This is a genomic window from Acrocarpospora sp. B8E8 (genome assembly GCF_039871605.1).
In the GTDB taxonomy this organism is placed as follows: Bacteria; Actinomycetota; Actinomycetes; order Streptosporangiales; family Streptosporangiaceae; genus Acrocarpospora; species Acrocarpospora macrocephala.
Window position 1 is genome coordinate 1 of record NZ_JBDPLV010000001.1, and the last position, 57,671, is coordinate 57,671.

At 69.2% G+C, this 57,671-nt stretch carries 46 protein-coding genes and 1 pseudogene (1 of these 47 running past the window's edge); 16 read left to right on the forward strand and 31 right to left on the reverse strand.

The features are described 5' to 3' along the window. Window positions 1-156: 156 nt before the first annotated feature. The gene (locus tag ABGB08_RS00005) at window positions 157-5,472 is read left to right on the forward strand and encodes a DEAD/DEAH box helicase (RefSeq protein WP_347584302.1); all 5,316 of its coding nucleotides are present in this window, start codon (window positions 157-159) and stop codon (window positions 5,470-5,472) included. An 888-nt stretch (window positions 5,473-6,360) separates the two neighbouring features. Continuing rightward, window positions 6,361-6,501 (forward strand): hypothetical protein, encoded by a 141-nt coding sequence (locus ABGB08_RS00010; RefSeq protein ID WP_347584303.1) that lies wholly within the window; start codon window positions 6,361-6,363, stop codon window positions 6,499-6,501. On the opposite strand, the gene ABGB08_RS00015 is transcribed toward ABGB08_RS00010, so the two are convergent. The 6 genes and pseudogenes from ABGB08_RS00015 to ABGB08_RS00040 all read right to left on the reverse strand — a co-directional run bounded on the left by ABGB08_RS00015 (window position 6,491) and on the right by ABGB08_RS00040 (window position 12,686). Beyond that, entirely contained in the window at window positions 6,491-7,306 is an 816-nt protein-coding gene (locus ABGB08_RS00015; RefSeq protein ID WP_347585803.1) for a 2-oxo acid dehydrogenase subunit E2, read from the reverse strand. The genes ABGB08_RS00010 and ABGB08_RS00015 overlap by 11 nt on opposite strands. Window positions 7,307-7,726: 420 nt before the next feature. After that, window positions 7,727-7,879 (reverse strand): annotated as a pseudogene (locus ABGB08_RS00020) (lipoyl domain-containing protein); the annotation flags it as partial. Beyond that, window positions 7,872-8,858 (reverse strand): transketolase C-terminal domain-containing protein, encoded by a 987-nt coding sequence (locus ABGB08_RS00025; RefSeq protein ID WP_347584304.1) that lies wholly within the window; start codon window positions 8,856-8,858, stop codon window positions 7,872-7,874. The gene ABGB08_RS00025 and the pseudogene ABGB08_RS00020, both read right to left, overlap by 8 nt. Next, the gene (locus tag ABGB08_RS00030) at window positions 8,849-9,802 is read right to left on the reverse strand and encodes a thiamine pyrophosphate-dependent dehydrogenase E1 component subunit alpha (RefSeq protein WP_347584305.1); all 954 of its coding nucleotides are present in this window, start codon (window positions 9,800-9,802) and stop codon (window positions 8,849-8,851) included. Before ABGB08_RS00030 ends, ABGB08_RS00025 begins: the two co-directional genes overlap by 10 nt. Before the next feature lie 20 nt (window positions 9,803-9,822). After that, window positions 9,823-11,307 carry a condensation domain-containing protein gene (locus tag ABGB08_RS00035; RefSeq protein WP_347584306.1) on the reverse strand — a complete coding sequence of 495 codons (1,485 nt, stop codon included), beginning with the start codon at window positions 11,305-11,307 and terminating at the stop codon, window positions 9,823-9,825. Continuing rightward, the gene (locus ABGB08_RS00040) at window positions 11,304-12,686 is read right to left on the reverse strand and encodes a class I adenylate-forming enzyme family protein (RefSeq protein WP_347584307.1); all 1,383 of its coding nucleotides are present in this window, start codon (window positions 12,684-12,686) and stop codon (window positions 11,304-11,306) included. Before ABGB08_RS00040 ends, ABGB08_RS00035 begins: the two co-directional genes overlap by 4 nt. 302 nt (window positions 12,687-12,988) lie before the next feature. Here ABGB08_RS00040 and ABGB08_RS00045 point away from each other — a divergent pair, with 302 nt between their 5' ends. The 4 genes from ABGB08_RS00045 to ABGB08_RS00060 are packed head-to-tail and all read left to right on the forward strand — an operon-like array spanning window position 12,989 to window position 22,104. Next, window positions 12,989-18,793, forward strand: coding sequence for an MFS transporter (locus ABGB08_RS00045; protein WP_347584308.1), 5,805 nt, complete (start codon window positions 12,989-12,991; stop codon window positions 18,791-18,793). Further along, the gene (locus tag ABGB08_RS00050) at window positions 18,753-18,983 is read left to right on the forward strand and encodes an acyl carrier protein (protein WP_347584309.1); all 231 of its coding nucleotides are present in this window, start codon (window positions 18,753-18,755) and stop codon (window positions 18,981-18,983) included. Before ABGB08_RS00045 ends, ABGB08_RS00050 begins: the two co-directional genes overlap by 41 nt. After that, on the forward strand, window positions 18,980-20,245 hold the full coding sequence (locus ABGB08_RS00055; protein WP_347584310.1) for a condensation domain-containing protein: 1,266 nt from the start codon (window positions 18,980-18,982) through the stop codon (window positions 20,243-20,245). Before ABGB08_RS00050 ends, ABGB08_RS00055 begins: the two co-directional genes overlap by 4 nt. Next, window positions 20,242-22,104 (forward strand): N,N-dimethylformamidase beta subunit family domain-containing protein, encoded by a 1,863-nt coding sequence (locus ABGB08_RS00060; protein ID WP_347584311.1) that lies wholly within the window; start codon window positions 20,242-20,244, stop codon window positions 22,102-22,104. The genes ABGB08_RS00055 and ABGB08_RS00060 overlap by 4 nt, the downstream gene beginning before the upstream one ends. Here the strand turns inward: ABGB08_RS00060 and ABGB08_RS00065 are convergent. Both ABGB08_RS00065 and ABGB08_RS00070 read right to left on the reverse strand, forming a co-directional pair. Continuing rightward, a complete protein-coding gene (locus ABGB08_RS00065; RefSeq protein WP_347584312.1) occupies window positions 22,071-22,727 on the reverse strand; it encodes a M15 family metallopeptidase in 657 nt (218 codons plus the stop codon). The genes ABGB08_RS00060 and ABGB08_RS00065 overlap by 34 nt on opposite strands. A 4-nt stretch (window positions 22,728-22,731) precedes the next feature. Further along, entirely contained in the window at window positions 22,732-23,925 is a 1,194-nt protein-coding gene (locus ABGB08_RS00070) for an ROK family transcriptional regulator (RefSeq protein ID WP_347584313.1), read from the reverse strand. 264 nt (window positions 23,926-24,189) lie between these two features. Between ABGB08_RS00070 and ABGB08_RS00075 the strand changes: the two genes are divergently transcribed. From ABGB08_RS00075 to ABGB08_RS00090, 4 genes are all read left to right on the forward strand, one after another. Continuing rightward, a complete protein-coding gene (locus ABGB08_RS00075) occupies window positions 24,190-25,506 on the forward strand; it encodes an extracellular solute-binding protein (protein ID WP_347584314.1) in 1,317 nt (438 codons plus the stop codon). Window positions 25,507-25,510: 4 nt separating this feature from the next. Next, complete coding sequence (locus ABGB08_RS00080) at window positions 25,511-26,527, forward strand: sugar ABC transporter permease (protein WP_347584315.1); 1,017 nt, start codon at window positions 25,511-25,513, stop codon at window positions 26,525-26,527. Further along, window positions 26,524-27,375, forward strand: a complete 852-nt coding sequence (locus ABGB08_RS00085) for a carbohydrate ABC transporter permease (RefSeq protein WP_347584316.1) — start codon at window positions 26,524-26,526, stop codon at window positions 27,373-27,375. The genes ABGB08_RS00080 and ABGB08_RS00085 overlap by 4 nt, the downstream gene beginning before the upstream one ends. Window positions 27,376-27,458: 83 nt before the next feature. Further along, complete coding sequence (locus tag ABGB08_RS00090) at window positions 27,459-28,916, forward strand: glycoside hydrolase family 3 protein (RefSeq protein WP_347584317.1); 1,458 nt, start codon at window positions 27,459-27,461, stop codon at window positions 28,914-28,916. A 65-nt stretch (window positions 28,917-28,981) separates the two neighbouring features. On the opposite strand, the gene ABGB08_RS00095 is transcribed toward ABGB08_RS00090, so the two are convergent. The 7 genes from ABGB08_RS00095 to ABGB08_RS00125 form a co-directional block, all read right to left on the reverse strand. Continuing rightward, entirely contained in the window at window positions 28,982-30,673 is a 1,692-nt protein-coding gene (locus ABGB08_RS00095) for a PQQ-dependent sugar dehydrogenase (protein WP_347584318.1), read from the reverse strand. A gap of 308 nt (window positions 30,674-30,981) precedes the next feature. Continuing rightward, window positions 30,982-31,239 carry a CHAT domain-containing protein gene (locus tag ABGB08_RS00100; protein ID WP_347584319.1) on the reverse strand — a complete coding sequence of 86 codons (258 nt, stop codon included), beginning with the start codon at window positions 31,237-31,239 and terminating at the stop codon, window positions 30,982-30,984. Further along, window positions 31,187-32,386 (reverse strand): hypothetical protein, encoded by a 1,200-nt coding sequence (locus ABGB08_RS00105; protein ID WP_347584320.1) that lies wholly within the window; start codon window positions 32,384-32,386, stop codon window positions 31,187-31,189. The genes ABGB08_RS00100 and ABGB08_RS00105 overlap by 53 nt, the downstream gene beginning before the upstream one ends. 41 nt (window positions 32,387-32,427) lie before the next feature. After that, on the reverse strand, window positions 32,428-32,895 hold the full coding sequence (locus ABGB08_RS00110) for a hypothetical protein (RefSeq protein WP_347584321.1): 468 nt from the start codon (window positions 32,893-32,895) through the stop codon (window positions 32,428-32,430). Continuing rightward, the gene (locus ABGB08_RS00115; RefSeq protein ID WP_347584322.1) at window positions 32,855-33,514 is read right to left on the reverse strand and encodes a sigma-70 family RNA polymerase sigma factor; all 660 of its coding nucleotides are present in this window, start codon (window positions 33,512-33,514) and stop codon (window positions 32,855-32,857) included. The genes ABGB08_RS00110 and ABGB08_RS00115 overlap by 41 nt, the downstream gene beginning before the upstream one ends. Beyond that, complete coding sequence (locus ABGB08_RS00120; protein WP_347584323.1) at window positions 33,511-35,145, reverse strand: S8 family serine peptidase; 1,635 nt, start codon at window positions 35,143-35,145, stop codon at window positions 33,511-33,513. Before ABGB08_RS00120 ends, ABGB08_RS00115 begins: the two co-directional genes overlap by 4 nt. An 85-nt stretch (window positions 35,146-35,230) precedes the next feature. Next, window positions 35,231-36,409 (reverse strand): ROK family transcriptional regulator, encoded by a 1,179-nt coding sequence (locus ABGB08_RS00125; protein WP_155360404.1) that lies wholly within the window; start codon window positions 36,407-36,409, stop codon window positions 35,231-35,233. 160 nt (window positions 36,410-36,569) lie between these two features. Between ABGB08_RS00125 and ABGB08_RS00130 the strand changes: the two genes are divergently transcribed. Continuing rightward, window positions 36,570-38,450, forward strand: a complete 1,881-nt coding sequence (locus tag ABGB08_RS00130; RefSeq protein WP_347584324.1) for an endonuclease/exonuclease/phosphatase family protein — start codon at window positions 36,570-36,572, stop codon at window positions 38,448-38,450. A gap of 3 nt (window positions 38,451-38,453) precedes the next feature. Here the strand turns inward: ABGB08_RS00130 and ABGB08_RS00135 are convergent, their stop codons facing one another. Beyond that, window positions 38,454-38,675, reverse strand: coding sequence for an ABC-2 family transporter protein (locus ABGB08_RS00135; protein WP_347584325.1), 222 nt, complete (start codon window positions 38,673-38,675; stop codon window positions 38,454-38,456). 121 nt (window positions 38,676-38,796) lie between these two features. Here ABGB08_RS00135 and ABGB08_RS00140 point away from each other — a divergent pair, with 121 nt between their 5' ends. Next, a complete protein-coding gene (locus tag ABGB08_RS00140) occupies window positions 38,797-39,060 on the forward strand; it encodes a hypothetical protein (protein WP_347584326.1) in 264 nt (87 codons plus the stop codon). Here ABGB08_RS00140 and ABGB08_RS00145 read toward each other — a convergent pair. Beyond that, window positions 39,048-40,328 (reverse strand): RNA-guided endonuclease TnpB family protein, encoded by a 1,281-nt coding sequence (locus tag ABGB08_RS00145; RefSeq protein ID WP_347584327.1) that lies wholly within the window; start codon window positions 40,326-40,328, stop codon window positions 39,048-39,050. The two genes, ABGB08_RS00140 and ABGB08_RS00145, sit on opposite strands and share 13 nt — an antisense overlap. Before the next feature lie 111 nt (window positions 40,329-40,439). Beyond that, window positions 40,440-41,114 (reverse strand): ATP-binding cassette domain-containing protein, encoded by a 675-nt coding sequence (locus ABGB08_RS00150; RefSeq protein WP_347584328.1) that lies wholly within the window; start codon window positions 41,112-41,114, stop codon window positions 40,440-40,442. A gap of 170 nt (window positions 41,115-41,284) precedes the next feature. On the opposite strand from ABGB08_RS00150, the gene ABGB08_RS00155 reads away from it, so the two are divergent. Together ABGB08_RS00155 and ABGB08_RS00160 are read left to right on the forward strand one after the other, a co-directional pair. After that, entirely contained in the window at window positions 41,285-41,749 is a 465-nt protein-coding gene (locus tag ABGB08_RS00155) for an Rrf2 family transcriptional regulator (RefSeq protein ID WP_155351781.1), read from the forward strand. Then, on the forward strand, window positions 41,749-42,555 hold the full coding sequence (locus ABGB08_RS00160) for a DNA-formamidopyrimidine glycosylase family protein (protein ID WP_347584329.1): 807 nt from the start codon (window positions 41,749-41,751) through the stop codon (window positions 42,553-42,555). Before ABGB08_RS00155 ends, ABGB08_RS00160 begins: the two co-directional genes overlap by 1 nt. Here the strand turns inward: ABGB08_RS00160 and ABGB08_RS00165 are convergent. The 7 genes from ABGB08_RS00165 to ABGB08_RS00195 all read right to left on the reverse strand — a co-directional run bounded on the left by ABGB08_RS00165 (window position 42,533) and on the right by ABGB08_RS00195 (window position 50,455). Continuing rightward, window positions 42,533-42,889 carry a helix-turn-helix transcriptional regulator gene (locus ABGB08_RS00165; RefSeq protein ID WP_155360398.1) on the reverse strand — a complete coding sequence of 119 codons (357 nt, stop codon included), beginning with the start codon at window positions 42,887-42,889 and terminating at the stop codon, window positions 42,533-42,535. The two genes, ABGB08_RS00160 and ABGB08_RS00165, sit on opposite strands and share 23 nt — an antisense overlap. Window positions 42,890-43,136: 247 nt before the next feature. Further along, the gene (locus tag ABGB08_RS00170) at window positions 43,137-43,625 is read right to left on the reverse strand and encodes a nicotinamide-nucleotide amidohydrolase family protein (RefSeq protein ID WP_347584330.1); all 489 of its coding nucleotides are present in this window, start codon (window positions 43,623-43,625) and stop codon (window positions 43,137-43,139) included. After that, window positions 43,622-44,173 (reverse strand): CDP-diacylglycerol--glycerol-3-phosphate 3-phosphatidyltransferase, encoded by a 552-nt coding sequence (gene pgsA, locus ABGB08_RS00175; protein ID WP_347585806.1) that lies wholly within the window; start codon window positions 44,171-44,173, stop codon window positions 43,622-43,624. The genes ABGB08_RS00170 and pgsA overlap by 4 nt, the downstream gene beginning before the upstream one ends. A 98-nt stretch (window positions 44,174-44,271) precedes the next feature. Continuing rightward, window positions 44,272-45,678, reverse strand: coding sequence for a 30S ribosomal protein S12 methylthiotransferase RimO (rimO, locus tag ABGB08_RS00180; protein WP_347584331.1), 1,407 nt, complete (start codon window positions 45,676-45,678; stop codon window positions 44,272-44,274). A gap of 29 nt (window positions 45,679-45,707) precedes the next feature. Further along, window positions 45,708-46,451 carry a RodZ domain-containing protein gene (locus tag ABGB08_RS00185; RefSeq protein ID WP_347584332.1) on the reverse strand — a complete coding sequence of 248 codons (744 nt, stop codon included), beginning with the start codon at window positions 46,449-46,451 and terminating at the stop codon, window positions 45,708-45,710. Window positions 46,452-46,552: 101 nt separating this feature from the next. Further along, window positions 46,553-49,081 (reverse strand): DNA translocase FtsK 4TM domain-containing protein, encoded by a 2,529-nt coding sequence (locus ABGB08_RS00190; protein ID WP_347584333.1) that lies wholly within the window; start codon window positions 49,079-49,081, stop codon window positions 46,553-46,555. A gap of 108 nt (window positions 49,082-49,189) precedes the next feature. After that, the gene (locus tag ABGB08_RS00195; RefSeq protein WP_347584334.1) at window positions 49,190-50,455 is read right to left on the reverse strand and encodes a pectate lyase; all 1,266 of its coding nucleotides are present in this window, start codon (window positions 50,453-50,455) and stop codon (window positions 49,190-49,192) included. Between the two features lie 286 nt (window positions 50,456-50,741). Between ABGB08_RS00195 and ABGB08_RS00200 the strand changes: the two genes are divergently transcribed. Further along, entirely contained in the window at window positions 50,742-52,232 is a 1,491-nt protein-coding gene (locus ABGB08_RS00200; protein WP_347584335.1) for a sodium:solute symporter family protein, read from the forward strand. 51 nt (window positions 52,233-52,283) lie between these two features. On the opposite strand, the gene ABGB08_RS00205 is transcribed toward ABGB08_RS00200, so the two are convergent. After that, window positions 52,284-52,469, reverse strand: coding sequence for a tautomerase family protein (locus ABGB08_RS00205; protein WP_155351773.1), 186 nt, complete (start codon window positions 52,467-52,469; stop codon window positions 52,284-52,286). A gap of 63 nt (window positions 52,470-52,532) precedes the next feature. On the opposite strand from ABGB08_RS00205, the gene ABGB08_RS00210 reads away from it, so the two are divergent. Next, a complete protein-coding gene (locus tag ABGB08_RS00210; RefSeq protein WP_347584336.1) occupies window positions 52,533-53,462 on the forward strand; it encodes a sugar kinase in 930 nt (309 codons plus the stop codon). Here ABGB08_RS00210 and ABGB08_RS00215 read toward each other — a convergent pair. The 5 genes from ABGB08_RS00215 to ABGB08_RS00235 form a co-directional block, all read right to left on the reverse strand. Continuing rightward, complete coding sequence (locus ABGB08_RS00215; protein ID WP_347584337.1) at window positions 53,449-54,210, reverse strand: IclR family transcriptional regulator; 762 nt, start codon at window positions 54,208-54,210, stop codon at window positions 53,449-53,451. The two genes, ABGB08_RS00210 and ABGB08_RS00215, sit on opposite strands and share 14 nt — an antisense overlap. A 15-nt stretch (window positions 54,211-54,225) precedes the next feature. After that, window positions 54,226-54,978: an SDR family oxidoreductase gene (locus tag ABGB08_RS00220; protein ID WP_347584338.1), complete on the reverse strand. Its 753-nt coding sequence runs from the start codon at window positions 54,976-54,978 to the stop codon at window positions 54,226-54,228. Continuing rightward, window positions 54,975-55,781 (reverse strand): 5-dehydro-4-deoxy-D-glucuronate isomerase, encoded by an 807-nt coding sequence (kduI, locus tag ABGB08_RS00225; protein ID WP_347584339.1) that lies wholly within the window; start codon window positions 55,779-55,781, stop codon window positions 54,975-54,977. The genes ABGB08_RS00220 and kduI overlap by 4 nt, the downstream gene beginning before the upstream one ends. A gap of 69 nt (window positions 55,782-55,850) precedes the next feature. Beyond that, a complete protein-coding gene (locus ABGB08_RS00230; protein WP_347584340.1) occupies window positions 55,851-56,807 on the reverse strand; it encodes an aldose epimerase family protein in 957 nt (318 codons plus the stop codon). Further along, on the reverse strand, window positions 56,804-57,671 hold the 3' portion of the coding sequence (locus ABGB08_RS00235) for a LacI family DNA-binding transcriptional regulator (protein WP_347584341.1). The gene runs 110 nt beyond the window's last position; only the last 868 of its 978 coding nucleotides appear in the window; its start codon lies off the right edge, out of view; it ends in the stop codon at window positions 56,804-56,806. Before ABGB08_RS00235 ends, ABGB08_RS00230 begins: the two co-directional genes overlap by 4 nt.

Here is a 57,671-nt window from a genome sequence, read left to right on the forward strand (position 1 = left end):
TCCCTGTACACCCCGCACACGCGGGTCAAGCAGATCATCCAGGAACGGGCCGATCGCCGACGGACCAGACTGCCGGTCCAGGACTCCAGCCCCACCGGGCGGAGAGCGAATTATCCGATCCGAGCAGCAATGCTCAACGAATAGGAAGCAGATTCGATGAGCGGCAGCGCGCTGGAGCGCTTCGATCCGGTGACCAGGGAATGGTTCGCCGGAGCATTCGCTGTGCCCACCGCCGCCCAGGAAGGCGCGTGGACTTCGATCACTCGCGGCGACAACACCCTCGTCGTGGCCCCTACCGGCTCCGGCAAGACCCTCGCGGCCTTCCTCTGGTCCCTCGATCGGCTCGCCGCCGGACAGATGTCTCCCGTGAGCCCAGGTCCCGGGTCGGCTCACCCAGGTCCCGAATCCGGACCTCCAAGTCCCGAACCCGGACGGCCAGGTTCCGAATCCGGACGGCCGAGTCCCGGATCGGGTCGCCCGGGTCCCGGGGCGGGTCGGCGGGGCAAGCATGAGGCCAAGCTCAAACGACTCTGCCGGGTCCTCTACGTGTCACCGTTGAAGGCGCTGGCGGTCGACGTTGAGCGGAACCTGCGGGCACCGCTGACCGGGATCAAGCAGACGGCAAGGCGGCTGGGACTTCCGGTGCCGGATATATCCGTCGCTATTCGGTCTGGGGACACCTCGGCCGAGGATCGGCGCCGTTTCGCCACGAACCCGGCCGACATCCTGATCACCACGCCGGAGTCCCTGTTCCTGATCCTGACCTCGCAGGCCCGTGAAGCCCTGCGCGGCGTCGAGACGGTGATCATCGATGAGGTGCACGCGGTGGCGCCCACCAAGCGAGGCGCCCATCTGGCTCTCAGCCTGGAGCGCCTGGATGCCCTGCTCCCCCGCCCCGCCCAGCGGATCGGCCTCTCCGCGACGGTCCGCCCGGTCAGCGAGGTGGCCGCTTTCCTCGGCGGTTCCCGCCCGGCCACGATCGTGCAACCCCCTTCCGACAAAGTCCTCGAAATCGACGTCGTCGTCCCCGTCGAAGACATGACCGAAGTCTCCGGCATGCCGTCAGACGCCCACGGAGAACCCGCCCAGCGCAGCATCTGGCCCCACGTCGAGGAGCACCTCCTCGACCTCATCGAGTCCCATCATTCGACGATCATCTTCGCCAACTCCCGCCGCCTCTCCGAACGCCTCTGCACCCGCCTCAACGAACTGTCCTGGGAACGTCGGACCCGCCCGCTCGCCCTCGCCATAGAGGCAGAAGACCCGGAGGAGATCGACGCCGAGCAATCGTTTGACCGCATGCCCAACGATCTCGCCGACGAAGAACCCATCGAGCGGGGGCCTGTTCATGGGGGTGAGCAAACGTCTGACCGGCAACTCGACGACCCCACCGACGAAGCATCCGGCCAACGGGAGCCCGCCCGCTGGGCCGAGCAAACGTCTGACCGCCAACCCGACGACCCCACCGACGAAGCACCGGGCCAACGGGAGCCCGCTCATTGGGCCGGGCAAACGTCTGATCGCGAAACCGGCGGCACCACCGACGAGAAATTCGGCCAGCTGGAGCACCAGACGCACAACGGGGAACCCGACATAACGCCCGTCGAACGGGAGCCTGTTCATTGGGCCGCAGGATTTGAGCAGGTGCTGGCTCGCGGGCGGGAAGGAGGGCCCGCTGGGTCGGTGCGGACGCCGGCGGCGATGATGGCGCAGGCGGGGGCGTCCAAGGGGGCGGTGCCTGAGGTGGTGCGGGCGCATCATGGGTCGGTTTCCAAGGAAGAGCGGTCACAGATCGAGGAGGCGCTGAAGTCGGGGCGGTTGCCGGCTGTGGTGGCCACGTCGAGTCTTGAGCTGGGGATCGACATGGGGGCGGTCGATCTGGTGGCGTGTGTGGCGGCGCCGCCGAGTGTGGCCAGCGGGCTGCAGCGGATCGGGCGGGCGGGGCACCAGGTGGGAGCCGTGTCGCGGGGGGTGATTTTCCCGAAATATCGGGGGGATCTGGTTCAGACGGCGGTGGTGGCCGAGCGGATGAAGAGCGGGCAGATCGAAGAGATGCGGTATCCGCGCAATCCGCTCGATGTGCTCGCCCAGCAGATCGTCGCCATGACGTCCGTGGACGAGTGGACGGTCGACGAGCTCGAAGAACTGGTGAAGAGAGCAGCGCCGTACGCGACTCTGCCCAGGTCGGCGCTGGAGGCGACGCTGGACATGCTGGCGGGGCGTTATCCGAGCGAGGAGTTCGCCGAACTGCGGCCCCGGCTGGTGTGGGATCGGGTGACGGGCGTGCTGCAGGGGCGGCCGGGGGCGCAACGGCTGGCGGTCACGAATGGCGGGACGATTCCCGATCGTGGGCTGTTCGGGGTGTTCCTGGTCGGGGAGAAGTCCAGCCGGGTCGGGGAACTGGACGAGGAGATGGTCTACGAGTCCCGCGTGGGGGACGTTTTCGTGCTGGGGGCGACCTCGTGGCGGATCGAGGAGATCACCGCGGATCGGGTGCTGGTCTCCCCCGCTCCGGGGCTGCCGGGGAAGCTGCCCTTCTGGCACGGTGACACGCTGGGACGGCCCGCCGAGCTGGGCCGGGCGATCGGCGCGTTCGTCCGCGAACTGTCGGCGGGCGGCGCGGCGGCCGACCAGCGGGTCCAGGCCGCCGGGCTGGACGCCTTCGCCTCCGCGAACCTGCTCGCGTATCTGAAGGAACAACGTGACGCCACCGGCTACGTGCCGGATGATCGTACGTTGCTGGTAGAGCGGTTCCACGACGAGCTGGGCGACTGGCGGGTGGTGATCCACTCGCCGTATGGCGCGCGGGTGCACGCGCCGTGGGCGCTCGCGATCGGGCGGCGGCTGCGCGAACGATACGGGGTGGGCGTGCAGGCCGTGCACTCCGATGACGGCATCGTGCTGCGGGTGCCGGACACGCTGGACGACGCGCCCTCGGATCTCGCGGCGTTCGACGCGGAGGAGATCGAGCAGATCGTCGTGGAGGAGCTGGGCGGTTCCGCGCTGTTCTCGTCCCGGTTCCGGGAGTGCGCGGGGCGGGCGCTGCTGTTGCCTCGCCGTACGCCGGGAAAGCGGAGCCCGTTGTGGCAGCAGCGGCAGCGGGCGGCGCAGCTGCTGGGCGCGGCCAGCAAGTACGCGAGTTTCCCGGTCGTGCTGGAGACCATGCGCGAATGCCTGCAGGACGTGTTCGACGTGCCCGGGCTGGTTCAGCTGATGCGGGACATCTCGGCGCGGCGGGTCAGAGTGGTCGAAGTGGAGACCGGCCAGGCGTCGCCGTTCGCGGCGTCGCTGCTGTTCAACTACATCGGCGCGTTCATGTACGAAGGGGATGCGCCCCTCGCCGAAAGACGGGCGCAGGCGCTCGCGCTGGACACGTCGTTGCTCGCGGAGCTGCTGGGGCAGGCGGATCTGCGGGAGCTGCTCGATCCTGACGTGATCGCCGAGTCGGAACGCGAGCTGGCCCGGCTCGACCGGCCGCTGCGGGACGCGGAGGATCTGGCCGATCTGCTCCGGTCGCACGGTCCGCTGCTGACCGAGGACGTGTCCATCCGCGAGGGCGACCCCGGGTGGCTGGCCGATCTGGAACGGACTCGGCGGGCGATCCGAGTACGGGTCGCGGGCCAGGAGCAGTGGGCCGCGATCGAGGACGCCTGGCGGCTGCGGGACGCGCTCGGCGCGCCGCTCCCGGTCGGCGTGCCGCTGGAGTTCCTGGATCCGCCCGACGCGACCCTCCGCGGCGAACGATCCTCCGCCGCCGACCCGATCGGCGACCTCGTCGCCCGGCACGCCCGTACCCGCGGACCCTTCGAGGCCGGTACGGCTGCCGCCCGCTTCGGCGTGGGCATCGCGGTGGTCAACGACGCGCTCCGGCGGCTGGCGGCGGCTGGGCGTGTGGTGAGCGGTGAGTTCCGTCCTGGTGGCCGTGGTGAGGAGTGGTGCGACACCGGTGTGCTCCGGCTGCTGCGGCGCCGGTCGCTGGCCCGGCTCCGCAAGGAGGTGGAACCGGTTCCGCCCGAGGTGCTGGCGGCGTTCCTGCCGCAGTGGCATGACGTGACCACACAGCTCTTCGATGCCCACGGGGCACCAGCGAATCGGGACCGCCTTGGTGGCGGTGAGCATGACGGGCCGGATGCTCAGCGGGGCTCCGGCCGGATGGTGTCGGCGTATGGCTCGGAGAATCGGGGGTCGCCGGGCGGCCGGGGTTCGATGCAGGCGATGGACGCTCTGGTGAATACGATCGAGCGGCTGCAGGGGGCGGCGGTTCCGGCTTCGGCGTTGGAGACGTTGGTGCTGCCGGGGCGGGTTCCGGGGTATTCGCCGGCTTTGCTGGACGAGCTGACGGCTTCGGGTGATGTCATCTGGGCTGGTCAGGGGTCGTTGCCGGGTGGGGATGGGTGGATTTCGCTGTATTTCGCGGATACGGCTCCGTTGCTCATGCCGGAGCCTGCCGAGATCACCATGACGCCGTTGCACGACCTTGTGCTGGGGGTTCTCAGCGGGGGTGGGGCGCTCTTCTTCCGTGATCTGTCGAATCGGGTGACGCCCGGCGTGGGGGCGGTGCCGGATGATCAGACGCTGGCGGCCGTGTTGTGGGATCTCGTCTGGTCGGTGCGGGTGACCGGGGACACGCTCGCGCCGTTGCGGGCGACGCTGGGCACGGGCAGGCCCGCGCATCGACCGGCGGCGACACGGCGGCGGCGCGCGGTCCTGCCGACGCGTACGGGGCCGCCGACGGTTGGCGGCCGGTGGTGGTTGCTGCCGGAGCCCGCCGGGGACGGCACCCAGCGCGCCCACGCGCAGGCCGAGGTGCTGCTTGAGCGGCATGGCGTGCTGACCAGGGGCGGCGTCACCTCGGAGCGTCTGCCCGGCGGATTCTCGGCCGTCTATCAGGTGCTTCGGGCGTTCGAGGAGAGCGGGCGATGCCGTCGCGGCTACTTCGTCGAAGGTCTGGGCGGGGCGCAGTTCGCCAGTCCGGGGGCCGTCGATCGGATGCGGGCCATGGCGCCGTCGGGCGCCGCGGAAGCCGAGGCGGCAAGCCATGGTGCGTCGCCGCTCGATTCGCTGTGGCAGGCCGGGGTGACGGCGCATGGCCATGGTCGACCGCCTCGGCGCACGGTCGTCCTGGCGGCTGCTGATCCGGCCAATCCCTATGGAGCCGCTTTGCCGTGGCCCGATCGGGCCGAGGACGTCACCCATCGCCCGGGGCGCAAGGCGGGGTCGCTGGTGGTCATGGTCGACGGGCGGCTCATCCTTTATGTGGAGCGTGGGGGCAAGACGCTGCTCTCCTTCGGGGCGGAGGATGACCTTCGCCCGGCGGTGACCGCGTTGGCGACCGCCGTACGAGAAGGGGCGCTGGGCAAGCTGACCGTTGAGCGAGCGGACGGGACTGCGATCACATCGTCGCCGCTGGGCGCCGCCCTGGAGGCAGCAGGGTTCCATCCCACGCCTCGTGGACTGCGTATTCGCGGGTAGCACCGCCATTCATCCCGCTGGGAGTTCGTCAGGGCTGAAGGAGTTCTCACCTTGTGAGACCGAGGGCGATGAGCGGGTTGTGGAAGTCGTCGCGGGCCCAGCGGCACCCGAAGAGGGATGTTGGTGAAGTTGAGCAGGCGTAGCGCGTCGATTGCGTAGCTACGCATGGTGGCCGGGATCGACAGGCCGAGGCGGTGCGAACCCGGCAGCGGTTTTCCCTGACGGTCACGTCCCGGACGTGATGATCACGATTGTCGATAGACCATTGGCCGCGGACGAGTTCGGCCAGGCGGCGGGGACCGGCCATTGTCACGGTCAGGTTCGTGACGCCCAGCACCGCTACGCTCGATAAGGGCTTCCAGTTCAGGTCGAAGACGTGAGGTTCGACGAGGTAGGCCTGTTTAGGGTGCGGAAACCGGGTTGTGGGCGGGACGGGTTGGACCTGGATGGTACGGATCTCGATCCGGGCGTGGCCACGGTCGTAGGCCGTAGGCCGTAGGCCGTAGGCCGTCCAGGCGATCAGAACCTGGTTCCAAGCCAGATTCCAGGCCAGGCTGTCGAGCTGGTCGAACAAGCCGGGCTGGTTCCGGCCGGCCGGGAAGAGGGAGGAAGCGCCGCGGCGGTGCGGGTAGCAGGCGTGGGCGCGGCACCACCGACCTGGACCTTCTCTCCCCCCCGCCTGCACCTGGCACAACCGCGACAAAGCAACCCACCCCGACCGCTACCGCCTGCGCCGCAACGACGACGGCACCTGGACCCTCCTCTACCTCGGTAAGAGAAGCCGCTTCGCCGGACGGTTCCGGCGCTGAACCGGACCGGCACGAGAGCGCCACCCACCCAGGCCGGGAACCCAGGGGTTGAGAGAGTTCTCCGATCCTGAGACAGCGCGTGAATCGTCGATCCTGGCCAATAGGTAGCTACGCGATCGGCGCGCTACGCCTGCTGAACTTCGCCGACATCGCCGAAGGTACCCGCTGGGCACGCGACGACTTCCACAACCCGCTCATCGCCCTCGGTCTCACAAGGTGAGAATTCCTTCGGCCCTGGGGAGTTCGTGGATGGTGTCTTTCAGGGCGCGGAGGAAAAGGGCGGCTTCGCGGCCGTTGATTAGGCGGTGGTCGTAGGCGAGGCCGATGTTGGCGACCTTTTTGGTGGTCAGGGTGTCGTCGTTGAGGGTGAGGACGGGTTGGGGGGTGGTGATGGCGAGGGCGCAGGCGTGGCCGGGGAAGATGAAGGGGATCGCCAGGGAGACGTCGGCGTCGTGGTGGAGTGTGACGGCGATGTTGGCGTTGGCGAGATCGGATTCGCGGAAGTCGCCGGTCGTCGAGGCCAGGCGGAATTCCATCAGGCGGGTCGCGACCTCCTTCAGTGGGCGGTCGGCCGCGTTGTGGATTACCGGAACGTAGAGGCCCTCGCCGGTGTCGACGGTGACGCCGATGTTGGGGGTTTCGGACAGGAGTGCGGTTCTGTCGTCGGCGAGGGTGGCAAAGAACATCGGGAACGTGGCGTGAAGCCGGGCGACCGCCAGCACGAAGAGTTCGGCTAATCCGACGGGGCGACGCACTTCACGTGTCAGCCGGGCGGCGAGTTCGAGTGTGTCGTCCAGGTCCATCGCCATCACGGTGTAGGCGGCGGGAATCGTCGCATGAGACATCTGGACGGCTTTGGCCACAGCCCGTTGCACCTTCGGCAACTCGTAGGTGGCGGTGGGCACGTTCTCGGCGGCCAGGCCCTCAACGTCAGCACGTCTGATCACGCTGAGCCCAAGGGAGTAGACCCGCTCCACGGGAATCCCCAGCTCATCGAGGAGCGCCTGCGCGGGCGCCGTGATCAAAGGCGGTTGCGCAGCCGAAGGAGAACCGGCCGAAGGAGGAGTGGCTGACGAAGATGCCGAGGCGATTCCGCCATGAGCCGTCGAAGCCCTCGCCGACATGGAGAGCGACGTTGACGAGTCTGTGGAGGGCACGGATGGTCCAATGCCGGCGTGCGACGCGGAAACAGACGATTCAATAGTCGAAGGCAACAGGGGCGGGGATGCCGAAGCAGACGAATCTGTGGATAGCCCCATTCTGGTATCTGAGGCAGATGATTTGGCAGCCAAGGGCGGCGTGGAGGTGAATGATGAAAGATTTGATGTGGGGGTGGGGTCGGCTGTCGTGAGCTGGGGTGATTCGGGGGTGGTTGTTAGGTGGGCTAGGAGTTGGCCGGGGGCGCAGTCGGCGTTTAGGGGTATTGATGGCCAGACGTAGCCGTCGGTTTCTGTGGTTATTTCGTCGGCGGCTTTGGAGGTTTCGAGGACGGCGATTGGGTCTCCGGCTTTTACGTGCTGGCCGGTTTCGACGAGCCATTCGACCACGATGTAGGACGTGTCGTTGTTGTTGAGTTTGGGGACCCTGATTTCAGGCATGGAGGGCCTCCATGATGGCGGTGTGGATGGTGGATTCCTGGAGGAGGACTTGTTGTTCCAGGTGGGCGGCGGTGGGGATGACGCTGTCGGCGGAGTGGACCAGGGTCACCGGCCGGGGGAGGGTTTTCCAGAGGTGCTGGTGGATTTGATGGGCGATTTCGGCGCCCCAGGTGCCGCCTGCCGTGCTTTCCTCCGCGACGAGGATGGCTTTCGCGTTCTGGAGTGTAGGAAGTACCCCTTCGACGTCGAAGGGGTAGAGGCGGGAGGGGACAAGCAGGCAGCAGGTCACTTCGTGGTCCAGGAAGACCTGTCGCATCGCGGCCAGAGCGCGGTCCGCGACACCGCCGGGGGCGATGATCACGCAGTCGGCGGCGGCCGGGTCGTCGATGAAGACGCGGGCGACATCGTGGAGGATGTCCTGGTTGAAGAGGGGGTCGAGGGCGTGCATGCGGCGCGTGTACAGGACCTTGTCCTCGAAGAACACGCAGGGCTGGGCGGAGGCCACCATTGCCGCGAGGACCGCATGATTGTCGTGTAGTGCCGACATCTCGTATACGGCGAGGCCGGGCACGCCGATGAAATGTTTCTGCAGGCTCTGGCTGTGGGTGGGGCCGTAGCCGCGTCCGCCGCCGGTGGGGCAGCGCACGATCAGGCGCATCGGGACGCGCGAGCCGTACATGGAGACGGATTTGGCGGCGAAGTTGATGATCTGGTCGAAGGCGAGGGCGGCGAAGTCGCTGAACATGATCTCGACGATGGCGGTGTCGCCGCAGAGGGCGAGGCCGGCGGCCAGGCCGGTGAGGCCGGATTCGCTGATGGGGGTGCCGAGGACGCGGCCGGGGTAGCGGGTGGACAGGCCGCGGGTGATCTTGAAGGCGCCGCCGTAGGGGTCAAGGACGTCTTCGCCGATCAGGTACGCCTTCGGGTCGTGTTCGAGCAGGTCGCCGAGGGCGGCGTTCAGGTTCTCCGCTACCCGCACGCGGACCACCGGGACAGCGGGCGGGCCGAGACCTCTCCGACGATTGCCGCGATTCGGGTTCGCGCGGCTTCGTCGGCTTGGGCGAAGAGCGGGGTGGGCTCGACGCGGCGATACCAGTCGGGAAGGTGGCGTACCTGGTCAGGGGGGCGGGTGTCGTCGCCCTTGCTGTGCGGGCCGAGGCGGTGGGTGGCGAATTCGATGACCAGCGGGCGCGAATCGGTGCGTACCGATGCGATGAGCGGGGCGATCTGGGATCGGATCTCGGTGAGGTCGATCGAGGTGACGCCGTGGTGGCGGATGCCGAAGGCGTGGGCGCGGTCGCGGATCGTGCCCGCGAGCTGGCGGGTGGTGGGGGTGGACTGGGCGATGCCGTTGTTCTCGACGATCACCAGCAGGGGGAGGTTCCATAGCGACGCCAGGTTGAGCGCTTCGTAGACCGAGCCCTCGCCCCAGGTGCCGTCACCGATGTAGACGCAGGCCAGCGCGCCGGTGCCGCGCAGGTGCAGCGCGGCGCCGGCCGCGACGGGCAGGCTTTCTCCTTGTACGCCGGTGGAAAGGTAACGGTCGCGAAGAATGTGCTGGCTGCCGCCGACACCGGAGCAGATCGCGCCCTCGCGGCCCATGATCTCGGCGAGCAGGCCTTCTGGGTCCTGGTATCGGGCGAGATAGTGGCCGTGACCGCGATGATTGCTGAAAACGTAGTCGTCGGGCTGGAGCAGCGGGGTGAGGGCGACCGGCACGTATTCCTGGCCGAGGCAGGTGTGCGTGGTGCCGTTCAGCTCGCCGCGCCCGAACAGGTCAAGGAGGGCCAGCTCGAAATGCCGGATCAGGAGCAACAACTCCAGATCGGCTCGGGTGACCGCAGCCTCGGGTGACTCGATGTCCAGGCTGACTCGGTCCGCGACGGCTGGGGGTGATTCGGTGGCCGGGATGGTTTGGGACATGCCGGGCATGGGGGCGAGGGTCACGTCGTGCTGACCGCGGGTTCGGAGGCGTGGATGGAGTCGACCACGCCGGCGATCGTGGGAGTGTCGAAGAAGACGTCGAGGGCGACCTCGATGCCGAGGCGTTTGCGCATGCGGGCGATGATCTGGGTGATGGTGAGGGAGTGTCCGCCCAGGTCGAAAAGGTCCTCGTCGTCGCCGATCTGGTCGATGCCGAGGACTTCCTGCCAGATTTCGCGGATTGCGCCGGTGAGGTCGGTAGGGTCAGGGGCGACCTCGGAGTCACTCCGGAGGTCAAGGGAGACGGAGTTATCCGGATTTTTCATGATGGTGAGAAGGTCCTCCGCTATTCGAGCGATTTCCGGGGTCTCGTCGGGAGAGCCGGAATCTGAGCCGTATTGCATGATCACGAAGAGGCCGTCAGAGGTGTCGACGGCCTGAAAGTGCAGAAGGCTGCGAACAGCGTGATTAAAAACAGCCCAATCCACACTGGTCCGAAGGTCGGCGAAATCGGGTTCGTCGCGCCGTTTCCGGTAACTCACCGACACAGCCGCAAGCGCCGTTCGTGGCCTCATGCCTCGTACGGCACGGGCAACGGGCACCGCACGAAACCTATAAATCTCCCGCAATTCTGTACGGAGCCAGCGCGCCAGCTCAACGACGGACATATCAGGAGAAGGCCGAGAAGCGACGGGCAACTCGTTGACAAACAACCCGATATTCTCCCGAACCGAGGAAGTCCGGGTAGACACATCAATCGCACAAACCGGCTCGCTGTTCCCATACGAGTACAGCAACGCCTGCACAGAAGCCAAAAACAACTCAAATCTTGAAATATCCGAAATTTCGGGAAGCTCGGCGCGGAACGTATACGCTTTCCCGAAGGCAGCCCCCCGCCGCCCAAGACTCCCCGCAGCCCGCTGTTCCGGAAGTCCCGGGATGATCACATCGTCCGGCTCGCGCCACCGTGCCCCCCAGAAATCGCGAGCCTCCGCGAGATCACCCGCCACCCGAACCCGCTCATCCGCCGCGAACCCCGCATACGTCTCCGTCAACCGCGGCAGCGTACGCCCGTTGTAGAACGCCGCCAGATCCCGCACCAGCACATCCTTCGACTCCCCGTCGAAAACCAGATGATGCGCCACGAAAACCAGCACATGCCGCTCAGGCGCCAGCCGAACCAGCGTGAACCGCGCCAAGGGCCCCCGCTCCACATCGAACGGACGAAGCGTCTCTTCCAACACCAACGCATCCAGATCGCTAGATGTCGTGAGCCGAACCTCCGGCCGTGCGCCCGGCACCTCCACCGGCAGCCCATCGTCCTCGACGATCGCGCTGGACAGCACCGGATGCCGCCGGATCACCGCCTCACACGCCTGGACCAGCGCGCACGCGTCCAGCGCCCCATCCATCCTGATAAGCACAGGCATGTGATAAGCCGACCGAGCCCGTCCCATCCGCTCGGTGATCCACATTCCCACCTGCGCGAACGACGCCTCACTCATGACAGCGCCCGCAAAGCACGCTTATCCACCTTGCCACCCCGATTGCGCGGCAGCGCCTCCAGTGTCAGCAACCGCGCGGGCACCTCGTGCCCGGCCAGCCGCTCCCCCAGAAACGCCCGCACCTCCTCAGGCGCGACGACATCCCGGACCACCAGCGCCGCGACCACGACCGTCCCCAGCACCGGATGCGGCACCCCGAACGCCGCCGCCTCCTTCACCAGCGGATGCGCGTGCAGCGCCTCCTCGATCTTCAACGTCGAGATCTTGTACGCCCCCGACTTGACCACATCGCTCTCCCGATCGACCAGGTAGAGGTATCCCTCGTCGTCGAGATAGCCCAGATCCCCCATCCGTACCCACCCATCCCGGAACACTCCGGACCCGGGATCGCCGAAGTACGCGCGCGGCGCGGCCGGCGACCGCATCCACACCTCGCCGGTCTCGTCGACCCCCACCGGCGACCCGTCCGCCGCGGTGACCCGCACCCCACCCCCGGCGGCCGGCCGCCCGACCGACCCGGGCCGCTCCGGATCGAACAGCATGATCGTCTGTGCGGGCGCGGCCTCCGTGGAGGTGTAGTAGTTCGTGATCATCGCCTGCGGGAACAGCCCGCCGAGCTCCGACGCCACCGCCGACGGCAACGGCGCCGCTGCCGACCCCAGCAGCAGCACGCTCTCCAGCGGCTCGACCCCCGCATTGATCAGCTCGATCGCCATGGCCGGAACGACAAACACCGTCCCCGCCCGATATTTCCGGATTAATCCGGCGAACCGCCCGGGGGTGAACCGCGGCAACGTCACCACCGCCGGATGCGCTCCCAGCGCGTTCACCAGCATCATCTGCCCCGCGTTCGTCCCGATCGGAAACGCGTGGACCAAATGCTTGGAGTGGCGAAACGCCCGATAACGCGGCTCCGCCCGCAACCCGTACGCGAGGTTGGCATGCGTGGCCGTGACCCCTTTGGCTGCCCCGGTCGTCCCCGAGGTGTAGAGAATCTGCGCCGGATCAGACGCCCGCACCACCACCGGAGGCGGCGTCACATCCGACCCCGCCGCATCCCGCACGATCGCCGCCATCGAACAGTGCGCCGACAGTTGTCCGATCTCTGCCGCCGGAAGCCGGTCCGACAGCGGCACCGCGACCGCCCCGGCCCGAAGCACCCCCAGGAACGCGACCGCGTACTCAATCCACCCCGAAGCGGGGAAGACCAGCCCAACCCGATCCCCGCCGGTGATCCCCTCGCCGATCAGCCGATTCGCGACCGCGTTCGCCCGCGCGTCCCAATCCTGGTACGCCAGCTCCCCGACCCCGTCCACGATCATGGCAACGCCATCGGGATCGGCGACGGCCCGCGCCGCCAGCAGCTCCGGAAGCGTCATCAAAGATCCTTAATGATCGGATGAATGTCTTCAGGACCATTAGAGAACGTTCCCAGAACGGCCTTACTGAAAACAATCTTTCCAGTTAGCGACGCGGCCAGTCTGGCATGGGAAATGTCCCAGCCACAAGGGGGAGCGCAGTCGGCAGCCCCGACCAGCAAAGGGATTGTTGGGGTTGTGGCCAGCGCGCCTCCGTGCCAGACTGACGCCGTCAGCTAATTGCAAAGAATCTTTCCAGTTAACCGACCGAGCTTGTCGCGCTCGGCACTTCGTGCTGCATTCGTCCGATCACTTGAGGAACGATGTTTGCCGTCACGGCGATACCGCTCTCGCTTGGCCAGGAGCGTCTCTGGTTCCTGCACGAGCTGAACCCCGACGACGCGTCGTACAACATCTGCGTGACCGAGCGCCTGCTTGGCCCACTCGACCCGGACGCGCTGGACCGCTCGCTCGCCGAGGTGATCCGACGTCACGACATCCTTCGCACCAGCTATCCGGCGATCGACGGCCGGCCGGTGCAGCTCGTCGGCGACACCATGCCCGGCCTCGAACGCCGCGCCGCCACGAGCCGGGAGCACGCGCGGACGATGGTGAGCGAGCTGAGCAACCAGCCGTTCGACCTCGCCACCGGTCCCGTCCTACGGGCCGCTCTTATCGCGATAAATCCCGGGGAACACATCCTCGTCATCGTTCTGCATCACATCGCCGGGGATGGCTGGTCGCTGGGCCTGCTCCTCGACGAGATCTCCACCCTGTACGCGGGCGGCGAACTCCCCGCCCTCCCCCTCCAGTACGCCGACCACGCCAGGCACCAGCACGACCGCCCGATCGACACCGCGTACTGGCGCGAGCGGCTGGCCAACGCGCCCACCCTCGACCTCCCCACGGACCGGCCGCGCCCAAGAATCCGCGCCTCCCGCGGAGACTGCGTCGCCCACCGCCTGCCCGCACCCTTGATCGCCGAGGTCACCCAACTCGCCAGGCGCGAACGGGTGACCCTATTCATGCTGCTGCTGAGCGCTTTCCAGACGCAACTGTCCCGCTACACCGGGGCCGAGGACTTCTGCGTCGGCACCCCCGTCTCCGCCCGAGACACCGAGGACGTCGAACCACTTATCGGCTTCTTCCTCAACACCGTCGTCCTCCGCGCCGACCTCTCCGGCGACCCGAGTTTCCGTGAACTGCTGAGGCGAACCCGCCGCACCGCCATCGACGCGTTCGTTCACGCCGACACCCCATTCGACCGCCTGGTCACCGAACTCGGCGTCACCCGCGATCTCAGCCGAACTCCCGTCTTCCAGACCCAGTTCAGCTTCCGGAACGAGCACAATCCCGGGCTCGCCCTCCCAGGAATCACCGCCGAACCTTACGACCCCGGCTTCCACCAGGCGAAATTCGACCTTTCCCTGGAGATCAGCCCCACCGGCGACGCATTCTTCGTCTACAGCACCGACCTGTTCGACCGCCCCACCATCGAACGCTTCGCCGCCAACTTCGAAACCCTGCTCCACTCGATCACCGCCAACCCAGACCTGCCGATATCCGAACTCACCCTCGTCGCCGAAGCCGAAACCGCCCTCCTGACCAATTGGAGCGCGGCACCCTCCACTCCCCCGCCGGGCCCAGCGAAAACCCTGGCCGAACTCATCGAAACAACGGCCCGCCGCGTCCCGAAAACCCCCGCCATCCGGTACGGCAACGCGTCCCTCACCTACGCCGACCTGAACACCAAGGCGGACGCTCTGGCCAAAAAGTTGCGCACGCTCGGCGTCGGACCCGATGTGCGCGTGGCCATCTGCCAGGAGCAGTCGATCGATATCGCGGTGTCGATCGTCGCGGTCATGAAGGCGGGCGGCGCCTACGTACCCCTCGACCCGGACCAGCCAGAAGACCGCCGAGTGTACATGCTGGCGGATTCGGGCGCCCAAGTCCTGATCACGGATACAGGACCGACGTTACTCATGGGGAAAACGAACCCCGACGAACACGCGGCCCAAGGTTCGGACGGCATCGGAACGACAAATTCCAGGAAGCTCTCCGCCACAAGACGGGATGGAGGCGCACAGGCGAATCCCCACGAACTCACGCCCAAGAGCCCTAGCAACCGCACAAGGGCGGGTCACGGGGAACTCTCCGCCGAAGGTTCCGGCGGAAGCACAACGGCGTATCCTCGCGAACTCACGCCCCAGAGCCCTAGCAACCACACAAGGGCGGGTCACGGGGAACTCTCCGCCGAAGGTTCCGGCGGAAGCACAGCGGCATATCCCCGCGAACTCACGCCCGGGAGTCCCGGCGATCACCCAAAGGCAGGTCCTGGGGAAAGCTCGATCGAAGGCTCCGACGGGGGAGCAAAGGCGGGCCCTCACCGACATGTATCCGCAGGCCCCGAAGTTCCCGCGGTCGCGGGTCCGGACGATCTCGCTTATGTGATTTACACCTCGGGGTCGACCGGGAGGCCGAAGGGGGTCGCGGTTCAGCACCGGCAGGTGATGAATTACCTGGCTGATGTGCGGGAGCGGTTCGGCGTCGGGGAAGGGGCGAGTTTCGCGCTGTTGCAGTCGCTCGCGTTCGACTTCGGGATGACGGTGTTCTACCTGTCGTTGCTGACGGGTGGGACGCTGCGGCTGCTTCCGTCCAGGATCTCTGGACCTGAGCTGGCTGAGCATATGGGTGGGATCGACTACCTGAAGATGACTCCGTCGCATTTGGCGGCGCTTGCCGCCGATGTCGTGGATGTGCGGAGTCTGCTGCCGCGGCGGCTGCTGATCCTGGGCGGGGAAGGGTCGAGCTGGGAGTGGACGCGGGAACTGGCCAGGCATGGGCCGGTGGTCAATCACTATGGGCCGACCGAGGCCACGGTCGGGGTCGCCACGTACCGGATCTCAGCGGATGAGGAGCCGACCGGGCCGATCACGCCGATCGGGCGGCCGCTCGGGCACGCGAAGCTGTTCGTGCTGGATCGGCATGGCAGGCCGGTGCCGATCGGGGTGGCGGGTGAGCTCTGCATCGGAGGGGATCGGCTGGCGCGGGAGTACCTCGGTCGTCCCGATCTGACGGCGGAGAAGTTCGTCTCCTCACCGTATGGCCGGATATATCGGACCGGCGACCTCGCCCGCTGGTTGCCCTCCGGGGACCTCGAGTTCCTCGGTCGCAGCGATCTTCAGGTGAAGATCCGGGGTTACCGGGTGGAGCTTGGGGAGATCGACGAGAACCTCCGGCGGATTCCGGCCATCGCGCATGGTGTCGTGGACGCGCGCGACGGGGAGCTTGTCGCCTATCTCGTCGCGGAAGCGGGCGCGGAGCGTCCCAGTGTGGGCGAGTTGCGCCGGGTGCTGGGAATCCGGCTGCCGGAATACATGATCCCAACCCGCTATGTCTGGCTCGATGAACTTCCGCTCAAAGGCCATGGCAAGGTCGATCGGGCCGCGCTCCCGGCTCCCGAGGACACCCGTCCGGACCAGGACGTGCCGTTCGAGCCGCCCGCCGACGAGATCGAGGAGATCATCGCCGCGGCCTGGTGCGAAGCGCTCGGACTCCAGCGGGTGGGCGTGCTGGACGACTTCTTCGACCTGGGCGGTCATTCCCTGCTGGCGACCCGGATCATCGCCCGGCTACGCCGCGAACTCCCCGAGAACGGCAACCCGGTCGGCTTGATGGACCTGTTCCAGCATCCAACCGTCCGCGAGCTAGCCGCAGTGGCCAGGTCTGCCCCGGTCGCGCGAGGGTTGCTGTACCGGCTGACGAAAACAGCCTCCCCGAAACCTGGTGAACGGGGACCAGGCGGAAACGGACCAGGCGGACAAGCCCTCGGCACGCTAGAACCCCACACGCCAGGAGCCTGCGCACCAAATGCCCACACACCGGATGCCGGCGCACCGAAGGCAGGGACACGGCAACCAGGCGGACCGACAACAGGTGTGCGGAGTCTGGTCTGCGTGCCCTACGGCGGTGGGAGTGCGGTCGTCTACCAGCCGCTCGCCGACGCGCTCCCCGATGGATGGGCGCTGTATTCGGTAGCCGTACCCGGGCATGATCTTGGGCTGGTCGAGGAGCCGCGGCCGCTCGCGGAGGTGGCCGCGCGCTGCGCGGCGGAGATCATCGAGACCGTCACCGGCCCGCTCGCCCTGTACGGCCACTGCGGCGTCGGCGGCGCGCTCACCATCGAGATCGCCCGGCAGCTGGAGGCGCGAGGTCGCGCGATCGACGCCATCTACCTGGGCGGAATCTTCCCGTTCGCCCGCCCGACCAAGGGCTTGATGGGCCACTGGGCCAAGCTCACCCGCCTCGAACGCCTGCGCAGCGCCCGCAACCAGCTCACCTGGCTGACCGCGCTCGGCGCCGACCTCTCCGGCCTCGACGACGAGCAGAAGGCGTTCGTCATCCGCAACATGCGCCACGACGCCCGCGCGGCCGAGGACTACTTCACCGGCCTCATCGACGCGGACGCGCGCAAGCTCAGCGCCCCGATCATCTCCGTCGTCGGCGAGTACGACCCGGCGACCGACTACTACGAGGAGCGCTACCGCGAGTGGGGCTTCATCACCGACAGCACCCACCTCGTCGTCCTCGACGAAGGCGGCCACTATTTCCTGAAATATCGCCCCCAAGAACTGGCCGCGATCGTCACCCAGCCCGCCCCAACGGACGACGACGCGACCGATTCCAGGACTAATCCCACGACGGACCACCTGGCTACCCACACGCCTGTCCGGGCTTCCAGCAGGACCCCCGTCGAGGCAGCGGATCATCCGCGCGGCAACAACATGACCGCCGGCCCTCCAACCCGCGGCAGGGGGACCAGCGGCAGAGCGTCCGGTCCCGAACCGACGATTCGCCGATTCCTCGCCGTCGCCCTAGGCCAGATGATCTGCCTGGTCGGTTCGACGCTGACCGAGTTCGCCCTCCCCCTCTGGGTCTACCTCCAGAACCGCTCGATGACCCAGCTCGCCATCCTGCAAGTCCTCGCCGTCATCCCCGGCATCCTCGTCGCCCCCCTCGCCGGCGCCCTCGTGGACCGCTCAAGCCGCCGCACCATCATGATCGCCGGCAACACCGCCGCCCTCGCCGTACAAGCCGCCGCCGCCGCCCTCATCTGGACCTCCACCTTCCAGGTCTGGCACCTCTACGCCCTGCTCCCTGCCCTCTCCATCGCCCTCACCTGCCAGCGCTTGGCCTTCACCTCGGCCGTCCCGCAACTCGTCCCCAAGCGTTACCTCGGCCACGCCAACGGCGTCGCCCAGATGACCCTCGGCGTGGCCCAGTTCATCGCCCCGCTCGCGGCGGTCGGCCTGATGTCGGTCGTCGGCCTCAAGGGCATCCTCATCATCGACGTGGCCGGCCACCTCGCCACGCTGATCGTGCTCGCCCTGATCGCCTTCCCGGCCACGATGGCGCACCGCCGCCGCGAGCCGGTCGGCCGCGAGATCGCCGAGGGTTTCCGCATGTCGATCGGCAACCGCAGCTTCCGCGCCATGGTGATCTTCTTCGCGCTGCTCTCGCTGGGCCTCTCCCCGGTCTTCCTGATGTACTCCCCGCTGGTCCTGGAGTTCGGCACCCTCGCCGACGCGGGCGCCATCGCCCTGGCGGCCGGGGCGGGCGCGGTCGCGGGCGGCCTGACCATGGGCCTGTGGGGCGGCCCCGCCCGGCGCCGGATGCGCGGCATGCTGCTGACCACCCTGCTCATCGCCGTATCCTGCCTGCTGGTCGGCCTGACCGAAGCGCTCCCGGTGATCGGGATCGGCGCGTTCGGGGTCTCCTTCGGCCTCGCCCTCGTCAACGGCGTGTACACGACGATCATCCAGACCAAGGTCCCGCAGCGGTTCCACGGCCGGGTGTTCGCGCTCAACCAGATGGTGGCGTGGTCGACGATCCCGATCGGCGTCGGTGTGATCGCCCCGCTCGGCACCCGGCTGCTGGGCGACATCGGGGTCATGTACCTGGTCTTCGGCGCGTTCATCGCGATCGTCGCGGCGGGCGCGATGGTCACCCGCACGCTCGCGCGGTTCGACGACGAGGTGCCCGACGCCACCCCTGACGATCTCGTGGGCCTGGAACGAAAGGTAAGCAATGAAGGAAAGACTGGCGCAGCTCGTGTCGGAGTCGTGTGACGGCCAGCTCACCCCGGCCGAGGTGCTCGCCGCGTCGGTGCCGCTGTCCTACCTGGGGGTGACCTCGCTCGCCCAGATGCGGCTGATCGACGCGGTCGAGCGGGAGTACGACGTGGAGATCGACCTGGGCGCGGACGTGTCGTTCCTGGACAGCGTGGGGGGTCTGGCGGACTGGCTGGCCACCCGATGACGAGCGTGCCCTTCGCGGGCGAACGCCGCGGGGACGCGCCGCTCACCTGGGGCCAGCGGGCGATCTGGGAGGCGATCCAGCGGACCGTCCCCGACGACCACTATTTCAACTTCGGCCGGGTGATCCGGCTCGGCGCCCGTCCCGCCTCGGTCGACGGCGCCCGCTGGGCGCTGGCCAGGCTGGTGGAACGGCACGAATCACTGCGCACCCTGGTCGAGGACGGCCACCAGCGCCTGCTCGCCTCCGGCGAGCTCCCGATCGTCCTCGGGGACGACCCCGACGATCTGCTGGCCGAGCTGGCCGCCCCCGCCTACGACTACGCGCGCGAGTGGCCGCTGCGGGCCGGGCTGGTGACCTCGGGGCCGGACGTCACCCACATCGTGATGGTGTTCTGCCATCTCGCGGCGGACGGCCTTGGCGCCGAAGAGGCCGTCAGGGACCTGCGCCTGCTCCTGCTCAGGGGGGAGCCGCGCGGGTCCCGGCCGCCGCAGCCGCTGGACATCGCCCGCTGGCAGCGGTCGCGGGACGGCCGCCGGGTGGCGGCCGAGGCGGCGGCGCACTGGGAGCGGGAGCATCGCCGGATCCCGCCTACCATGTTCTACGTGCCGTCCGAGGCCGGGGCGGATCCGCCGATCTGGCGGGCTTCGCTGCGCTCTCCGGCGATCGACCTGGCCGCGCAGCGGATCGCGGTCAAGCACGGGACGAGCACCTCGAACGTGCTGCTGACGGCGGTGACGGCGCTGGTGGCGCAGATGACCGGGCATGACACGGTGGCGATGTTGCCGATCGTGAGCAACCGGTTCAGGGCCGACACCCGGGGGGCGGTCAGCACGATGGCGCAGGAGGGGCTGTTCGTGCTGGACGTGGAGAAGGTCAGGTTCGACGAGTTGCTGGCGCTAGCCAGGCCGGCGGCGTTGCGGGCGTATCGGAGCGCGTATCACGATCCCGCCGACCGGGCCCGGGTGCTGGCGGAGGTGAGCGAGGATCGGGGGACGCCGGTGCATCCGTACTGCTGTTTCAATGACATGCGGTTCGCCGATCACGCGGTCTACCGGGATGACGTGCTGATCCGGCGGGCGCTCGGGGAGACCTCGCTGACCTGGCCGATGAGCCAGGATCAGCTGAACTGCCGGTTCTGCGTGCATGTGAGCGGGACGATGGACGTGTCGGTGACGGCTGACACGCGCTGGTTGTCGCGGCCCGAGATGGAACGTTTCCTGCGGGGCCTGGAGGATCTGCTGGTCGAGGCGGCGCTGCGGTGATCGCGGCGTACGCGACGGCGATGTCCCGCGCGCAGGGCGAGCGCCTGGAGTTCCGCTTCGAGGGCCCGGCTGGGGTGGCCGTGCACGACGCGACCAATGATCGCCTGATGCTGGCGGCGCGGGTCGAGGGGCCTTCGTGGGTTCTGGACATTCCGGCGGATTGGCCGAGTTCCCTGTATCGCGCCCGGTTCACCGAAGGGGATCCGGAACCGGACGTGCTGGTTCCCCGGGCTACGGGGGAGCTTCCGGGGACTCCGCGTGAGCAGGACGACGAGGTGTATTTCGTGGTTCGGCAGGCGGAGCCGGTCGCGCCGGTCCTGGTGTCGATCCCGTTCGCGACGTGGCAGGCGTACAACCGGGGTGGGGTGCCAGGGGAGAGCATCTACTGGACCGAGCAGCCGGACCGGGCGGCCAGGGTCACGTTCGACCGGCCGGGCGGCGGCCCGCCGCCGGAGCGCTGGGAGGACGGGCTGCTGCGCTGGCTCGGCCCGGCCGGATACCAGGTCGAATACTGCTCCGGCTTCGACCTGTCGCTCGAGTTGCTGTCCCGCTACCGGCTGCTGATCGTCAACGGACACGACGAGTACTGGACGGCGGGCATGCGGGACGCCTGCGAGGAGTATGTCCGGCGGGGCGGCAACATCGCGTTCCTGTCCGGCAACACCTGCTGGTGGCAGATCAGGATGGAGGGCCGCGAGATGGTCTGCTACCGCGACGCGGCCACCGATCCGGTCGAGGATCCCCGGCTGACCACCGTCGAGTGGTCGAACGCGCCGGTGCTGCGCCCGGAGAACACGCTGACCGGGACCAGTTTCCGGGCGGGTGCGGGCACCTGGGGGCCGTACATGCGGCTGATGCGGGAGGAGTCGTACACCGCGCGCTTCGCCGACCACTGGGTTTTCGCGGGGACGGAACTCACCGACGGTGACAAGTTCGGCCAGGGCGCGCTCGGCTACGAGACCGACGCGGCGGAATTCTCCGAGGTCATGGGGGTGCCGAGGGCGACCTGCCGGGATGGCACGCCGCCGTCGTTCGTGGTGCTGGCCACGGCGGACCTGCGCCACTGGAGTGTCGGCGGGCAGGGGGGCTGGGCCACCATGGGCGTGTTCACCAGCGGCCTCGGCACGGTCTTCAACGCCGCCTCGGTGAACTGGGGGAACACGATCCACGATCCGGTGGTGGAGCGGATCACCCGCAATGTGATCGACCGATTGTCGCGTCCGGCCGAGCCGGACTGGGAGGTGATCGGCCCCGCCGCGGACATCCGCGCGCTGGCCGCCGCCGGATCCGTCCTGTACGGCGTGACCGCCGACGGCGTGCTCATGCACCGCGAACTGTGCGCCCAGAACCTGCCCTGGCAACCGATCGGCTGGGCGGGCGATGTGACCTGCCTGGACTCCCCCCGCGAGGCCGTCGGCGGGCTGGGCACCAACCTCTACGGCGTGACCCCCGACGGTGTGCTCCGCACCCGCACGAATCTCTGGACCGACGTGACCCGGACGCCGGAGGGCACGATCGCCCTGGCGGTCTCCGACGGCACGTTCTTCGCCGCGACCGCGACCGACCGCCTCTGGGCGCTCCCGTTCGCCGAAGCCGGCTCACCCGGCTGGCGCGACATCGGCCCCGCCGCCGGAGCGATCTCGATGAGCGGCATGAACGGCCGCCTGTACGCCCTCGACAGCCACGGCCGAATCCACGCGCGCCTGCCCTTCACCGACCGCGAAACCGAATGGTCCCCGTTCGGCCACGCTCCGGGAGCGCTGACCCTCACCGCCCACGCCGGTCACCTGATCACCGTGGATCCGGCTGGCCACCTGCGCTGGCGTCAGGCGGGAAGGGGCAACTCGACCGGCCCGTAAAGGGCGGCCCGGGCATGCCGGACCATCGCCCAGTACCGATCCCCATACGACCAGTGCCACCACTCGGTCGGATAGTTCACCAGGCCCGCCCCCTCAAGCGCGGCGATCAGGACCTTCCGGTTCTGCCGCGCTTCCCCGGAGATGCCGGGCGCCGCCGTGTAACACGCGCCCGCGCTCTCCTCCGGGGTGGCGTTGACCTGCGTCCCCATGTCGTACTCGACGCCTAAATCATCACAAAGCGTTAAATCAACGGCGGCCCCGGCGGTATGCGGAGCCACCTCAATCGGCGACACGTACCGACTAGCCGCCACAAACAACTCATCTGCCGACATTTCCGGAAATTTCGCCCGTAAATCGTTGAGGTAGTCCGTGAAGTACGTCCGTTGCAGCGCCGCCGGACGGTAACCCTCCACGACCACCACGTGGTACCCCGCCGGCAGCGACCGCTCCGCCGCCTCCAGCCGGGTCACCAGACCCTCACGTAACAACGCGTACGCCCCCGCGGGATCGGCCAGCCGGTCGTCCACCCGCAGCCGCCCCCGCACATCGCTCAACACCTCCCCGCACTCCTCGACCGGAACCCCTGCCACCCGAGGATCGGAGATCAGCACCACAGCATCCATAACGCTAGACGGTATCGGAGAAGACCTGCTCCCTCGCCTGGTCCAGGGCGGCCAGCAACGCCCCCCGCAGCACCGGGTTCCCCGCCACCTCGGTCACCGCCACCCTCGGCCTGCTGGGACAGACCCGGGCCACCGCCTCCTCCACCAGCGCCGCCAGCGCCGGACCCCCCGCCCGCCCCACATCCCCGCTCAACACGATCAGCCCCGGATCCAGCACCACCGCCACCGCCGCCACCCCGACCGCCAGCCTCCCGGCCAGCTCGATCAGGAAGCCATCCTGGCCGGTGGCGACAGCCGTACGGACCAGATGGGCGACGTCGAACCCGGGCGGCGCGGCCGTCGGCAGGAGCGCCGGGCCGTCGATGCCGTGCGTGGCCGCGAGCCCGGACAGCGCGTTCCCGCCGACCAGCCGCTGGAAGGACCCCGACTGCGGCTCGGTCACGTTCAGCGGCAGCGGCTCCCCCGGCACCGGCAGCCACCCGATCTCCCCCGCGCCCCCGGTGATCCCCCGATGCAGCCGCCCGCCGAGCATGACCCCGAGCCCCTGCCCGACCCCCGCCCACAGGATCACGAAGTCGTCGTGCCCGGCCGCCGCGCCGTACGCCTGCTCGGCCAGGGCCGCCAGGTTGACGTCGTTCTCGATCCGCACCGGCTGCCCGAGGCTGGTCCGCAGCCCGGCCAGCACCCCCATGTGCCAGGCGGGCAGGTCAAACGAATACCGCACATCCCCGCTGCGCGGATCCACCACGCCCCTGGTCCCTATCACGAACGAGCGCAGCTGCGAGATCGCCACGTCCGCCGTCGCGCAGGCCCGCTGCACCGCGCTGTGCACGATCTTGACGGGATCGGCGGCCTCGGTCGGGTCGACCGTCACCTCGGCCACGGTCTGCCCGGTGATGTCGGCCACCCCGGCGGTCACCCGATCCGGCAACACCTCAAGACCGGCCACGTACGCGCTGGACGGATTGACCGTGTACAGAGCGGCGTTGGGACCCCGCCCGCCGGCCCGTTCCCCGGCGGTCCGCACCAGCCCGCGATCCTCCAGCCTGGACAGCAGCTGGCCGGAGGTGACCTTGGAAAGCCCGGTGAGCTCCCCCAGCTCAGCCCGGGTGAGCGGGCCTTGGGAGAGGAGGAGCTCCAGGGCCGCTCTGTCATTGATCTGGCGTAGCAGCCTGGGCGTTCCCGGTCGCTGGGACACTGGCCGCCTCCCTTTCTGGGGGTTGTTCAAGAGCCCGCCCATCAACCGGGTCACCCCGGGCTGCTCTTGAACAACCCCCACTCGTCACGATCCGCTAACGCGGGTTTCTTTTAAGAAAGTTTCTTGTTAGTTTAGCCGCAGTCATCCCGTAGGCAAGCGATCAAGCCCCGGGATGCCACAGACGCCGACCGTCGGGAACCCCGAGGTGCGCGGTTCGCCGACCACCCCACACCTCGACGTGAAGCCGGGAAGGGAGAACCCAACGTGAAGATCGTGAAGATCGCGGGCCTTACCGCCGCGCTAGCACTGGGTGTCACCGCTTGTGGTGGCACTGACCCCGCCAGCACCGAGCCCTCGGCCGCCGCCGCGCCCACCGCGACCGGGCCCAAGTTCGCCGGACAGACCCTGACGATGTGGCGGCTCGGCGACACCAACCCGCCGTCGCAGGCGTACATGGACGACCTGATCAAGGAGTTCAAGACCCAGACGGGCGCCGACGTCAAGCTGGAGTGGATCCCGTGGCCGCAGGTGAACGACAAGTTCACCGCCGCGGCGGCGGGCGGCGCCGGCCCCGACGTGACCGAGATCGGCAACGACCAGGTGCCGCTGTGGCAGAGCCAGGAGGCGCTGGAGCCGGTCACCGCGCTGGCCGGCGCGGGCGAGCAGGCGCAGATCCCGAAGAACCTGCTCGGCCTGGAGACCATTGACGGCGAGGTCTACGCGCTGCCCTGGGGCGCGGGCACCCGCGCCGTGCTCTACCGCAAGGACTGGTTCGACGAGCTCAAGATCGAGGTGCCGAAGACCTGGGACGAGGTCATCGCGGCGGCCAAGAAGATCCAGGCCGAGAAGGGCAAGGACGTCGACGGCTTCGCCTTCAACGGCGGCTCCGACGCCAACCACCTGCTCGGCGCGCTGGCCTGGTCCGAGGGCGGCGAGTACGCGGTCAAGGAAGGCGACAAGTGGGTCGGCAAGCTGGCCGACCCGACCTTCAAGGCCGGTTTCGCCACCTACACCAGCCTGGTCACCGAGGGCCTGTCCGGCAAGGCCCGGCTGACCCAGAACACGGTCGACATCCGGACCCGCTTCGCCAACGACAAGGTCGGCATGTACCTGACCGCGTCGTGGGACATCCCGGGCATCGAGACCGACAGCAAGGGCAAGGTGAAGGCCGACCAGCTGGCCTTCTTCCCGCTGCCCGCCAAGGCCGGCGGCGAGGCCCCGGCGTTCTTCGGCGGCAACGACATCGCCGTCTGGGGCAACGCCCAGAACAAGGAGCTGGCGACCGAGTTCGTGAAGCTCGCCACCAGCAAGCAGTGGGCCGACCGCTACGCCAAGGACGGCGGCCTGCTCCCGGTCTACCCGGACACCCTGGCCTCGCTGGCCAGCGACCCGGTGCAGGCCCCCTTCGCGGCGGCCTTCGCCAAGGCCAAGGCGTTCCCGGCCGACCCCAACTGGACCGAGGCCAACGAGACCAAGGCGGTCCTGCAGAACGCGGCCCGCTCGGTCATCGAGGGCAAGGCCACGGCCGATGAGGCGCTCGCCGCGGCCAACAAGGAACTCGAAGAGATCCTGAACCAGTAGCGACATGACGAACGCGTCAACGATCGCCCGGGGCGGAGGCACCTCCTCCGCCCCGGAGCGGCGTCGCAGAAGGTCCCACCGCCGCGCGTTGGCGAGTGGGCTCCCACCCAAGGCCATCCCCTACGTGCTGCTGATCCCGGGCATCCTGGTGATCGCCGGTCTGCTGCTCTACCCGATGATCCAGGTCGTCGTCATGTCCTTCCAGAAGGTGGGACTGCCGCAGATCAGCGGGAAGCGGCCGGCGGAATGGCTGGGCTGGGAGAACTACACCAAGATCTTTGAAAACGACATCTTCTGGTCGTCGCTCCGAAACACCATCGCTTTCGCCGTGATCACCGTGTCCCTCACGCTGATTCTCGGCACCGCCGTGGGCGTGCTGCTGAACAAGCTCAGCAAGCGGATGTCCACCTTCGTCATCATCGGCATCATGTCGGCGTGGGCCGTCCCCCCGGTCGCGCAGGGCGTCATCTGGCGCTGGCTGTTCGACGCCGAGGCCGGAATCATCAACTGGGCGCTGAATCTGCTCCCCGACTGGCTCAGCGTGTTGCTGTTCGGCCGGGCCGACTGGACCGGCGAACCCTGGCTGAACGACTCGATCACGGTCTACCTGGTGCTCATCCTGACCGTGCTGTGGGCGTCCTTCCCGTTCATCGCGGTCTCCGTGCTGGCCGGTCTGAAGGGCATCCCGACCGAGCTCTACGAGGCCGCCACGGTCGACGGATCCGGGCCCTGGCGGACCTTCTGGAAGATCACCTTCCCGCTGCTCAAGCCGGTCTTCGCGGTCCTCACGATCCTGTCGATCATCTGGGACTTCAAGGTCTTCAGCCAGCTCTACGTGCTGATCGGCGGCCCGACCAACCGGGAGGCCTTCAACCTGTCCATGTACTCCTTCGCCGAGGCGTTCCGCAGCCCGCCCAAGATGGGCAGCGGCGCGGCCATCGCCGTGGTGCTGACGGTGATCCTGCTCATCGTCACCGCCTTCTACATCCGGCAGATGGTGAAGTCGGAGGAGGTCCAGTGAACCCGCTCCGCCGCAAGCGCCTGTCCAAGATCGCGCTCAACACCACGGCGACCCTGGTGTTCCTGTTCGCGGTGTTCCCCGTGTACTGGATGATCGCGACCTCGTTCAAGGACAACGACCAGATCTTCACCACCGAGTTCGTCCCGTTCCCCACCCATTTCACGTTCGACCACCTGACAAAGGTGCTCACCGAGGGTGTCGCGGGCAACTCGATCTGGCTCTACCTGCGCAACAGCGCCATCGTGGCCCTCGGCACCGTGCTGGTCGGCTCGATGTTCGCGCTGCTGGCCGCCACCGCCGTGGCCAGGTTCCGGTTCAAGGGCCGCACCAGCTTCCTGATCGCGCTGCTGATGGCCCAGATGATCCCCGCCGAGGCGCTGCTCATCCCGCTGTTCCTCAGCGTCAAACGCCTCGGCCTGTACGACCAGCTGCTCGGCCTGATCGTGGTCAACGTCGGCCTGACCCTGCCGTTCGGCATCTGGATGCTGCGCACGTTCGTCGCCGCGGTGCCCAAGTCGCTGGAGGAGGCGGCCTGGATCGACGGCGCCTCCCGGATGACCACCTTCTGGAAGGTGCTCTTTCCGCTGGTGGCGCCGGGACTGGTGGCGACCAGCATCTTCTCCTTCATCACCGCGTGGAACGAACTGATCTTCGCGTTGATTTTGATGTCCGACTCGTCGGGCTACACCATGCCCGTCGCCCTGCAGTACTTCTTCGGGCAGCGCGGCACGGACTGGGGCGCCATCATGGCCAGCTCCACCCTGATGACCATCCCGGTCGTCATCTTCTTCCTGCTGGTGCAGCGGCGCATGGTCTCCGGCCTCGTCGCGGGCGCCGTCAAGGGCTGATCCCCTGAGCCGGTACGGCCGCCGCTCACGAGGCGCCGGCCGTACCTCCGGCATCCCATCCATCCAAGGAGCATGAGACAGCCATGCCTGAAAACAGCGCGAGCATCGGCGATCGGGGGCTGCGGCGTCTCGCGGCCGCGTCGCTGCTCGCCTCCTTCCCCGGCACCACCGCGCCCGACTGGGTCCTCCGGGACCTGGAGGACGGGCTCGGCGGCGTCACCCTGTTCGGTTTCAACGTCGAGGACGCCGCCCAGCTGGCGGCCCTGACCCGGCAGCTCGGCGGCGCCGCGCGGCCGGTCGTCTCGCTGGACGAGGAGGGGGGTGACGTCACCCGGCTGGCCTACCACACGGGCAGCCCCTACCCGGGCAACGCGGCGCTGGGCGCCGTGGACGACGTGGAGCTGACCGAGCGGGTCTACCGGTCGATCGCGGCCGACCTGGCCAGGTGCGGGGTCAACCTGGACATGGGACCGGTCGCGGACGTGAACACGGCCGACGACAACCCGGTGATCGGCACCCGGTCGTTCGGGGCCGGGGCCGAGCTGGTGGCCCGGCACACGGTCGCGGCCGTGCGCGGGCTGCAGTCGCTCGGGGTGGCCGCCTGCGTGAAACACTTCCCCGGGCACGGGGCCACCCGGGAGGACTCGCATCTGGAGATCCCGCTGGTGGACGCCTCGCCCGAGCTGCTCTGGGAGCGGGAGCTGGCGCCGTTCCGGGCCGCCATCGAAGCCGGGGCTCGGTCGATCATGACGGCGCACGTGTCGGTGCCGTACCTGACCGGGAGCGCTCCCGCCACGCTCAGCCGGGCCGCGCTGACCGGGCTGCTGCGCGGCGAGCTCGGCTACGACGGGGTGGTGATCACCGACGCGCTGGACATGCACGCGATCACCAAGAGCGTCGGCCTCGGCGGCGGCGCCGTGCGGTCGCTGCTGGCCGGGTCCGACCTGCTCTGCCTGGGTCCGGTGCCGACCTACGACGACATCCGCGGAGTGCTCGCGGCGATCGTCGTAGCGGTTCGCGACGGGGTGCTGCCGGTGGCGCGGCTGGAGGAGGCCGCCGCCCGGGTGGACCGGATGCGGGACTGGTTCGCGCTGGTCCAGGACTCCGCCGACGACAACATGCGTGTGGTCGGCCTGGACGCGGCCCGCCGCGCGGTCCGCCTGACCGGGTCGGCGGCGCCGCTGGTCGATCCCTACGTGGTGGAGGTGGACACCCCGCCGACCATCGCGGTCGGCGACGTGCCGTGGGGGGTCGCGCCCTGGCTGCCCGAGGCCGAGATCGTCCGGGTGAAGCCCGCGGACGCCAGCCCCGGCGCGCTGCTCGCCGCCGCCACCGGCCGATCCCTGATCGTGGTGTTCAAGGACGCGCACCGCTACCCGGAGAGCCAGGCGCTGATCAGCGGGCTGCTGGCCGCCCGGCCGGACACGATCGTGGTCGAGATGGGCCTGCCGATCTGGCGTCCCGACGCCGCCGCCTACATCGCGACCTACGGCGCGGCCCGCGCCAACGCGCAGGCCGCGATGGAGTTGCTCACCGCCTAACCCCAGCCGGTACGGCTCCCGCGCCCTCCCTCAAGGGGGGAGCCGTACCGGACGGGGCCCCGATATCAGGGAGAGGTACAGGTGTATCCGGACGGCGTCGCGGTGTTGCCGTTGGGACGGCTGACCTGGAAGCCGAACTGGACGTTGCCGCCGGCCGCGATGGTGCCGTTGTGGCCGACGTTGCGGGCGGTCACGGTCTGCCCGCTGACGGTGAGCGTGGTGTTCCACGACCCGGTGACGGTGTGCCCGGCCGGGAGCGTGAACGTGACCGTCCAGCCGTTGATCCCGGTGGTTCCGGTGTTGGTGACGGTCAGCGGCTGGATGACGTAGCCGTTGCCCCACTGGGTCTGCACCGTGCCGGCCGCCGAGCAGCCGCCGGTGGTGGTCCCGCCCGTGGTGGTGAAGGTGACCGTCGGCGAGTTGCCGGACAGGTTGCCCGCGCCGTCCCTGGCTCGGACGTAGACCTGGTACTGCGTGTTGGCGGTCAGGCCGGTGAGCGTCGAGGAGTTGCTCGTGGTCTGCGCCAGCAGCGGGTCGGTCGCGCCCTGCTCCCGGTAGACGTTGTAGCCCGCCAGGCCGCTGCCGCCGCTGTCGGTGGAGACCGGCCAGTTGAGCGTGGCCGCCGTGTTGGTGACGTTGAACGCGGTGGGCGCGCCCGGGGTGGTCGGCGGAATCGTGTCAACCGGCGGGCTCACGCTCGGCGAGGGCGACGGCGAGACGCCGGCCGGGGGGATCCGGATGATCCGGTCGTCGGCCGCCACCGGGGTGCCGCGGCCGTCCCGGTTGCTGGTGGCCACCCAGAGCCAGCCGTCGGGGCCGACGGCGACCGCGCGCAAACGGCCGTAGGTGTTCTGAAGCTGGGCGAGCGCGGACGCCGCGCCGCCGGAGCCGTTCAGGGTGACCGTCCACAGCCGGGTGCCGCGCAGGGCGGCGGCGAACAGCGTGTTGTTGGCGTACGCCAGGCCGCTCGGGGACGCCTCGGCCGTGGTCCACGAGATGATCGGGTTACGGAAGGAGGGGTTGCTGCACGAACCCTCGCAGGTCGGCCAGCCGTAGTTGCCGCCCGCCACGATCTGGTTGATCTCGTCGAGGTTGTTCTGGCCGAACTCGGAGGCGTACATCCGGCCCTGGGAGTCCCAGGCCAGGCCCTGGACGTTGCGGTGGCCGTAGCTGTAGACGCGGGAGTTCGCGAACGGGTTGCCGCTGGCGGGGATGCCGCCGTCCGGGGTCATCCGGAGGATCTTCCCGGCCGGGGAGTTGAGGTTCTGGGCGTTGGCGGTGGTGGCGGCGTCGCCGGTGGAGACGTAGAGCATGCCGTCCGGGCCGAACGCGATCCGGCCGCCGTCGTGGATGGTGTTGCGGGGCACCCCGGAGAAGAGCACGTTCTGGGTGGTGGGGGCGCTGAGGCGGAGCCGTACCAGGCGGTTGTCGGTGCTGGTGGTGAAGTAGGCGTAGACCCACTGGTCGGTGGCGTAGTTCGGGGAGACCGCGATCCCGAGCAGGCCGCTCTCGCCCGACGCCGACACCCCGCTGATGGTGGCCACCGCGGTCGGCGTCTGCCCAGGACGGACCTGCATGATCCGCCCGGTGTTGCGTTCGGACACGAGGGCGCTTCCGTCCGGGAGGAACGCCATCCCCCACGGCACCTGGAGCCCGGTGACGGACACCTGGGCCCGATCGAAATCGAAACCGCCGACGACGGCCGCGTTGGCGGGCATGGCCACGGAGACCCCGATCGCCCCCAACAGCGCCGTCAACGACAACAAGACCGGAAAAATCGGAAAGCGTCTGGCCATCATGAGCCTTTCGACAGGAGGCCCGAAACGTAACCAGTCCCCCTGGCCCCAAGCAATCAACCGACCGCGCGCACGTCACCGACCTGCGGTTACAGACCTCACCGCTCGAAACTTTCACCAATCTTGCTAAAGTTTCAGCCGAAGGAGACCAAGCCCGGGCGGCACACCGGCCATGGGAGTCGCGCGTAAGTCTCGGGCTTATTGGGCGCCGGTGCGGCGAGATCCAGTGGACGGCGCCGGATAACGGCGAGCAACCAGGCGACCCGTTCTCAGCCTGAACCGAAGCATAGGAAGCTGGCGGACTCCTGACCTTCGCACGCGATGGCCAATGCCGCCGCGGGCTGGGCTCCCCGGGCGATCTCGCGGTGGTAGCCGGTCATGACGTGCGCGGCCACGTCGTCCGGGATCGGGGTGACGCTGGAGATCACGGTCGGGGTGCCGAGGTAGAGCAGGGCGGCGGTGAAGCCGAGGATCTCATCGCCCGAGCGGACGACGGACTGGCCCAGATCGCAGGCGGAGAGCACCACGTGGCGGGGGGCGAGTTCCAGACGTTGCAGGTCGTAGGCCATCAGTGGCCCGTCCCGGAGGTCCAGCCGGGAGCCCGGGAGAAAGCAAAGGGAGGGCGGGTGGGAGAACCCCGGATCGACTGCCGCTTCGTTCCGACGGCAACGGGGCCGGCGGGGCCGGGCGGAGCCCGGGAGAAAGCAAAGGGTGGGCGGGTGGGAGAACCACCGGCTTTGTTGTCTGGGTGAATTCGGCGTGTAGGCGCATGAGAGTGGCGCGGAGGGCCCAGGGGAGGCTGCTGCGGCGGCGGAAGTGGGATTCGGCGCGGCGGGACCAGGTGATGGAGTCGGTTGGGTTGCCGGCGTCCAGGGCGGCGCGGGCGCGGGCCAGTTCGGCTTCGGCGTAGTCCTGGATGAGGCGCTGGCGGCGGAACTGGGGGAGGGTGTCGTCCAGGCGGCGGCCGGCTTCGGTCGCTAGGCCGGCGGAGAGGAGGGCGCGGGCCTGGTCCAGGGCGAGCAGGGGGAGGAGGCCGGGGAGCAGGCGGCGGTAGGTGGGCTCGACTTCGGCGAAGACGGCCAGGCAGCTGGGGATGTCGCCGACCAGCAGGTCGCAGTAGCCGTCGTTGTGGAGGGCTTTGACGGTGAGGATCTCGTGCCGTTGGGCGCGCGCGAGTTGGGCGCTGCGCCGCAGGTCGTCGCGGGCGTGGGCGATCCTGCCCAGGTCGATGTGGATGACGGCGCGGTTGAGCAGGATCCGCGCCAGCTCCACGGCGTCGTACCTGGCCAGTTCCGGCACGGCGGCGTCCAGTTCGCGCAGGGCCTCCACGGTCCGGCCCAGGCGGAGCAGCATCAGGCCGCGCTGGGCCCGCGCCACCGGGCGGTCGGCGGGGGCGGCCCGCTTCTCGGCCGTCGCCAGGAGGTTCAGGCCGAGCTGGGTGTGGCCCTGCTCGGCTTCGGCGTGGGCCAGGCTGATCAGCATCCGGCCCGCGAGCGGATCGCCGTCCGCGAGCAGGTTGAGACCGCGCCGCAGCCGCCGCGCGGCGAGCGCGGGACGACCGGCCGAGGTCGCGGCGGTGCCCTGCGCGTAGAGCCGCTCGGCTTCCTCCCAGCGTCCGGCCGAGGTCGCGGCAGTGCCCTGCGCGAAGAGCCGCTCGGCTTCCTCTTCGGTCACGGAGCCAGGCGTCCGGCTCTTTCGATCGGCTGCCATGGGATTCAGACGACAATCGAGGGAGTCAACGCGAGCGGTTCGTTCCCCTCGGCGGCCCGGACCACGATCTGGACCAGGCCACGCGGGACCTCGTCCAGGACGAATCGGCCGGCCGCGTCGGCCAGCGCCGTACGCACCCCCTGCGGGCTACGCAGTTCGACCAGATGCGCATCCGGTGGCGCGAGCCAGCCGTCCACCCTGACCATGCCGTCCTGCCGCTCGGAGATATCGATCATGACGGTCAAGCTGGCGCTGTCGAAGGTGATCGTCCGCGTCTCGCCGCCGCGCACCCCCGCGGCGAGCTCCTCCCTCGGACGCAGGACCGCGAAGTCCTCAGACCACAGTTCCAAAGCGAACGTGATCCTTTCCACCAGCCCGGGCGGCACCGGATCGACCCGCGAGTACAGCTGTCCGAGCTCCGCCACCACGAACTCATCCTGGAGATCGGATCCCCTGGGCTCCTCCTCGCTCATGGCGCTCTCCAGTCAGGGTTCCAGGACGGATCGGCCGCCAGCGTCCCGCGCAGCTTGGCCAGGCACCGGCTCCGGGTCGGGGGCCGATGCTGCCCACCGGCATCTCCAGCGCCTTCGCCACCGCGTCGTAGTGCGGCCGCGGCGCGAAGGCGATGACCCGCAGCAGGACCTGGCAGCGCCGCGGCAGCGAACCCACCGCCCGCCACAGCGCCTGACGGCGCTCGTCTTCGAGCAGCAGCTCCTCCGGCAGCGCGACCTGATCCTTGACGTCGTCCAGGGTCTCCTCGCCGAGCAGGTCGGCGGAGCGTTCCCTGGCCCGCGCCCGCCACGCCTCCCGGCGCGTCGTCGTCACCAGCCACTCGATCAACGCCCCCGGAGAGTTGATCGAGTGCTGGCGACGGACCAGGACGAGCCAGGTGGTCTGCACCACGTCCTGGGCCGCTTCGTACCCGAGGCCCTGGCCGCGCGCGGTGTGCCAGAGCATCGGGGTGCATTCTGTGACCAATTCCTCCCAGGCGGCCCTCTCCCCCGCCTGGGCACGCGCCAGCAGCCCGGCCAGTCGATCGCGGCGCTCATGACCGCGATCAGCCGTTTCGACGGGTTCGGGCTGCGCGGTCATTGCTGGAGTTTCTTCACGATCGCCGTTCCTCTCGTCAGTGCGGCGTCCGCGCTCACGTCCGCGAGCTGCGAGCCGTGATCGCGAATCAGGTGGGCGAGCACCTGGCCCGCCACGATGGGGGCCGCGAACGAGGTGCCGCTCCAGAGCGCGAACCCGCTGCGGAAGTCGTCGGGGTCATAGGATTCGCGAATCCACGGCCGCCCGTTCCTGGTGCCTCTGAGCTCCAGCTCCGGCTCGGCCGAGCCACGGATGCCCGGCGGGAAGGTGCTGATCAGCATCGCCCCCGGGGCGTGGTACTTGATCGCCGCCCCGCCGTTGCTGAAGATCGCGATGCTGCCGTTCGGGTTCTTCGCGCCGACCCCGAAGATGGGCGCCCGCTCGAACGGCCGTTTCTCCTGGTCCGGGATCCCGGCCAGCCCCGACGGGTAGAAGGCCTTGGTCGCGGCGTAGTTCCCGGCCGCGGCGACCACCAGCACGCCCTTCGAGCGGATCTCGTCCACCAGCCGCTCCACGGACTGCGTGTAGACCCGGTCGTCGCGGTTCTCGTTGAAGTAGCCGCACGACAGCGACACCACGTCCACGAAGAGCCCGGTGTCCGGGTCGCGCTGATTGGCCTCGACCAGCTCCAGCACGTATTCCAGCGCCAGGTGCAGTGCGTGCTCGGAGACCAGGCCGTCGGCGAACATCGCCCGCAGGTTCAGGATCCGGGCCTCCGGCGCGAGCTGGTGGATCAGCCCCGCCTCGAAGGTGGCGTGCCCCGCCTGGGCGTTCACCAGCCCGAGCAGCGGCCGCCCCGAGACGGGCCGGTCCTCATGACCGTCGATGGCCAGCACCTGCTGGGGCCGGGCGGCGTTGATCGGAGTGCCGTTGACGATCTTCTGCTGGGCCTTGGAGCTGACCAGGAACTGGTGGTCCTGCCACGGCTCGTCCCGCCAGTCGAACCAGTCGTGCTTCGCGCTGCCGCTGTCGATGAGGGCCACGACGGGCGCCCGCCCGGTGAAGGCCGGGTCGGGGACCGGTTTGGGCCACACGACCTGGACCGGGCACCGTGTCGCGTAGCCGAATCCGGCCCGTCCCGGGGTGTCGCCCGGGAGGCCGTGGCCGTCGGTGACCGGCTCGCCGCCGATCACGGCCGACCCCACCAGCAAGTGGTTGAGGCCGATTCTCCCGCCGAATTCGAGGATGCGGCGGGGGATCCCTTCGAGACCGCCATGGACCGGGGAGTCCACGGGCAGCCGGGTCCGGAGATGCTGCACGACCGCCCAGGCGTCCACCTCGGCGACGCCACGGGTCACCCGCAGCACGACCGCACGCCACTGGAGCGGCTCCGCGCCTGGATCGTTCCCGGTGTCCTCCGGCAGGTGCGGCGCCAGCCCCAGCTCGTCGAGCGCCGCCGTGAACCACTCCCGCACCGCCCCATCGGCGAGCACCTGGGTCGGCACCAGCACCATGTCAGCGTGGTACACGGTGGAATCCGGCACCACGCTGCCCGGCCCGAGCGGCGCGGTGGCGGGGTTCAGCACGCGCGCGCCGTGCGCGTCGAGGATCTCGCGCGGGAAGACCAGGGCCGCGCCGGCGTCCGGAGCCTCCGGCTCCGAATCCGGCTCCCCCTGGTAGTCAATCGTCCACATAGGGACCTCCATCTCTTCTCCGCACAGAAGAGAGAGCGGCCCCCCGCGTCAAATACCCCCAACGGGTAACGAATCCATCACACCGTCAGGAGGCGAAGATCTCCTCGCGGGCCTGCTCCAGGGCGGCGATCACCGCGCCGCGCAGGACCGGGCTGCCGGTCACCTCGCTGGTGACCACCTGGGGGCGGATCGGGCAGATCCGGGCCACGGCCTGCTCCACCCGGCCGGTCAGCGACACCCCGCCCGCCTGGCCGACCTCCCCGGCCAGCACCACCAGACCGGGGTCCAGGACGACGCAGACGGAGGCGACGCCCAGGGCCAGCCGGGAGGCGATCTCGTCCAGCAGCCGGTCGCCGCCCTCGTCGGCCGCCACCGCCGCGGTGACGGCTTCGGCGGCGGTGTCGGCGGCGAAGCCGTACTCGGCGGCGAGTTCGATGACCGCCTCCGAGCTGACCAGGGACTGCAGGCCGCCCGCGAGGGACGGCAGCCGCCCGGGGGTGGCCCTGATGTCCTCGGCCAGCGGGACGCCGGGCACCGGGAGGTAGCCGATCTCGCCCGCGCTGCCGGACCGGCCGCGGTGCAGCCGCCCGCCCAGCACGACGGCGAGGCCGATGCCGCGGCCGACCCAGAGCAGCACGAAGTCGTCCGCCCGCTGGGCCGCGCCTTTGGCGCGTTCCGCGATGGCGACCAGGTTCACGTCGTTCTCGATCGTGACGTCCCGGCGCAGGTCCCGGGCGAGCGCCTCGTGGATGCCCTCGTGCCAGTCCGGCAGGTCGAAGGAGAAGCGCACGTCGCCGGTGCGCGGGTCGACCACGCCGGGCGTGCCGATCACCACGCCGCGCAGCCGGGACAGCGCCACCTTGGCCGACCTGCACGCCTTCACCACGGCGTTGTGCACCACCGAGACCGGGTCGTCGTGACCGTTCGGGGCGGCGGTCACCTCGGCGACCACGTCGCCGTTGATGTCGGCGATGGCGGCGGTGACGAACTCAGGCCCCACATCCAGGCCCGCCACGTACGCACACGAGGCGATCACCCCATAAAGTGCCGCGTTCGGCCCTCGGTTGCCCGCCTGCTCGCCGACCACCTCGACCAGGCCGCGCTCCTCCAGGCGGGACAACGTCTGGGACGCGGTGACCTTGGACAGGCCTGTCAGGTCGCCGATCTGCCCTCGGGTCAGCGGTCCTGAGGCAAGCAGCAATTCCAGCGCGGCCCGGTCGTTGATCTCCCGGAGCAGCCTGGGCACGCCAGGACGTCGCTCCATGCTCCTGCTTTCTATGATCGCCCCCGGGTTAACGCAGCTTGCGAAAATATCAACAAAGTTTCCTGCCAGCTTAGCGACTCGGCGGCGGTCCGGAAATTGGCTCTTGATACCACACCTGCGGGCTACAAGGATCACTCATGTCCAACGCGGAGGAGTGCTCATGTCCCGCTGGCCGATCGCCGCCCTCACCCTGGGCCTCCTGCTGCTTCTCGACGCGCTGCGGGTCTTCCTCCCGTCCCTCATCACCCTGTACGGCCGGGCGGGCGACACCCCACCAGAACAACTCGGCTTGTTCGCGGCCCTCTGGTTCGTGATCCCGTTCACCGCGATCGCGATCGCCCGGTTCCTTGGCCCTCGGGCGGTCATGCTCAGCGGGGCCGCCGTGCTCGCCGCCACCAGGATCGCCCTCCAAGGCACTGACGGCGGCACCCCGCAGCTCTACCTCTCCGCCGCGAGCGTCTGCGCCGGCCTCTTCTTCCTGTACGGCTGCGCCCGCACGCTGCCCCGCGCGGCCGTGCCGGTTGGGATAGCCCTGGGACTCGGCCTCAGCGGCCTGCTGCACATCGCGATCGACCACGTGGACCTGATCTGGCAGGACGGCCTGTTCCCCTGGTTCCCCGCCATCGGAGTCCCAGCCGCCTTCCTGTGGTCCGCGCTCCTCGCCAGGCCGGGAGAGGACACCGCTCCGGCGGCCGTCTGGTTCCTGCTCGGCCCGGCGCTGTTCCTGACCGGCCAGTATCTGGGGCCGGGGGCGGCGATGACCGGCAGCTGGTCCGGCGGGAGCAACGAGTTCGCGGCGGCGGCCTCGGTGGCGGCGCTGGGCGTCGCCTGCCTCAGCCTGGTCCCGTTCGCGATCGCGCCGCTCCTGGCGAACGCGCCGGTCCACGTCTACCGGGTGCTGTTCCCGGCCGGGCTGCTGATCGGCGTCTTCTCGCCGGTGGTCGGCAGCGCGCAGGCCATCCTGCTGGCGGCCGGTCTGGGCGGATGCCTGGGCCTGGCCACCCTGAGTCCCGGACGGAAACGGCCTGGGGCCGCGCTGCTCGCGGGCACGCTGGTGTTCCTGGTCGCCACGTTCGCGTTCTACGCCTCGTACGACGCCGACCTGGGCTTCCCCAACACGATCGTGCCGATGGTGATCGGCGTGGCCGCCGCCCTGATCGGCGTCGGACGGCGGCTCGACGGCGGCCTCGTGGCGACGCCCCGGATCAGGCTGCGGGTCCTGGTCTCCGGCACGCTCGCCGGGCTGCTGCTGCCGCCGCTCGTGATCGCCGCTCTGACCTGGCGGACCATCCCCGCCACGCAGACCGTGGAAGGCAAGGAGTTCACGCTCGTCGCGTACAACATCAGGATGGGGTACGGCCTGACCGGCACCCTCGACCTGGACCGGATCGCCGCCTGGGCCAGGACGGTACGGCCCGACGTGGTGCTGCTCAGCGAGGTCGACCGGGGCTGGCTGCTCAACGGCGGCCACGACGACCTGGACCGGATCGCGCAGGGGCTCGGCATGGGCTATTACTTCGCGCCCGCCGCCGACCGGCTCTGGGGCGACGCCCTGCTCACCAACCTGCCGGTCAGGGAGGCCGTCTCGAACCGGCTCGGCGAACATGACCATCCGACCGGCGCGCAGGCCCAGGCGATCGTGCTGACCGTGGGCGGGCTCGAGATCGGCATCGTCAACACCCACCTGCAGGCCCCGCCAGGCCAGGCCCCCGAGGTGGCCGCGCTGGCCCAGGGTCTCGCGGCCGGGAACACCGCCGTCGCGGCGGTGGCGGCGGCCAGCGGCGGGACACCCCGGCCGGTGATCCTCGCGGGCGACCTCAACACCACCAAGGACGACCCGGAGATGCGGGTGCTGGCGGCCGCCGGGCTCACCGATCCGCTGATCGCCCAGGGCGATCCGCCGACCTCCCCGACCGAGAACCCGGTCAAGAGGATCGACCACGTGCTGATCACGCCCGGCCTGCAGGTGGTCTCGGCGTCCGTGCCCCGGGTGCCGTTCTCCGACCATCTGCCGGTGGTCGTCCGGCTCCGGCTGAACTGAGCCTCAGGAGCTGGCGCCCTCGTAGGAGCGCAGCGCGGCACGCCACACCAGCGTGGCGAGGGCCAGGGCGAGCGCCGCGGCGGCGGCTGAGGCGCCCGCGGCCGCGATCGGCAGGTCGCCCAGCAGCGCCCGGGCGGGAAAGACGGTGATCAGGGCGATCGGCACGAAGAACGTGAAGATCCACGCGGTGACGCCGCCGTAGAAGTCGACCGGGAAACGACCCACCTCCCGACCAGGTCGCCCAGCGCCCCGTCATAGGCGATCGGCCGCTGCCGATGATCAGCACCCACGACGCGAGGGAGGTGATGTCGTCGAGGTAGTGGCTGGTCAGCAGCACCGTCGCTGCATGCCGCCGGAGGTAGTCACGGACGAAGGAGCGCACCGCGTCCTGGGCGTCGAAGTCCAGTCCCAGGTCGGTTCGTCCAGGAAGAGCACGGCCGGGCGGTGCAGCATGGCAGCGGCGAGTTCGCACCGGGCCGCGCTCGCACAGGCTGAACTGCCGGACGGCTTGTGCACCGAGCCGAGGGAGATTGACATCCTCCCCGGCGTGAACGCCGGGGACTCCCCCACGTCGCCGTGGGGGACTTACTGCTTCTGCTACGCCGCGTAAGCGTCGTAGGTTGCGGGCGGCGCCAGGGTTGGAATTGCCTCACCTGGTCTTACCCGCCCTCCACAGTCGTTTTCCGTGTCCGCCAGCCCGGCGGCCACCACGTCCTTGTCCTGCTCTTCCCTGACGAGGGCCGCCTCCACCGCCTGCGCGCGCAGGCGCAGACCCTCGGCCAGGATGTTCAACGCGGCCGCCACGTCGCGGTCGTGGTGCTCCCCGCAGGACGGGCAGTCCCACTCCCGCACCCCCAACGGCACCGTCCCGTTCCGCCAGCCGCAGCATGGGCACAGCTGCGAGGAGGGAAACCAGCGGCCGACCGCGATGAGCATCCGCCCATACCGGGCCGCCTTCCCGCCCAGCAAGGTACGGAACGCACCCCAGGACGCATCGTTCACCGATTTGGCCAACCGGCCGCGGGCCAACCCCGACACCGCCAGATCCTCGATCGCCACCGTTTGGTTCTCACGGATGATCGACGTGCTGGTCTGGTGCAGGAAATCCCGGCGCGCGTCGCCCACCTTGACGTGCTGCCGGGCCACCGCGATCCGCGCCTTCTCCCGGTTCTTGCTCCCCTTCTCCTTCCGGGACAGATTCCGCTGCAGCCGGGCCAGCCGCCTGGCCCGGCGGCGCAGCCACCGCGGATTGGCGATCTTCGTGCCGTCCGACAGGACCGCATAATGCGTCAACCCCAGATCGATCCCGACCTCGGCCTCCGCCTCGGCCAGCGCCTGCCCAGCGTCCTCGACCTCGATCACGAACGAGGCGAACAAGCGGCCCGCCGCATCCTGAATGACCGTGACCGACGATGGCACCGCGGGCAGCTCCCGCGACCAGCGGACCTCGATTCTCCCGATCTTGGCCAGGTACAGCGTCCCGTCGCCGGGCAGGCGGAAGGCGTTGCGGTTGAATCGGGCTGACTGGCGCCGGTCCCGCCGCGACTTGAACACCGGCAGCCCCATCCGCGGGCCCTTACGTTTCCCGCTGACCGAGTCGAAGAAGTTCCGGTAGGCGACATCCAGGTCACGCAAGGACTGCTGGAGCGGGACCGGGGACACCTCAACCAGCCACCCGCGCTCCGGCGTCCGTTTGGCCGCGGTGACACAGATCTTCTGCAGATCTCCGCCGCCGATCCAGGGCTGCCCGGCCTTCCGTGCCGCTTTGCGCATCGCCAGCGCGTCATTCCACACCACCCGGACACAGCCGAACAGCCGGGCGAGAGCCTGGCGCTGGGAGGGGTCGGGGTAGAGCCGGTAGTTGTAGCGCAGCCTCACCCCGGAACCCCTTCCCGCACCGGCCACACACTGTCACGACTCGAACACACTAGCGCGTGGCCGATGGCAGCGGAACCCGAATATCCGCATGGCAGGCACCTCCCCCCACGTTCATCCGGTCCTTGTGGCCACAAATCGGCGCAACGTCACGGAATGTCTTCGATGACGCGATGCCCCCCACCGCGAAGAAACCCATTTCTCCGCTTCCCGCAGCGCCCCACCCTCGATCATCAGGCGGCGCATCAAACAGCAGCGCCGACCCTGACCGGTCCCGGGCCCGCGCTCCGGGCTGCCCCGCCTGACGGCGGGCCATCCCCGACGGGGACCGCGTTCTGAAGGACGGAGCCTTCTGCGGCTCCTCGGTAATTCGGTCAGCTCGTCGGTCGTCGTACGGAATTCCGCCGCGCCGATGCTGTAGATCGCTTGGTTGGCCAGGAAGCTGTCCCAGGCCGGCAGGTCCCAGAGCAGCTGGTTGCGCTGGCCCATCACCAGGGTGATGCGCGTCAGGAAGTCGCGCTGCCGCTGGTGCGGGGTGAAGCCGAGCACGTCGATGGCGCCGGAGGTCGGATGCAGCACGCCGGACAGGCATTTCAGCACGGTCGTCTTGCCGGCGCCGTTCGGGCCGACGAAACCGACGATCTCCCCGGCGTCGACGGAGAAGGAGACATCCTGGACCGCGGGCAGGGTGCTCAGCCGCGGCCGTAACAGCCGCCGCAGGCCGCTGCGCTGGCCGGAGATCCGCACCCGGTAGTGGCGCGAAAGCTCCCGCACCGCGATGACCGTCATCCATCCCCCATTCCCCTGGACCTGGCCAGTAGACCAAGCCCGCACCGCAGCGCGCATGTCATTTTTTGGGTGATATATCCCTATTGGCCCCCGGTATCGGTTCCGGTCCGGGCGCATGATTTGCGGGCCCTCCGTCTAACCACGGCCAACCAGGCGGGATAATCGACTACATGCGACTTTCTGCCCGTGTCGACTATGCTCTCCGCGCCGCCGCCGAACTCGCCGCGTCCGGGGAAGGCCCCACCACCGTGGGCGAACTCGCCAAGGGCCAGGAGATGCCGCCCAAGTACCTGGAGAACATCCTGCTGCAGATGCGCAGGGCCGGTCTGGTGCGCGGCCAGCGCGGCCCCGAGGGCGGCTACGTGCTGGCCCGCCCGGCCTCCCAGATCTCCTTGGCCGACGTTATCAGGGCGGTGGACGGCCCGCTGGCCAACGTGCGCGGCGAGCGGCCGGAACACGTCGGCTACACGGGCGCGGCGCAGGCGCTGCAGCAGGTGTGGATCGCGCTGCGGGCCAGCGAGCGGGCCATCCTGGAAGAGGTCACGCTGGACCAGATCGCCAGCGGCGACCTGCCCAAGCGGGTCACCGACCTGTCCAACGACCCCTCGGCCTGGGACTCCCACACCCCCGTCTGATGCCCGAGGGGGACGCGGTCTACCGCACCGCGAAGACGCTGCGCGCGGCACTGGACGGCCGGGCGCTGACCAGATCCGACTTCCGGGTGCCCCGGCACGCCACCGCCGACCTGCGCGGGCGCCGGGTGCTGAGCACCGAGTCGCGCGGCAAACACCTGCTCACCCGGGTCGAGGGCGGCCTCACCGTGCACACCCACCTGAGGATGGACGGCAGCTGGCGGATCCACCCCACCGGGCGGCCGGTCCGCGGCGGCGACGTGATCCGGCTGATCCTGGCCAACGCCGAATGGCAGGCCGTCGGGGTACGGCTCGGCATGGTCGACCTGCTCCCGACCGCGCGCGAGGACCAGGTCGTCGGCCATCTGGGCCCCGACCTGCTGGGCGCGGACTGGGACGCCGAACGGGCCGCCGCCAACCTGGCGAGGGAACCCGGGCGCACCATCGGAGAGGCGCTGCTGGACCAGCGCAACCTGGCGGGGATCGGCACGATCTGGCGGGCCGAGACGCTGTTCCTGGCGCGTCTGTCGCCGTGGCGCGACGTCGGTGCGGTGGGATCGGTGGCGGACCTGGCGGAGCTGGTCGAGCTCGCGCACCGCCTGATGGAATCGAGCAAAGAAGGGCCTGGACCGGTGACGACCGGTGATCCGAGGCCGGGGCGTGCGATGTGGGTCTATGGCAGGGCACGCCGCCCCTGCCGTGTCTGCGGAAATCCAGTAGTAGTAAAGAGATCGGCTCACAACCAGCCGAACGGCTGGTCTACTGGTGCCGGACCTGCCAACAGGGCTAGGCCGCCACCATGTCCTTGACCTCGGGGAAGTCCCCGAACTCAGGACCTGTAGGCACGGTCTCCGAGATCGGCAGCCGCTCGTGCTCCGGCACATCGGCCAGAACCGGGGCATGCTGCAGCTCGGCGAGCGCGAACTGGTCGGACACTTCACGAAGCACCTGCGACAGCGGAACGCCCAGCGCGCCGCAGATCGAGGCAAGCAGCTCGGAGGATGCCTCCTTCTGACCGCGTTCCACCTCGGACAGGTAGCCGAGAGAGACACGGGCCAGCGTGGAAACCTCGCGCAGCGTGCGGCTCTGACGCACTCTCAGCCGCCGCAGGACGTCACCGAGCAGCTGACGCAGCAGGACCATCTGTCGCTCCCTCCCCGGCGCGGGCGTCGGCACGACGTTCCGCGTTGTCGGTTCGTATCGCTTTCCTCGCCCTTCGTACATATTCCTCGCTGTCATCAGGGGATCGCTCGGCCCCTTCGCCGGGCGCGTCCTTGCCTTACTCCTCGCCAATGGCTCTCGGACCTCACTCACAGCTCCACCGTACCTGTATCGAGCGACACCGCGGCAGACCGAGGTGAGCATGTTCGCTGGGGACGTAACGCGGTAATCATCCTGAATGTTCCCCCGAATTGACCTGCAGCACACCTAGAAGTAGGTCCAGCGCCTCCTGACAGGTGTGCGCGCGGATGTTCTCACGCGAGCCGTTGAGCAGCAGGTCCCGGTGCCAGACCTGGTTTTCCGGGCCGGCGACGGCCACGTGCACGGTGCCGACCGGCCGGCCGTCCTGGGGGTCGGGCCCGGCCACGCCGGTGACGGCCAGGCCGTAGTCGGATCGGGCCAGCGCGCGCACCCCCGCCGCCATCGCGGCGGCCACGGCCGGGTGCACGGCGCCCTCCCTGGCCAGCAGGTCCTCGGGCACGCCCAGCAGCCTGGCCTTGAGCTCCGTCGCGTACGCGATGACGCCCCCCGCGAAGGCCGCGGACGCGCCGCTGGGCGTCGTCAGGGCCGCGCCGATCAGGCCGCCGGTCAGCGACTCGGCCACGGCCACGGTCGCCTTCCTGCCGACCAGCGCCGCGAGGATCTCCGAAGCCGTCATGCGGCCCGCGACCTCCTCGCCACCTGCCGCAACCGGATCGCGCGGAACACGTAGTCCAGGCCGGTGGCCACGGTCACCAGCAACGCCAGCGCCATCGCCGACCAGCGGGCCAGATCGGGCACGCCCGGCCACATGTAGAGCGCGATGGCCAGGATCTGCAGCACGGTCTTGACCTTGCCGCCGTAGCTGGCCGGGATCACCCCATGCCGGATAACCGCGAACCTAAGCAAAGTCACGCCCAATTCTCTGGCGATGATCACCACGGTCACCCACCAGGCGATCTCGCCGAGCAGCGACAGGCAGACCAGCGCCGAGCCGATCAGGGCCTTGTCGGCGATCGGGTCGGCGATCTTGCCGAAGTCGGTGACCAGGCCGTAGCGCCGGGCCAGCCAGCCGTCCAGCTGGTCGGTGAGGGAGGCCACCAGGAAGACCGCCAGCGCGGCGATCCGCCAGCCCTGGCCAGGCGCGAACAGGAAGACGATGAAGACCGGGACGATCGCCAGCCGCGCCACGGTGAGCGCGTTGGCGATGTTCCAGGTGCTGACCATCGGTCTCGCCTCCAGGCCGCCGGCCGCGTCAGGAACCGCCGCCGAGACCATGGGGGCCTCGGCGCCGGACTTCTGTGCGGTCTGCTCGCTGCTCTCGCTCACGAACCAGCCTTGATACGGGCGATCAGGTCAACCCCTTCCGAATCCACCGCGACGGCGCGGACGATCTGGCCGGGCAGCAGGCCGATGCCCTGGACGGTGACCGCCCCGTCGACCTCGGGGCCCTGGTGGGCGGCGCGGCCCTCGTAGCCGCCGTCGCCCAGATCCTCCTCGATCAGCACCTCCAGCTCGGTGCCGATGCGCTCCTCGGCGCGCTGGGCGGTCAGCTCCTCGGCCAGCTCGGTGAGGGCCGCCACCCGCTGCTCGACCTCGTCCGGGTCCAGCTTGCCGTCGAAGGAGGCGGCCTCGGTGCCGTCCTCGTCGGAGTAGCCGAAGACGCCGATGACGTCCAGCCTGGCCTCGGTGAGGAAGTCGGCGAGCTCGGCGAACTGCGCCTCGGTCTCGCCGGGGAAGCCGACGATGAAGTTGGAGCGCACGCCCGCCTCGGGGGCGCGCTCGCGCACCTGGGCCAGCAGGTCCAGGAACCGCCGCGGGTCGCCGAACCGGCGCATCCGGCGCAGCACCGGGCCGCTGGCGTGCTGGAACGACAGGTCGAAGTAGGGGGCGACGCCCTCGGTCGCGGCGATCACGTCGAGCAGGCCGGGCCGGAGCTCGGCGGGCTGCAGGTAGCTGACCCGGACCCGGTCGATGCCGTCCACCCCGGCCAGCCGGGGCAGCAGCTTCTCCAGGGCCCTCAGATCGCCCAGATCCTTCCCGTACGACGTGGAGTTCTCGCTGACCAGCACGAGCTCCCGGACGCCCTGCTCGGCCAGCCAGGCCGCCTCGGCGACCAGATCGTCGGGCTGGCGTGACACGTAGGCCCCGCGGAAGGCCGGGATGGCGCAGAACGTGCAGCGCCGGTCGCAGCCGGAGGCCAGCTTGAGCGAGGCCACCGGGCCGCCGCTGAGCCGCTTGCGCAGCGTCCGCGGGCCACTGGCCGGGGCCAGGCCGGCCGGCAGCGCCCCGTGGCCGGGGATGTGCGCGCTGCCGTTGACCCGCTCGACGGGGCTGATCGGCAGCAGCGTGCGCCGGTCGCGCGGGGAGTGCGGCTTGAGCGGGCGACCGGCGAGCACGTCGTCGAGTCGCCCGCCGATGTCGGTGTAGTCGTCGAAGGAGATGACGGCCGCCGCCTCGGGGAGCGCGTCGGCCAGTTCGGCCCCGTAGCGCTCCGCCATGCAGCCGGCCGCGACCACTTTGGCGCCGGAGTCGGCGGCCGCCAGCAGCGTGTCGATCGAGTCCTTCTTCGCCGACTCGATGAAGCCGCAGGTGTTCACCACGATGACGTCCGGGTCATCGTCCCCCAGTTGCCAGCCCGCGGATTCCAGGCGCGCGGCCAGCTCTTCCGAGTCGACCTCGTTACGGGCGCAACCCAGGGTGACCATCGATACGGTTCGGCGAGAAGACATGATGAAACTACGGTATCGGGAGTCGGAACCTACCGGGGACGCGGGACCCCCGGCCCGTACGTCCGGCGCACCGTCTGTCCCGATCTTCCTGGAGCTCCAAGGTCCTTGCCGTTGACCACGACGCGCATCGCCCCGGCGTCCCCGAAGGTCATCTTGATCTTCTTGCGGGCCTTGAAGGTCTCCGAGTCGCCTGAGGCCATCATGCCCTGATAAAGGATCTTGCCCTTGACGTCCCGTACGTTCACCCAGGCCGCGCTGGTGGCCGAGATCTTCACGGTGACCAGGTCGGCCACCGCCGTGACCGGCCGGGTCAGCGGCACCGCGGGCGCCGGCTTGGCCGGAGCCTTGGGTATCGCCGCGCCCGCCTTGGCCGCGGTCTGTGTCTGCGAGGACTGCGAGCCCATGATCCGGACCAGCCCGAACACCATCGCGATGCCCAGCGCGATCGCCATCGCCATGGTCCAGTTCGGCGTGCGCCGCTCGTACAGCTTGATGGGGGTGTCGCCCTTGAACATCTCGGACGCGCGGACCTGGACCTGGAGCCCGCCGTACGAGTCGTTGTACTGCCGGACCAGCGCGTCCGGATCCAGGTTGAGTTCTTTGGCCATCGATCGCAGATGGCCGCGCGCGTAGAAGTCGCCGCCGCAGATGGAATAGTCATCCCGTTCCACCGCGTTGATCACGGCTTCCCTGATCCGCGTGCGTTCACTCAGTTCGGCTACGGACAGTCCCGCATGCTGCCGTGCCTCCGCCAGAATTGCCCCGATTGACATAGGTCAACGCCTCCCGCCGCCCGACGTTGCGTAGTTATTCATATTCAATCAGTCACCTTCACGGCGTTGAGCAGCGGGGTCCCCTTTGTCCAACAAAGGGGCTAGGCGTCGGTATTTGCCGGGGGTTCGCCACCGCGCAGGTCGGCCAGCAGGCCCGGCAGCTCATCGGGTTTCACCTTGACCTCGCGGGCCTTGGAACCCTCGCTCGGGCCGACCACGTTCCGGCTCTCCAGCAGGTCCATCAGGCGGCCCGCCTTGGCGAAGCCCACCCGGAGCTTGCGCTGGAGCATCGAGGTGGAGCCGAACTGGGTGGTGACGATCAGCTCGGCGGCCTGCACCAGCAGATCCAGGTCGTCGCCGATCTCCTCGTCGATCTCCCGCTTGGCCACCGCCGAGGCGGCCACGTCGTCGCGGTACTCGACCTGCATCTGCGCCTTGCAGTGGGCGACGATCTCGGAGATCTCCTTCTCCGAGACGAACGCGTTCTGCAGCCGCATCGGCTTGCTCGCGCCCATCGGCAGGAACAGCGCGTCACCCTGGCCGACCAGCTTCTCGGCGCCCGGCTGGTCCAGGATGACCCGGGAGTCGGCCAGCGAGGAGGTGGCGAACGCCAGCCGGGACGGCACGTTGGCCTTGATCAGGCCGGTCACCACGTCCACCGACGGGCGCTGGGTGGCGATGACCAGGTGGATCCCGGCGGCGCGGGCCAGCTGGGTGATCCGGACGATGGAGTCCTCCACGTCGCGCGGGGCGACCATCATCAGGTCGGCCAGCTCGTCCACGATCACCAGCAGGTACGGATACGGCTGGTAGACCCGCTCACTTCCCGGCGGCGGCACGAGCGTGCCCGCGCGGACCGCCTTGTTGAAGTCGTCCACGTGCCGGAAGCCGCTGGCGGCGAGGTCGTCGTAGCGGCGGTCCATCTCGCCCACCACCCATTCGAGGGCCTCGGCGGCCTTCTTGGGGTTGGTGATGATGGGGGTGATCAGGTGGGGGATGCCCTCGTACATATTGAGTTCGACCCGTTTGGGGTCGACCAGGACCATCCGTACCTCGTCCGGGGTGGAGCGCATCAGGATCGAGGTGATCAGGCCGTTGATGCAGGTGGACTTGCCCGCGCCGGTCGCGCCGGCGATCAGGATGTGCGGCATCTTGGCGAGGTTGGCCACTATTGTGCGGCCCTCGACGTCCTTGCCGAGCCCGACGATCATCGGATGGTGGTCGGCCTGGGCGACCTGCGAGCGCAGCACGTCCCCCAGCGACACCAGATCCTTATCGGTGTTCGGAATCTCCACCCCAATAGCGGATTTTCCGGGAATGGGCGACAGAATCCGGACGTCGGCGGATTTAACGGCATAAGCGATGTTCTTGGCGAGGGCGGTGACCTTCTCCACCTTCACCGACGGGCCCAGCTCGATCTCGTAGCGGGTGACCGTCGGGCCCCGGGTGAAACCGATCACCTGGGCGTCGATGGCGAACTGCTCCAGCACGCTGGACAGCGCGTTCACCACGATCTTGTTCGCCTTGGTCTCCGCCTTGGGCGCGCTGCCCGGGCGCAGCGCCATCGCGTCCGGCAGGGTGTACGGACCGGCCTGCGGCGACAGCACCAGCTGCTCGACCTTGCGCGGCGCGGGCGTCGGCTCCGGCGGCGACAGCGGGGGTTCCGGCGCCGCGGCCACGGGCTCCGGCTCGAACCCCGGCATGATCTCCGGTGAGTTCTCCTTGATCACCGGGGTGTCGTACGGCTTGACCCGGTCGCCCACCTCCGGCTCCGGCTTGGTCCGCTTGCGCTTGCGCGGCGGCGCCGTGGACGGCGGCGCGCTGCCCTCGGCGGGCCGCTGGAACAGCAGATGCCGGATCTCCGACAGCCGCTCCGGCACGCGGTGCACCGGCGTGGCCGTGATCACCAGCACCCCGAACCCGGACAACATCAGCAGCAGCGGGATCGTCACGAACGCGGGCAGGATGCTGGCGGGCGGCGCCGACACCACGAACCCGAGCATGCCGCCCGCCTGCGACACCTTCTCCATCCCGTCCCCCGGCCCCCCGGACGGGTACGGCGTGTCATGCGCCACGTGCACGACCCCGAGGATCCCGGCCAGCAGCGCGGCCCACCCGATGACCATGCGCCCGGTCTCGGCGTTCTGGTCCGGATGCCGCAGGAACCGCCAGGACAGCAGCGCCATCAGCACCGGCACCGACCAGGCCAGCGACCCGACCGCGCCGTGCACGATCGCGTCGACGACGGTGGCGAACTCGCCCTTCTTGTCCCGCCAGGTCAAGGCCGCGAGCGTGATCGATCCGGCCAGCACGGCGAATCCGGCGCCGTCGCGCCGGTGTACGGGGTCCAACTCCTTCGCCCCCTGTCCCAGCGACCGTACGGCGCCGCCCATGCCGTTGGCGACCAGCAGCCAGAGCCCGATGACCAGCTTGCCGATCATCATGAAGACCCAGCTGACCGGATCCTGCCCGGTGCCGACCGACCGTTTCGGCGCGGCCTTGCGGGCTGCCGGACGCGCGGGCGCACGCCGCCCCGAGGATGATGGCGTCCGCTTCGCGGCAGCCGGACGAGAGCCGGAGCGCTGGGCAGGGCGCTTTCCGGATCCGCTTCCAGACGCACGGGTGGCCATGATGACCAACGTACGACGCGAGACCTGCGGGAGTCATGGCGGCACGCCGTCGGCCGGACGAGAAAGAGCTCCGGTCGCCCCGGCGGGCCGGGGCGACCGGAGCCGGCATCACCGGTAGGAGATGTCGGAGGCGTTGTAGATGCAGTTCACGCCATCGGCACCGCTGCCGATCTTGGTGGGCTCACCGGAGGTGGTGCCCCGGTACTTCTCGCAGACCACGACCGCCCTGCTCGGGTCGTTGACGATGGTGACGCCGGAGATGCGGGCGGTGTCGCCATAGTTGGTGTTGATCCCGGCGATCGCCGACGCGGGCCTGGTGACGGTGATGTTCGAGATCACGACATTCCGCTGGTGCTGGGTGGAGCAGTTGCCGCACGAGCGGTAGACCTTGCCGATGTTCTGGAACTGGAAGTTCCTGATGTACATCGTGCCGGGGCCGTTGTGCTGGAAGACCTTGTCGGACGCCAGTCGCGCGCCGCCGCCGTCGATGGTCATGGTCTGGGACGAGGAGCTGCCCCGGAAGGTGGCGGCGTCCTCGCCGACGTCCTCCCACCAGACGTTCTGCAGCGTGCAGGTGCCCATGCAGTGGATGCCGTCGGCGGCCGGGGCGCCCAGGATGACGTTGCGCAATGTGGCGCCGTTGGCCAGCTGGAAGATCGGGCCCTGGTCCTCGTCCTGGCTGCCGCTGCCCAGGTCACCGGTGCCGTAGTAACGCCTCATCCCGCCGTCCAGGGTGCCGCTGACGCTGATCGTCGTCGGCACCGCCTGCTGCCCGTTCGCGCTGGGCCAGCCAGGAAGAGGCGGGTTCGTGGTCGGGGTGACCGAGGGGGTGGGGGTCGGGGTGGGGGTGACGGTCGGGGTGGAGCCCGCGGGCGCGAAGTTCCAGTGCTTGCTCGTCACCGAGTCGCACGAGTTCTGCTGCGCGATCGCGCCGGTGGCGGTCGAGCTGTCCTTGATGTTCAGGCACTTGGCGCTGTTGACGTTGATCACCCGGTAGAGCGAGCCGACCTGGGTGAGCGTCCACGTCTGCGAGGTCGCGCCGTTACAGGTCTGCTGCTGCACGGCCTTGCCCGCCGACGTGCTGGCGCCGACGACGCCGAGGCACTTGCCGCTGTGCGCCGCGGCGAGGCGGAAGCCGCTCCCCTGCGTCGCCAGGGTGAACCGCTGGTTGGTGCCGCCGGTGCAGGTGAACTGGATCACCGACGCGTTGTCGGCCGTGCTGAAGTTGAGGACGTCAAGGCACTGGCCGCTGTTGCCGTTGACCAGCGTGTACGTACCTGGCGCCGGCGCGGCCGAGGCCGTGCCCTGGGCCACGACGGCGACGGCCGCCGCCAGCACCAGGCCGAGCGCGAGGGTGAGACTTCGTCGTAACACGATCAGTTTCCCTTCGGAGAGTTGATCTTCAAAAGCAACGCCCCGGACAGGTCAGGTGGCCGGGACATACGAGAAGGGCGTTGGTGGAAGTGCGATGGCCTCCCTTCCTTTAGTCGGTACGCACAACATAAGCAGGACGTTCCATGTAGCGGAACAGTACGGGCCCAGAGATCTCGCCGAAATGCACGAACAGCACACCCTCCCTGAAAGTTTCAACTTCGCTTGTTCTATGTATTGACACATCATTCTGTGTAGTGAAACCTCCTCAGCACAAGGAGGAGGCAGAATGTCCGTTCTCGATTGGTCCGTCCTGGCCGCGTACTTCATCGTGATGATCGGCATCGGCATCTGGTCCAAGGGCCGCATCGCCACCGTCATCGACTTCTTCACCGCACGCGGGAAGATCCCCTGGTGGCTGGCCGGCATCTCGCATCACATGTCCGGCTATAGCGCGATCATGTTTGTCGCGTTCGCGGCGGTGGCGTACACGTACGGGCTGGCCATGTACGTCTGGTGGGCGCTCACCATCGGCCTCGGCGTCGGCATCGGCGCGTTCCTGTGGGCGGCGCGCTGGAACCGGCTGCGCTCCAAGCACGGGGTCGCCTCGCCGCTGGAGTATCTGGCCCGGCGCTACAACCTGCCGGCCCAGCAGGTGCTCGCCTACAGCGGCGCGCTGCTGAAGGTGGTCGACATCGCCGCCAAGTGGGTGGCCATCTCGATCCTGCTGAAGGGCTTCGCCGGGATCCCGATCGGGTGGGGGATCCTGATCACCGGCGTGGTGACCATGGTCTACATCACGGCGGGCGGGCTGTGGGCCGACGTGCTGACCGACTTCGGGCAGTTCGTCATCCAGGGCGTGGCGGGGATCGCGATGTTCCTCGCCGTTCTCGCGCACCTGGGCGGGGTCTCCACGCTGTGGACGATGTGGGAGCGGTTGCCGGCGGGGCACGGGGATCCGTTCGCCGGGCCGTACACCGGGACGTTCTTCCTGGCGCTGCTGTTCATCAAGACCTTCGAGTACAACGGCGGCATGTGGAACCTGGCGCAGCGCTACATGGCCGCGCCCTCCGGGAGCGCGGCCAAGCGCTCGGCGCTGCTGTCCAGCGGCCTGTGGCTGGTCTGGCCACTGATCCTGTTCATCCCGATGTTCGCCGCGCCCCTCATCGTGCCGGGCCTCGCCAACCCCGAGGAGGCCTATGTACGGCTGGCGCAGACCCTGCTCCCGCAGGGCGTGATCGGGCTCGTGCTGGCCGGGTTCTTCTCGCACACGATGGCCATGGTGTCCTCGGACGCCAACGTGATCTCCTCGGTGATCACGCGGGACATCGCGCCGGTGCTGGTCCGCCGGGTCCGGCAGCTGACCGACCACGCGCAGCTGACCTTCGCCCGGGTGACCACGTTCTCGTTCGTGCTGATCAGCATGGTGATCGCGATCTCCACCGAAGGGCAGGGCGTGGTGCTCAAGATCGTCGTCGACCTGGTCGCGGCGACGATGGGGCCGATCTCCATTCCGCTGATGCTGGGCATGTTGCCGTGGTTCCGGCGGAGCGGGCCGACGGCCGCGATCGTGTCCTGGGCGGCCGGGCTGAGCGTCTGGGCGTACATCAAGTGGATCATCGAGTCCACCGATCAGGCGATGGTGGTAGGGGTGCCGCTGGTGACCTCGCTGGTGCTCTACGTCGTGGTGGGCCTCCTCCGGCCAGAGAACACCAGGGACCGGGACGAGCTGATCGACTCGCTGGACTCCGATCCGGCGGAGCAACCGGCCCGCGCATGAGAAAGACCCCGCCGCGGCGGGGTCTTTCGCGTTGTGTGTTAAGCAGAAGGCCTACTTATCGGATTCCAAGGTGCCGCCGTTGGCCACGTCAGACTTCTCGATCTCCCAGAACACGATGCGCACGGCCTCCTGGCGGGCCTTGAGGATGTCGACCGCCGCTTCGGTCACGGCGGCCACGAAGTCCCGGCGCTGGTCCATCGTCCGGCCGGACAAGAGCTCCACAGTGATGTTGGGCATTAGAATCCTCCTCAGGCGTTGCGTAACATAACATCATATTCCGCTACATGAAACAAGGTGAGTATGGACGTCGTCGTGATGGGCGAACCGCTGGTCGAGTTCTCGGCGGACCGGGCACTGACCGAGGCCGAGACCTTCCGGCTGTCGTTCTCCGGCGACGCGCTCAACGTGGCGGTGGCGGCGGCCTCCGCCGGGGCCAGGACCGCGCTGGTCACCCTGCTCGGCGAGGACGAGTTCGGGGCGCGGCTGATCAGGTTCGCCGGGTCACGCGGCGTGGACACCCGCTGGATGGTCCCCGGACCCGGCTCCACGGGCGCGTACGCGGTCGGCGCGGACCCGAGCGGAACCCGCGCCTTCGCCTACATGCGCCACGGCAGCGCCGCCTCCCGCCTCTCCGCCGCCGACCTCCCCGGCTCCCCCGTCGCCGACGCCCGCGTCCTGGTGCTCAGCGGCATCACCGCCGCCCTCTCCGACAGCTGCGACGCGGCCGTGCGCACCGCGGCCCGCGCCGCCACCGGCCTGGTCGTGTACGACCCCAACTACCGCTCCCGCCTCACCGGACCGGAGGCCGCGACAACCACCCTGGCGGCCGTCGCCCCCCACACCGCACTCCTGAAGATCTCCGCTCCCGGCGACAGCCTCGCCCTCCTGGGCACCGCCGACCCCCGGGAGACCGCCCGCCGCGTCCGCCAACTCGGCGCCCCCGCCGTCGCGGTCACCATGGGCGCCGACGGCGTCCTCCTCGACACCGGAGACTTCGCGGACCTGGTCCCCGCCGTCCCCACCCCCGTGATCGTCGACCAGACCGGCGCGGGCGACAACTTCACCGGCGCCCTCGCCGCCTGGCTGTCCCGAGGCGCATCCCTCCTGGACGCGGTCCGCGCCGGCACAGCCGCCGCCTCGATCTCCCTGGCGGGCCAAGGCGGCACCGGAAGAGTCGCGGACACCCTCGAAATCGAAAGCCTGCTCGCGGAAACAGTCAGCGGAGCGTGAGCGTTGTGGGTGCGCCTAGGGCGAGTGAGACCTCGCGGGCCGCCGAGACGATTTCCGGGGCCAGTTCGCGGAGGGCTTCGCGTTCCAGGTCCATGGCGAGGGTGGAGATCGAGATGCCGCCGAGGACCTGGCCGGTGTGGTCGAAGACGGCCGCGCCGACGCAGCGGATGCCGGGGACGTTCTCCTCGTCGTCGACCGCGTAACCGAGGGCCCGTACCCGGCTCAGGTGGGCGAGTAGTTCTTCTTCGCCGGTGATGGTGTTGGGCGTGAGCCGTACCAGCTCGGTGCGGGCGCAGATGGCGCGGACCTCGTCGTCGTCGAGCTGGGCGAGCACGGCCTTGCCGATCGCGGTGCAGTAGAGGCGCAGGCTCATCCCGACCCGGGACGGCATCTGGTAGGGCCGCCGCCCCTCCAGCTTCTCCACGTAGACCGCTTCGTCCCCGCTGCGAATGGCGAAATGCGTGGTGAAGCCGGTCCTCTCATGCAATGCCCGGAGCGCGCCGGCCGCCTGCCGAGCAGGGTCGAACCGGCTCATCACCCGCCCGGCGAGCGTGAGAATGCGCGGGCCTGGCTCGTATCCCCCGTTCCCGTCCGTACGGGCGAAACCCCACTCCACGAGCGACTGCAGGATGCGATGCACGGTCGACTTGGACACGCCGGTGGCCGCCGCGATGTCGGTGATCCGGTGATGTTCGGCGATCGCCTCGAGAACCGCGAGCGCCTTGTCGATGGAACTGCCTTCCCTCACCACAACCCGAGCCTACTATCGGGCCAGCCAGCCGCCGTCCACGGCCAGCACGTGGCCGTTGACGTAGTCCGACGCGCGCGCCGCCAGGAAGACGGCCGCGCCCTGGATGTCATCGGGAGTGCCCCACCGCCCCGCCGGAATCCGCGCCCGGATGGCGGCCTCCCGCTCGGTGTCGGCGCGCAGCACGGCGGTGTTGCCGGTCGCGACATACCCGGGCGCGATCGCGTTCACCTGCACGCCCGTCCCGGCCCATTCGCAGGCGAGCGCGCGGGTCAGCCCGGCCACCGCGTGCTTGGCGGCAGTGTACCCGGGCACGGTGACACCGCCCTGGAAGGAGAGCATCGACGCCAGCATGATGATCTTCCCGGTGCCGCGCGACACCATCGGCGCGCCGAACACCTGGCTGAGCAGGAAGACCGCGTCCAGGTTGACGTTGAGCACGTCCTTCCAGTCGCGGTAGGAATGCTCGGCGGCGGGGGCTCTGCGGATGATTCCGGCGTTGTTCACCAGGACGTCCACCTGCCGGACCCGCAGCAGCTCGGCGGCGGCGGGCCCGATGGCGGCAGGCAGCGCCAGATCGAGGACCCAGCGGTCGGCCTTGCGCCCGAGCGCGACCACGTCGGCTTCGACGTCGTCCAGGTCGTCGCGGTGACCGTGCAGGACCAGGTCGGCCCCCGCCCGGGCGAGCCCGACCGCGATGGCCCGCCCGATGCCGGTCCTGGCCCCGGTGACCAGCGCGGTCCGGCCCGCCAGCGAGAAGAGCGTCACCGCAGGCCGCCGATCGCGACCAGGTCCATGTCCTCGTACGCCTGGTTCTCCCCGCCCATCGCCCACACGAAGGAGTAGCTCCGGGTGCCGAACCCGCAGTGAACCGACCACGGCGGCGAGATCACCGCCTGCCGGTCGGCGAGGATCAGGTTGCGCGTCTCGGTGGGCTCGCCCATCAGATGCACGACCCGGTGCTCGGGTTCGAGATCGAAGTACAGGTACGCCTCCGTGCGCCGCCGGTGGGTGTGGCAGGGCATCGTGTTCCACATGCTCCCGGGCGCGAGCACGGTCACCCCGAGCACCAGCTGACAGCTGCGCACCCCTTTGGCATGGATGTGCTTATAAATCACCCTCTCGTTTGCGCCTTCCCGGCCGCCCATCCGCACCGGTTCGGGATCGGCGGACTTCATGGTCGGGAAGGTCGTGTGCGCGGTGGTCGACACCAGGTAGAACGCCCCCGCGGCGAAGGTGACCTCAACCGCTCCCCTGCCGATGTAGAGGCACTCCTTGCCCGCCAGCGGGTAGGCCACTCCGTCCACGGTCACCACGCCCGGCTCACCGACGTTCACGACGCCCAACTCCCGGCGTTCCAGGAAATATGCCGATCCGAGCGGCTCTGGACAGGGCAGCGGCAACGGTTCGGGACCGGGAATCACCCCACCGAGGACCAGACGATCCTCATGCACGTAGAGCAGCCGCACCTCGCCCGCCGCGAACAGGTCCTCGGCCAGGAACCGGGCCCGCAGCCCGCTGGTGCTCATGCCGGGGATCTGGTCGGGCGCGGTGGCGTGCCTGATGTCCATACGAGCTCCGTATTCCATTACACAGAACATATGATTGCTACATGGAACACCTATGAGCATAAAGAAAGCTCACCTGGAGCGGAAGCGGTAGTCCGTTCGCGCGGTGAACTCCTCGCCGGGGCGGAGCACGGTGGACGGGAAATCGGGCTGGTTCGGCGAGTCGGGGAAGTGCTGGGTCTCCAGGCACAGCCCGGCATGCGGGCCGTACGGGGTGATCTGGGGGTTGAGCATGCCCCCGGCGTAGAACTGCACCCCCGGCTGCGTGGTGGCCACCTCAAGCGCGAGATCCTCGTGCTCGACCCGGATCTTCACCCCGTCCCCCGGGTTGAGGACGTAGTTGTGGTCGTACGCCCCCTGGATCCGCTCCCCCACCCGCCGAGGAACCCGGAAGTCGAACGGCGTCCCCTCGACCGAGGCGATGCCGGTGGGGATCTTGTGCTCGTCCACCGGCGTGTACCGGTCAGCGTCGATCATGACCACGTGATCGAGCACGTCACCCGAGCCCGCCAGGTTGAAATACGAGTGATTGGTCAGGTTGAGCACGGTCGGCGCGTCGGTGAACGCCGAGTAGGAGATGCGCAGGCCGCCCTCGCCCAGCGTGTAGGTGACCGAGACGCGAAGCGTGCCCGGGTAGCCCTCCTCGCCGTCCGCGCTGACATAGCTGAGCCGTAGCAGGGAGTCCCCGTCCGGATCGGCGATCCAGACCCGCTTGTCAAACCCCTTCAGCCCGCCGTGTAAGTGCGCGGTCCCGTTGTTCTGGGCGAGTTCATACGGTTTCCCGTCCAGCTCGAACCGGCCGTTCGCGAGGCGATTGCCGTACCGGCCGACGACCGCCCCGAAATACCGGCTCCGAACCCGGTAGTCGGCCAGGGTTTCGCAGCCGAGCACGACATTCCGCCCGGCCACCTCCAGCGACTGGATCACGCAACCGTAGGTGAGCACGCGCGCGGTCAGCTCGCCCGACGTGAGCGTGTACCGCTCGACGCTCTCCCCCTCGGGCGTGACGCCGAAATGTTCGGATTTCATGGAGGCACCGGTCCCGTCGAATCGCGGATGATCAGATGGGTGGCCAGGGTGGCGAGCGCGGGGGTGGCCGTCTCGCCCGCGCCGACGAGCTGGAGCAGCAGGTCCACGGCGGTCCGGCCGGCGGCCTCGGTCGGCATGGCCACGGTGGTCAGTTTGGGCCGGGTCAGGCGGCCCGGCACGATGTCGTCCACGCCGACCACGCTGATCCGCCCCGGCACCTCGACGCCGCGCTCGTCCAGGCCCTCGACCAGGCCGATCGCCATCAGGTCGTTGTAGGCGAGCACCGCGGTCACATCCGCGGCCAGCACCGCGTCGGCCGCGGCGAGGCCGCCGTGCTCGGTCGGCGAGTTGGGCCCGAGGATGGACAGCTCGATGCCGTCCACGGCGCGGGCCGCGTCCGACATCTCCCTGCTCGTCCAGGATCCGGCCGGACCGGCCAGCAGCGCGATCCTGCGGTGCCCGAGCGTCATGAGGTGCTCGATCGCCAGCCGCGCGCCGTTCCCGACGTCCATCAGCACCGTGGACATGCCCTTCAGCCGCCGGTTGACCACGACGAACGGCACGTCCTCGCTGAGCTTCTCGATGGCCCGGTTGGACAGGCGCGGGCTGCACAGCAGCACCCCGTCCACCTGCTTGGTCAGGGTCTGGATGAGCTCCTCCTCGACCTGCGGATCCTCGTCGGTGTCGGCGACGAAGACGTGGTAGTCGCGGAGCCGGGCGTGCGCCTGGGCGGCCTTGATCAGCGGCGGGAAGAAGGGGTTGGAGATGTCGGCCACGATCAGCCCCAGGTTGTGGGTCCGCCCGGTGGTCAGCGCCCGGGCCGCCCGGTTGGGGCGGTAGCCGAGATCCTCCGCGATCGCCAGC

Excerpts from the sequence above, each read along its gene's own strand:
- ABGB08_RS00185 (WP_347584332.1), bottom strand. The coding sequence starts at position 46,451 with ATGTCAATCGGGGCAATTCTGGCGGAGGCACGGCAGCATGCGGGACTG.
- rimO (WP_347584331.1), bottom strand. The coding sequence starts at position 45,678 with ATGTCTTCTCGCCGAACCGTATCGATGGTCACCCTGGGTTGCGCCCGT.
- ABGB08_RS00205 (WP_155351773.1), bottom strand. The coding sequence starts at position 52,469 with ATGCCCAACATCACTGTGGAGCTCTTGTCCGGCCGGACGATGGACCAG.
- ABGB08_RS00165 (WP_155360398.1), bottom strand. The coding sequence starts at position 42,889 with ATGGTCCTGCTGCGTCAGCTGCTCGGTGACGTCCTGCGGCGGCTGAGA.
- ABGB08_RS00155 (WP_155351781.1), top strand. The coding sequence starts at position 41,285 with ATGCGACTTTCTGCCCGTGTCGACTATGCTCTCCGCGCCGCCGCCGAA.
- ABGB08_RS00110 (WP_347584321.1), bottom strand. The coding sequence starts at position 32,895 with ATGAGCGAGGAGGAGCCCAGGGGATCCGATCTCCAGGATGAGTTCGTG.
- ABGB08_RS00055 (WP_347584310.1), top strand. The coding sequence starts at position 18,980 with ATGACGAGCGTGCCCTTCGCGGGCGAACGCCGCGGGGACGCGCCGCTC.
- ABGB08_RS00050 (WP_347584309.1), top strand. The coding sequence starts at position 18,753 with ATGAAGGAAAGACTGGCGCAGCTCGTGTCGGAGTCGTGTGACGGCCAG.
- ABGB08_RS00045 (WP_347584308.1), top strand. The coding sequence starts at position 12,989 with ATGTTTGCCGTCACGGCGATACCGCTCTCGCTTGGCCAGGAGCGTCTC.
- ABGB08_RS00170 (WP_347584330.1), bottom strand. The coding sequence starts at position 43,625 with ATGACGGCTTCGGAGATCCTCGCGGCGCTGGTCGGCAGGAAGGCGACC.
- ABGB08_RS00210 (WP_347584336.1), top strand. The coding sequence starts at position 52,533 with ATGGACGTCGTCGTGATGGGCGAACCGCTGGTCGAGTTCTCGGCGGAC.
- ABGB08_RS00030 (WP_347584305.1), bottom strand. The coding sequence starts at position 9,802 with ATGTCCCAAACCATCCCGGCCACCGAATCACCCCCAGCCGTCGCGGAC.
- ABGB08_RS00090 (WP_347584317.1), top strand. The coding sequence starts at position 27,459 with ATGCCTGAAAACAGCGCGAGCATCGGCGATCGGGGGCTGCGGCGTCTC.
- ABGB08_RS00035 (WP_347584306.1), bottom strand. The coding sequence starts at position 11,307 with ATGAGTGAGGCGTCGTTCGCGCAGGTGGGAATGTGGATCACCGAGCGG.
- ABGB08_RS00115 (WP_347584322.1), bottom strand. The coding sequence starts at position 33,514 with ATGACCGCGCAGCCCGAACCCGTCGAAACGGCTGATCGCGGTCATGAG.
- ABGB08_RS00160 (WP_347584329.1), top strand. The coding sequence starts at position 41,749 with ATGCCCGAGGGGGACGCGGTCTACCGCACCGCGAAGACGCTGCGCGCG.
- pgsA (WP_347585806.1), bottom strand. The coding sequence starts at position 44,173 with ATGGTCAGCACCTGGAACATCGCCAACGCGCTCACCGTGGCGCGGCTG.
- ABGB08_RS00040 (WP_347584307.1), bottom strand. The coding sequence starts at position 12,686 with ATGACGCTTCCGGAGCTGCTGGCGGCGCGGGCCGTCGCCGATCCCGAT.
- ABGB08_RS00065 (WP_347584312.1), bottom strand. The coding sequence starts at position 22,727 with ATGGATGCTGTGGTGCTGATCTCCGATCCTCGGGTGGCAGGGGTTCCG.
- ABGB08_RS00125 (WP_155360404.1), bottom strand. The coding sequence starts at position 36,409 with ATGGAGCGACGTCCTGGCGTGCCCAGGCTGCTCCGGGAGATCAACGAC.
- ABGB08_RS00200 (WP_347584335.1), top strand. The coding sequence starts at position 50,742 with ATGTCCGTTCTCGATTGGTCCGTCCTGGCCGCGTACTTCATCGTGATG.
- ABGB08_RS00120 (WP_347584323.1), bottom strand. The coding sequence starts at position 35,145 with ATGTGGACGATTGACTACCAGGGGGAGCCGGATTCGGAGCCGGAGGCT.
- ABGB08_RS00190 (WP_347584333.1), bottom strand. The coding sequence starts at position 49,081 with ATGGCCACCCGTGCGTCTGGAAGCGGATCCGGAAAGCGCCCTGCCCAG.
- ABGB08_RS00130 (WP_347584324.1), top strand. The coding sequence starts at position 36,570 with ATGTCCCGCTGGCCGATCGCCGCCCTCACCCTGGGCCTCCTGCTGCTT.
- ABGB08_RS00230 (WP_347584340.1), bottom strand. The coding sequence starts at position 56,807 with ATGAAATCCGAACATTTCGGCGTCACGCCCGAGGGGGAGAGCGTCGAG.
- ABGB08_RS00150 (WP_347584328.1), bottom strand. The coding sequence starts at position 41,114 with ATGACGGTCATCGCGGTGCGGGAGCTTTCGCGCCACTACCGGGTGCGG.
- ABGB08_RS00140 (WP_347584326.1), top strand. The coding sequence starts at position 38,797 with ATGCCGCCGGAGGTAGTCACGGACGAAGGAGCGCACCGCGTCCTGGGC.
- ABGB08_RS00080 (WP_347584315.1), top strand. The coding sequence starts at position 25,511 with ATGACGAACGCGTCAACGATCGCCCGGGGCGGAGGCACCTCCTCCGCC.
- kduI (WP_347584339.1), bottom strand. The coding sequence starts at position 55,781 with ATGGACATCAGGCACGCCACCGCGCCCGACCAGATCCCCGGCATGAGC.
- ABGB08_RS00005 (WP_347584302.1), top strand. The coding sequence starts at position 157 with ATGAGCGGCAGCGCGCTGGAGCGCTTCGATCCGGTGACCAGGGAATGG.